General features: G+C 61.2%; 62 protein-coding genes and 1 riboswitch (1 of these 63 cut by a window edge). Of the genes, 24 read left to right on the forward strand and 38 right to left on the reverse strand.

What is annotated here, in order from left to right; all coding sequences use genetic code 11:
* Positions 1-186 precede the first annotated feature (186 nt).
* From BTE54_RS00005 to BTE54_RS00025, 5 genes are all read right to left on the reverse strand, one after another.
* On the reverse strand, positions 187-684 hold the full coding sequence (locus BTE54_RS00005) for a GNAT family N-acetyltransferase (protein WP_078051079.1): 498 nt from the start codon (positions 682-684) through the stop codon (positions 187-189).
* Between the two features lie 117 nt (positions 685-801).
* Positions 802-1,470: a hemolysin III family protein gene (locus tag BTE54_RS00010; protein WP_003522286.1), complete on the reverse strand. Its 669-nt coding sequence runs from the start codon at positions 1,468-1,470 to the stop codon at positions 802-804.
* 317 nt (positions 1,471-1,787) lie between these two features.
* Positions 1,788-2,108 carry a TraR/DksA C4-type zinc finger protein gene (locus BTE54_RS00015; RefSeq protein ID WP_035260908.1) on the reverse strand — a complete coding sequence of 107 codons (321 nt, stop codon included), beginning with the start codon at positions 2,106-2,108 and terminating at the stop codon, positions 1,788-1,790.
* A gap of 120 nt (positions 2,109-2,228) precedes the next feature.
* Entirely contained in the window at positions 2,229-2,639 is a 411-nt protein-coding gene (locus BTE54_RS00020) for a universal stress protein (RefSeq protein ID WP_003522284.1), read from the reverse strand.
* A 47-nt stretch (positions 2,640-2,686) separates the two neighbouring features.
* Positions 2,687-2,935, reverse strand: a complete 249-nt coding sequence (locus BTE54_RS00025) for a hypothetical protein (RefSeq protein ID WP_059753907.1) — start codon at positions 2,933-2,935, stop codon at positions 2,687-2,689.
* Here BTE54_RS00025 and BTE54_RS00030 point away from each other — a divergent pair.
* Together BTE54_RS00030 and BTE54_RS00035 are read left to right on the forward strand one after the other, a co-directional pair.
* Entirely contained in the window at positions 2,918-3,778 is an 861-nt protein-coding gene (locus BTE54_RS00030) for a VOC family protein (RefSeq protein WP_078051466.1), read from the forward strand. The genes BTE54_RS00025 and BTE54_RS00030 overlap by 18 nt on opposite strands.
* Positions 3,779-3,864: 86 nt before the next feature.
* Positions 3,865-5,040, forward strand: a complete 1,176-nt coding sequence (locus BTE54_RS00035; RefSeq protein ID WP_078051080.1) for an AI-2E family transporter — start codon at positions 3,865-3,867, stop codon at positions 5,038-5,040.
* A 246-nt stretch (positions 5,041-5,286) separates the two neighbouring features.
* On the opposite strand, the gene BTE54_RS00040 is transcribed toward BTE54_RS00035, so the two are convergent.
* The 4 genes from BTE54_RS00040 to BTE54_RS00055 all read right to left on the reverse strand — a co-directional run bounded on the left by BTE54_RS00040 (position 5,287) and on the right by BTE54_RS00055 (position 8,723).
* Positions 5,287-6,372 (reverse strand): trifunctional transcriptional activator/DNA repair protein Ada/methylated-DNA--[protein]-cysteine S-methyltransferase, encoded by a 1,086-nt coding sequence (locus BTE54_RS00040; RefSeq protein ID WP_078051081.1) that lies wholly within the window; start codon positions 6,370-6,372, stop codon positions 5,287-5,289.
* 159 nt (positions 6,373-6,531) lie between these two features.
* Positions 6,532-7,257: a polysaccharide deacetylase family protein gene (locus tag BTE54_RS00045; RefSeq protein WP_078051082.1), complete on the reverse strand. Its 726-nt coding sequence runs from the start codon at positions 7,255-7,257 to the stop codon at positions 6,532-6,534.
* A 50-nt stretch (positions 7,258-7,307) separates the two neighbouring features.
* Positions 7,308-8,216, reverse strand: a complete 909-nt coding sequence (locus BTE54_RS00050) for a dihydrodipicolinate synthase family protein (protein WP_078051468.1) — start codon at positions 8,214-8,216, stop codon at positions 7,308-7,310.
* Between the two features lie 105 nt (positions 8,217-8,321).
* A complete protein-coding gene (locus BTE54_RS00055; protein ID WP_059753914.1) occupies positions 8,322-8,723 on the reverse strand; it encodes a DUF930 domain-containing protein in 402 nt (133 codons plus the stop codon).
* Between the two features lie 224 nt (positions 8,724-8,947).
* On the opposite strand from BTE54_RS00055, the gene BTE54_RS00060 reads away from it, so the two are divergent.
* The 5 genes from BTE54_RS00060 to BTE54_RS00085 all read left to right on the forward strand — a co-directional run bounded on the left by BTE54_RS00060 (position 8,948) and on the right by BTE54_RS00085 (position 15,467).
* A complete protein-coding gene (locus BTE54_RS00060) occupies positions 8,948-11,047 on the forward strand; it encodes a S9 family peptidase (RefSeq protein ID WP_078051469.1) in 2,100 nt (699 codons plus the stop codon).
* 497 nt (positions 11,048-11,544) lie between these two features.
* Positions 11,545-12,555: an ABC transporter substrate-binding protein gene (locus BTE54_RS00065; RefSeq protein ID WP_078051083.1), complete on the forward strand. Its 1,011-nt coding sequence runs from the start codon at positions 11,545-11,547 to the stop codon at positions 12,553-12,555.
* A gap of 242 nt (positions 12,556-12,797) precedes the next feature.
* Positions 12,798-13,706, forward strand: coding sequence for a proline/glycine betaine ABC transporter permease (locus BTE54_RS00070; RefSeq protein WP_078051084.1), 909 nt, complete (start codon positions 12,798-12,800; stop codon positions 13,704-13,706).
* Positions 13,699-14,805 (forward strand): glycine betaine/L-proline ABC transporter ATP-binding protein, encoded by a 1,107-nt coding sequence (locus BTE54_RS00075; protein WP_078051085.1) that lies wholly within the window; start codon positions 13,699-13,701, stop codon positions 14,803-14,805. Before BTE54_RS00070 ends, BTE54_RS00075 begins: the two co-directional genes overlap by 8 nt.
* A gap of 374 nt (positions 14,806-15,179) precedes the next feature.
* Positions 15,180-15,467: a hypothetical protein gene (locus BTE54_RS00085; protein ID WP_065654236.1), complete on the forward strand. Its 288-nt coding sequence runs from the start codon at positions 15,180-15,182 to the stop codon at positions 15,465-15,467.
* A 10-nt stretch (positions 15,468-15,477) separates the two neighbouring features.
* Here BTE54_RS00085 and dmeF read toward each other — a convergent pair whose 3' ends face one another.
* Positions 15,478-16,455, reverse strand: coding sequence for a CDF family Co(II)/Ni(II) efflux transporter DmeF (dmeF, locus tag BTE54_RS00090; RefSeq protein WP_078051086.1), 978 nt, complete (start codon positions 16,453-16,455; stop codon positions 15,478-15,480).
* Positions 16,456-16,475: 20 nt separating this feature from the next.
* Positions 16,476-16,748, reverse strand: coding sequence for a Ni(II)/Co(II)-sensing transcriptional repressor DmeR (dmeR, locus tag BTE54_RS00095; RefSeq protein ID WP_003509296.1), 273 nt, complete (start codon positions 16,746-16,748; stop codon positions 16,476-16,478).
* Positions 16,749-16,877: 129 nt separating this feature from the next.
* Here dmeR and BTE54_RS25025 point away from each other — a divergent pair, with 129 nt between their 5' ends.
* From BTE54_RS25025 to BTE54_RS00115, 4 genes are all read left to right on the forward strand, one after another.
* Entirely contained in the window at positions 16,878-17,225 is a 348-nt protein-coding gene (locus tag BTE54_RS25025; protein WP_161988023.1) for a hypothetical protein, read from the forward strand.
* 60 nt (positions 17,226-17,285) lie between these two features.
* Entirely contained in the window at positions 17,286-17,699 is a 414-nt protein-coding gene (locus BTE54_RS00105) for a helix-turn-helix domain-containing protein (protein WP_003522268.1), read from the forward strand.
* 204 nt (positions 17,700-17,903) lie between these two features.
* A complete protein-coding gene (locus BTE54_RS00110) occupies positions 17,904-18,392 on the forward strand; it encodes a GNAT family N-acetyltransferase (protein ID WP_003509304.1) in 489 nt (162 codons plus the stop codon).
* A 20-nt stretch (positions 18,393-18,412) separates the two neighbouring features.
* Positions 18,413-18,979, forward strand: a complete 567-nt coding sequence (locus BTE54_RS00115; protein ID WP_078051087.1) for a type 1 glutamine amidotransferase family protein — start codon at positions 18,413-18,415, stop codon at positions 18,977-18,979.
* Between the two features lie 170 nt (positions 18,980-19,149).
* Here the strand turns inward: BTE54_RS00115 and BTE54_RS00120 are convergent, their stop codons facing one another.
* The 6 genes from BTE54_RS00120 to BTE54_RS00145 form a co-directional block, all read right to left on the reverse strand.
* On the reverse strand, positions 19,150-19,464 hold the full coding sequence (locus BTE54_RS00120) for a hypothetical protein (RefSeq protein ID WP_078051088.1): 315 nt from the start codon (positions 19,462-19,464) through the stop codon (positions 19,150-19,152).
* A gap of 4 nt (positions 19,465-19,468) precedes the next feature.
* Positions 19,469-20,179 (reverse strand): CbtA family protein, encoded by a 711-nt coding sequence (locus BTE54_RS00125; RefSeq protein ID WP_078051089.1) that lies wholly within the window; start codon positions 20,177-20,179, stop codon positions 19,469-19,471.
* 10 nt (positions 20,180-20,189) lie between these two features.
* Positions 20,190-20,372: a CbtB domain-containing protein gene (locus BTE54_RS00130; RefSeq protein WP_003522264.1), complete on the reverse strand. Its 183-nt coding sequence runs from the start codon at positions 20,370-20,372 to the stop codon at positions 20,190-20,192.
* 160 nt (positions 20,373-20,532) lie between these two features.
* Positions 20,533-20,770, reverse strand: a riboswitch (cobalamin riboswitch).
* 185 nt (positions 20,771-20,955) lie between these two features.
* On the reverse strand, positions 20,956-21,876 hold the full coding sequence (locus BTE54_RS00135; protein WP_078051090.1) for a cytochrome c: 921 nt from the start codon (positions 21,874-21,876) through the stop codon (positions 20,956-20,958).
* Positions 21,877-21,966: 90 nt separating this feature from the next.
* Positions 21,967-22,401, reverse strand: a complete 435-nt coding sequence (locus tag BTE54_RS00140) for a cytochrome c (protein WP_161988022.1) — start codon at positions 22,399-22,401, stop codon at positions 21,967-21,969.
* Between the two features lie 118 nt (positions 22,402-22,519).
* The gene (locus tag BTE54_RS00145) at positions 22,520-23,149 is read right to left on the reverse strand and encodes a LysE family translocator (protein ID WP_078051091.1); all 630 of its coding nucleotides are present in this window, start codon (positions 23,147-23,149) and stop codon (positions 22,520-22,522) included.
* Positions 23,150-23,282: 133 nt separating this feature from the next.
* On the opposite strand from BTE54_RS00145, the gene BTE54_RS00150 reads away from it, so the two are divergent.
* Entirely contained in the window at positions 23,283-23,993 is a 711-nt protein-coding gene (locus tag BTE54_RS00150; protein WP_078051092.1) for a YafY family protein, read from the forward strand.
* Here the strand turns inward: BTE54_RS00150 and BTE54_RS00155 are convergent.
* Both BTE54_RS00155 and BTE54_RS00160 read right to left on the reverse strand, forming a co-directional pair.
* Positions 23,982-24,827, reverse strand: coding sequence for a metallophosphoesterase (locus tag BTE54_RS00155; protein ID WP_078051093.1), 846 nt, complete (start codon positions 24,825-24,827; stop codon positions 23,982-23,984). The two genes, BTE54_RS00150 and BTE54_RS00155, sit on opposite strands and share 12 nt — an antisense overlap.
* A gap of 267 nt (positions 24,828-25,094) precedes the next feature.
* Positions 25,095-25,697, reverse strand: a complete 603-nt coding sequence (locus BTE54_RS00160) for a superoxide dismutase (protein WP_003522258.1) — start codon at positions 25,695-25,697, stop codon at positions 25,095-25,097.
* A gap of 219 nt (positions 25,698-25,916) precedes the next feature.
* Between BTE54_RS00160 and BTE54_RS00165 the strand changes: the two genes are divergently transcribed.
* On the forward strand, positions 25,917-26,279 hold the full coding sequence (locus BTE54_RS00165; protein WP_078051094.1) for a hypothetical protein: 363 nt from the start codon (positions 25,917-25,919) through the stop codon (positions 26,277-26,279).
* Between the two features lie 4 nt (positions 26,280-26,283).
* Here BTE54_RS00165 and BTE54_RS00170 read toward each other — a convergent pair whose 3' ends face one another.
* The gene (locus BTE54_RS00170) at positions 26,284-26,826 is read right to left on the reverse strand and encodes a GNAT family N-acetyltransferase (RefSeq protein ID WP_078051471.1); all 543 of its coding nucleotides are present in this window, start codon (positions 26,824-26,826) and stop codon (positions 26,284-26,286) included.
* 96 nt (positions 26,827-26,922) lie between these two features.
* Here BTE54_RS00170 and BTE54_RS00175 point away from each other — a divergent pair, with 96 nt between their 5' ends.
* A complete protein-coding gene (locus BTE54_RS00175; RefSeq protein WP_078051095.1) occupies positions 26,923-27,810 on the forward strand; it encodes a LysR family transcriptional regulator in 888 nt (295 codons plus the stop codon).
* 228 nt (positions 27,811-28,038) lie between these two features.
* Here BTE54_RS00175 and BTE54_RS00180 read toward each other — a convergent pair whose 3' ends face one another.
* Both BTE54_RS00180 and BTE54_RS00185 read right to left on the reverse strand, forming a co-directional pair.
* The gene (locus tag BTE54_RS00180) at positions 28,039-30,414 is read right to left on the reverse strand and encodes a HAMP domain-containing methyl-accepting chemotaxis protein (protein WP_078051096.1); all 2,376 of its coding nucleotides are present in this window, start codon (positions 30,412-30,414) and stop codon (positions 28,039-28,041) included.
* 171 nt (positions 30,415-30,585) lie between these two features.
* Positions 30,586-31,467 carry a branched-chain amino acid aminotransferase gene (locus tag BTE54_RS00185; protein ID WP_078051097.1) on the reverse strand — a complete coding sequence of 294 codons (882 nt, stop codon included), beginning with the start codon at positions 31,465-31,467 and terminating at the stop codon, positions 30,586-30,588.
* A 338-nt stretch (positions 31,468-31,805) separates the two neighbouring features.
* Here BTE54_RS00185 and tam point away from each other — a divergent pair, with 338 nt between their 5' ends.
* A complete protein-coding gene (gene tam, locus BTE54_RS00190; RefSeq protein WP_078051098.1) occupies positions 31,806-32,576 on the forward strand; it encodes a trans-aconitate 2-methyltransferase in 771 nt (256 codons plus the stop codon).
* 2 nt (positions 32,577-32,578) lie between these two features.
* Here the strand turns inward: tam and BTE54_RS00195 are convergent, their stop codons facing one another.
* Positions 32,579-32,947, reverse strand: a complete 369-nt coding sequence (locus tag BTE54_RS00195; RefSeq protein ID WP_078051099.1) for a VOC family protein — start codon at positions 32,945-32,947, stop codon at positions 32,579-32,581.
* Positions 32,948-32,995: 48 nt separating this feature from the next.
* On the reverse strand, positions 32,996-33,703 hold the full coding sequence (locus tag BTE54_RS00200; protein WP_078051100.1) for a YafY family protein: 708 nt from the start codon (positions 33,701-33,703) through the stop codon (positions 32,996-32,998).
* 215 nt (positions 33,704-33,918) lie between these two features.
* Between BTE54_RS00200 and BTE54_RS00205 the strand changes: the two genes are divergently transcribed.
* Entirely contained in the window at positions 33,919-34,746 is an 828-nt protein-coding gene (locus BTE54_RS00205) for an aldo/keto reductase (RefSeq protein ID WP_078051101.1), read from the forward strand.
* A 24-nt stretch (positions 34,747-34,770) separates the two neighbouring features.
* Here the strand turns inward: BTE54_RS00205 and BTE54_RS00210 are convergent, their stop codons facing one another.
* From BTE54_RS00210 to BTE54_RS00220, 3 genes are all read right to left on the reverse strand, one after another.
* Positions 34,771-35,382 carry a LysE family translocator gene (locus BTE54_RS00210; protein ID WP_078051102.1) on the reverse strand — a complete coding sequence of 204 codons (612 nt, stop codon included), beginning with the start codon at positions 35,380-35,382 and terminating at the stop codon, positions 34,771-34,773.
* Between the two features lie 182 nt (positions 35,383-35,564).
* Positions 35,565-36,404 (reverse strand): AraC family transcriptional regulator, encoded by an 840-nt coding sequence (locus tag BTE54_RS00215; protein ID WP_078051103.1) that lies wholly within the window; start codon positions 36,402-36,404, stop codon positions 35,565-35,567.
* 69 nt (positions 36,405-36,473) lie between these two features.
* Positions 36,474-37,232, reverse strand: coding sequence for an SDR family oxidoreductase (locus BTE54_RS00220; protein ID WP_059753982.1), 759 nt, complete (start codon positions 37,230-37,232; stop codon positions 36,474-36,476).
* A 103-nt stretch (positions 37,233-37,335) separates the two neighbouring features.
* On the opposite strand from BTE54_RS00220, the gene BTE54_RS00225 reads away from it, so the two are divergent.
* Positions 37,336-37,767 (forward strand): helix-turn-helix domain-containing protein, encoded by a 432-nt coding sequence (locus BTE54_RS00225; RefSeq protein ID WP_065654255.1) that lies wholly within the window; start codon positions 37,336-37,338, stop codon positions 37,765-37,767.
* A gap of 7 nt (positions 37,768-37,774) precedes the next feature.
* Here BTE54_RS00225 and BTE54_RS00230 read toward each other — a convergent pair whose 3' ends face one another.
* Entirely contained in the window at positions 37,775-38,167 is a 393-nt protein-coding gene (locus BTE54_RS00230) for a hypothetical protein (protein WP_065654256.1), read from the reverse strand.
* A 314-nt stretch (positions 38,168-38,481) separates the two neighbouring features.
* Between BTE54_RS00230 and BTE54_RS00235 the strand changes: the two genes are divergently transcribed.
* Positions 38,482-40,053: a helicase HerA-like C-terminal domain-containing protein gene (locus BTE54_RS00235; RefSeq protein WP_078051104.1), complete on the forward strand. Its 1,572-nt coding sequence runs from the start codon at positions 38,482-38,484 to the stop codon at positions 40,051-40,053.
* Between the two features lie 53 nt (positions 40,054-40,106).
* On the opposite strand, the gene BTE54_RS00240 is transcribed toward BTE54_RS00235, so the two are convergent.
* Complete coding sequence (locus BTE54_RS00240) at positions 40,107-40,457, reverse strand: Atu4866 domain-containing protein (protein ID WP_078051105.1); 351 nt, start codon at positions 40,455-40,457, stop codon at positions 40,107-40,109.
* Between the two features lie 12 nt (positions 40,458-40,469).
* The gene (locus tag BTE54_RS00245) at positions 40,470-41,192 is read right to left on the reverse strand and encodes an SDR family oxidoreductase (protein WP_078051106.1); all 723 of its coding nucleotides are present in this window, start codon (positions 41,190-41,192) and stop codon (positions 40,470-40,472) included.
* 121 nt (positions 41,193-41,313) lie between these two features.
* Between BTE54_RS00245 and BTE54_RS00250 the strand changes: the two genes are divergently transcribed.
* The gene (locus tag BTE54_RS00250) at positions 41,314-42,210 is read left to right on the forward strand and encodes a LysR family transcriptional regulator (protein WP_078051107.1); all 897 of its coding nucleotides are present in this window, start codon (positions 41,314-41,316) and stop codon (positions 42,208-42,210) included.
* Between the two features lie 40 nt (positions 42,211-42,250).
* Here the strand turns inward: BTE54_RS00250 and BTE54_RS00255 are convergent, their stop codons facing one another.
* From BTE54_RS00255 to BTE54_RS00265, 3 genes are all read right to left on the reverse strand, one after another.
* The gene (locus BTE54_RS00255; protein WP_078051108.1) at positions 42,251-43,030 is read right to left on the reverse strand and encodes a VOC family protein; all 780 of its coding nucleotides are present in this window, start codon (positions 43,028-43,030) and stop codon (positions 42,251-42,253) included.
* A 98-nt stretch (positions 43,031-43,128) separates the two neighbouring features.
* The gene (locus tag BTE54_RS00260; RefSeq protein ID WP_020813114.1) at positions 43,129-43,623 is read right to left on the reverse strand and encodes a DUF1579 domain-containing protein; all 495 of its coding nucleotides are present in this window, start codon (positions 43,621-43,623) and stop codon (positions 43,129-43,131) included.
* 27 nt (positions 43,624-43,650) lie between these two features.
* Positions 43,651-44,379, reverse strand: a complete 729-nt coding sequence (locus BTE54_RS00265) for a thioredoxin family protein (protein WP_078051109.1) — start codon at positions 44,377-44,379, stop codon at positions 43,651-43,653.
* Positions 44,380-44,525: 146 nt separating this feature from the next.
* On the opposite strand from BTE54_RS00265, the gene BTE54_RS00270 reads away from it, so the two are divergent.
* The 3 genes from BTE54_RS00270 to BTE54_RS00280 all read left to right on the forward strand — a co-directional run bounded on the left by BTE54_RS00270 (position 44,526) and on the right by BTE54_RS00280 (position 47,396).
* A complete protein-coding gene (locus tag BTE54_RS00270) occupies positions 44,526-44,972 on the forward strand; it encodes a MarR family transcriptional regulator (protein ID WP_078051110.1) in 447 nt (148 codons plus the stop codon).
* A 102-nt stretch (positions 44,973-45,074) separates the two neighbouring features.
* On the forward strand, positions 45,075-45,497 hold the full coding sequence (locus BTE54_RS00275; RefSeq protein WP_003522234.1) for a YciI family protein: 423 nt from the start codon (positions 45,075-45,077) through the stop codon (positions 45,495-45,497).
* Between the two features lie 384 nt (positions 45,498-45,881).
* Entirely contained in the window at positions 45,882-47,396 is a 1,515-nt protein-coding gene (locus BTE54_RS00280; RefSeq protein ID WP_078051111.1) for an ABC-F family ATP-binding cassette domain-containing protein, read from the forward strand.
* A 23-nt stretch (positions 47,397-47,419) separates the two neighbouring features.
* Here BTE54_RS00280 and BTE54_RS00285 read toward each other — a convergent pair whose 3' ends face one another.
* The 3 genes from BTE54_RS00285 to BTE54_RS00295 all read right to left on the reverse strand — a co-directional run bounded on the left by BTE54_RS00285 (position 47,420) and on the right by BTE54_RS00295 (position 49,055).
* Positions 47,420-48,181 carry an RES family NAD+ phosphorylase gene (locus BTE54_RS00285; RefSeq protein ID WP_198939035.1) on the reverse strand — a complete coding sequence of 254 codons (762 nt, stop codon included), beginning with the start codon at positions 48,179-48,181 and terminating at the stop codon, positions 47,420-47,422.
* Positions 48,141-48,524, reverse strand: a complete 384-nt coding sequence (locus BTE54_RS00290) for an MbcA/ParS/Xre antitoxin family protein (protein WP_003522231.1) — start codon at positions 48,522-48,524, stop codon at positions 48,141-48,143. The genes BTE54_RS00285 and BTE54_RS00290 overlap by 41 nt, the downstream gene beginning before the upstream one ends.
* Before the next feature lie 108 nt (positions 48,525-48,632).
* Positions 48,633-49,055 carry an organic hydroperoxide resistance protein gene (locus tag BTE54_RS00295; RefSeq protein WP_003509379.1) on the reverse strand — a complete coding sequence of 141 codons (423 nt, stop codon included), beginning with the start codon at positions 49,053-49,055 and terminating at the stop codon, positions 48,633-48,635.
* A gap of 191 nt (positions 49,056-49,246) precedes the next feature.
* Here BTE54_RS00295 and BTE54_RS00300 point away from each other — a divergent pair, with 191 nt between their 5' ends.
* Positions 49,247-49,705 carry a MarR family transcriptional regulator gene (locus BTE54_RS00300; RefSeq protein ID WP_078051112.1) on the forward strand — a complete coding sequence of 153 codons (459 nt, stop codon included), beginning with the start codon at positions 49,247-49,249 and terminating at the stop codon, positions 49,703-49,705.
* Between the two features lie 236 nt (positions 49,706-49,941).
* Here the strand turns inward: BTE54_RS00300 and BTE54_RS00310 are convergent, their stop codons facing one another.
* Together BTE54_RS00310 and BTE54_RS00315 are read right to left on the reverse strand one after the other, a co-directional pair.
* On the reverse strand, positions 49,942-50,667 hold the full coding sequence (locus BTE54_RS00310; RefSeq protein ID WP_065654265.1) for a L,D-transpeptidase: 726 nt from the start codon (positions 50,665-50,667) through the stop codon (positions 49,942-49,944).
* A 155-nt stretch (positions 50,668-50,822) separates the two neighbouring features.
* On the reverse strand, positions 50,823-51,731 hold the full coding sequence (locus tag BTE54_RS00315; protein ID WP_078051114.1) for a L,D-transpeptidase: 909 nt from the start codon (positions 51,729-51,731) through the stop codon (positions 50,823-50,825).
* Positions 51,732-51,898: 167 nt separating this feature from the next.
* Between BTE54_RS00315 and BTE54_RS00320 the strand changes: the two genes are divergently transcribed.
* Positions 51,899-53,545, forward strand: partial view of a heavy metal translocating P-type ATPase gene (locus BTE54_RS00320; protein ID WP_078051115.1) — the 5' portion only. The gene runs 1,104 nt beyond the window's last position; only the first 1,647 of its 2,751 coding nucleotides appear in the window; its start codon is at positions 51,899-51,901; its stop codon lies off the right edge, out of view.

The raw sequence follows: 53,545 nt of genomic DNA on the forward strand, positions 1-53,545 counted from the left end.
ACAAACCAAAACCAGATGGCCTTCCAATGGCCGCAAATTTAAACCGGACAGTAGTGGGCTTGTCCCGAGGATCTGCAACCGGTTGATTTAATTCGACGTGGTTAGATCCTTGGGACAAGCGCAAGGATGACGGAGAGGTTAAGCGCCCGCGCCGGAGCCGCTTTCTCTAGGCAACCCGCCCGGGAACTAGTTCAGCTTCAGTTCCATACACGTCAAATCCAGCCAGCGGCCGAACTTGGTGCCGACTTCCGAAAACCGGCCGACGATCCTGAAGCCGAGGCTTTCATGCAGGCGGATGGAGGCGGTATTTTCCGCCTCGATGGCGGCGATCAGCACATGCACGTCGTTGCCGGAGGCATGATCGATCAACGCCTGCATCAGCTTCTTGCCGATGCCGTGGCCGCGCGCATCCTTATGCACATAGACCGAATGTTCGCGGGTGTGGCGATAACCGTCGAAAGCGCGCCAGTCGCCATAGGAAGCATAACCTGCGACCTTGCCGTCGAGGATTGCGACGATGACCGGAAAGCCGCGTGACTTGCGGGCGGCGAACCATTCCCTGCGGTTTTCCAGATCGACCAGCACGTCGTTCCAGATCGCGGTCGTATTCAGCACCGCATCATTGTAAATCTCCATGATGCCGGAGAGATCGTCCACGGTCGCGTCGCGCAGTTGCACGCTCATTGTCGTTCACCCTTTTTCCTGCTCGCAGCGGCGGTATTTTCGGCCGCCATCTGCACGAGGATTAGGCGATGATGCGAATGGCTGTCCAGTACCCATCCCGCCATCGGGGCGCATTCTTCAGGATGCCAGCGGCACGAGGCTGAAGGAGGTGACCACGGCGAAATAATGAACGGCGGCGGCGGCGACCACGAAAGCGTGCCAGATGGCATTCTGGAAGCGCAGCTTTTCCCAGACATGGAAGATGACGCCGAGCGAATAGATGACGCCGCCGGCGACGATCAGCCAGAGCGTGACGGGTGCCAGATGCGACGACAGCGGCCCGACCACCATGACGCCGCTCCAGCCCATGGCGAGATAAAGGCCGATGGCGACCCGGTCGTAACGGCCGGGAAACAGGCATTTGAGAAGGATGCCGCACAGCGCCGCAAGCCAGATCAGCCCCAGCATGACGGCGATCAGCGGATCGTGGATGCCGCGCATCAGAAAGGGCGTATAGGTGGCGGCGATGAGAATGAAGATCGCCGAATGATCCAGCCGGCGCAGGAACCATTTCACCCTGGAGTGCGGCCAGATATTATAGGTGAAGGATACGGAGAGACAGGCGACGAGGCCGAGACCGTAAATCCATGCGGCGGCGATCGCGCTGAGCGTCCCCCAGGCGGTCGCGTAGAAAATCAGCGCCGTGGCGCCGATAAGCGCAAACACGATGCCGACACCATGGACGATGCCGTCGGCGACAATCTCGTGAAAATCATACTGGCGCCCGAACCGCCACAAATCGCTCATAGTCCAATCCCGTCTGCGTGCTTTCCTCAAAGCATGGAGACAATATTAGACAGGAACAAGACAGCGCCCGGTTAACGGCAATCAAATTGCGTTCGAGGCTGTTGCGAAAGGAGAGGTGCAGGTTGCCCTGCGGCCGAACAATTGCCTGTGGAGCGAGCGGTAGACGCTTGTTTCTTCTCCCCGCCGGGGAGAAGTCCGCGGCAGCGGGATGAGGGGGCAAGGGTAGATGTGTTCGGAGAGCTTGCCCCCTCATCCGGCCCTTCGGGCCACCTTCTCCCCGGCGGGGAGAAGAAACCCAGTCACGCTTTCCCCTGCCCTCACAACGCCGCAGCGCATTCCTGGCAAAACGGCGTATAGGGCACCGCCTTCAGCCGATCCTCCGAAATACGCTTGCCGCATTTGACACAGGTGCCGAAGGTGCCGCTGGCGATACGGTCGAGGGCTGCGTCGATGGCGCGCAGCTCGTCCTGACCCACCTGCCCCAGCTCGTCCAGCACCTCGTCATTGCTGCGTTCGGTGGCGCGATCCTCGTCATCGGGATTGCGAGGCTCTTCGAAATCGGCTTCGATTTTGTGCAGGCGGCGATAAAGCTCGCGCTGGCGGTCACGCAGGATTTTCTCGTAACTTTCGACATTCATGTTTTTTCCTCCAGCCGATCTTCTTGTATCGTCGCATTTCCAGACGGAAAACCGGATTCCAGTTTTCCTTGGAATGCTTGGGGGCGGAAAACCCGCCCGCAACGCTAAAACGTCAGGCTTTTATCGGTCCACCAGCACCGAGCATTTGGCGTGGCGCACCACGCGGTCGGCGGTGGCGCCGATGAAATAATTGCTGAAATCCGGCGTGTGCGACGCGATGATGATGAGGTCGGCCTTGTGTTCCTCGGCGGCGGCGATGATTTCACGCGCGGGCGCGCCGCTTCTGATTTCCTGGCTGCCCTTGAAACCGGCTCTGGTCTTGATGTCCGAAAGCTTGGTCTTGGCGTCCTTGATGGCGTTTTCGATCAGGTCGACAGGCAGGTCGATCGCCATATAGCCCGGCAGTTCCTCGACAACATTGATGAGAACGATCTCGCCGTCCGGGTCCAGAAGCGCCTTGGCCTTTTCGAGAATCTTTTCCCCCTTGTCGGTGGCGCTGAGGTCTACCGGTACGATGATCTTCTTGTACATGGCTGTCTCCTTTGGCTTGATCCGCCGTTTAGCGTGTCGGGCTAGGCTTATATTTCCCCTTCGGCACGGCCTTCACCTTGATCGAAGTCAAAGCCGGAGCCGGGCCGGAACGGGGCATTGTCAACGAATAGTGGACGGTCAATCGCCAGACGACGATCTTTGCTGAACGACGAAACCAGCCCATATTCGCCTTCGACAAACGCCGCAAAGCGGCGTCGGCCGATGGTTTCGGCGACCGATCCGCCCCAGGGCGCTTCGGATTCAATATGGAGATCATGATGAGTGAAATCAAACAATTCGCCCTGACGCGGCCGGCCTATGTCGGCCAGGCGCATCTCGTCGTTCACGATCTGCCGCGCGTTTCGGATTTCTACCAGAAGATCATCGGCCTTTCCGTTCTTGAAAAGAACCCGAGCGGTGAAGTGCTGGGTGTCGGCGGCCAACCGCTGCTTACGCTTTCCACCTCCAGCACGGCGGAACGCGCGCCGCGCAACGCCGCAGGCCTGTTCCACACCGCCTTCCTGATGCCGAGCCGGAACGATCTGGCCCATTGGCTGGCGCATGCCGCCCATAACAATGTCCAGTTTCAGGGCGCGTCCGACCATCTGGTCAGCGAGGCGATCTATCTTGCCGACCCGGAAGGCAACGGCATCGAAGTCTATCGCGACCGTTCGCCGGATGAATGGACCTATCAGCAGGACGGCACGGTGGAGATGGCCACCCTCGGCCTCAACCTTCAGGCGCTTTACGACAGCGCGCCGAAGACGGCCTTTACCGGGGCGGTGGAAGGAACAGCCATCGGCCACATCCATCTGCAGGTGGGCAATATTCCGCAGGCGGATGAATTTTATCAGGATGTGCTGGGGCTGAAGATCATGGCGCGTTATCCCGGCGCGAGCTTCTTCGGCTCCGGGGCCTATCACCACCATGTGGCCGCCAATATCTGGAACAGCCGTGGAGCCATGGCCCGCAAGGACAACATGACCGGCCTTTCCGGCTATTCGCTGACCTTCAACGAGCCGGCCGCGCTTGAGACGGCGATTGCCGCACTCGACCGGCTGGAAATCGCCACAGAGCGGCAAAGTGACGGCATTGTCCTCAAAGATCCGTGGGGCATCGGCCTAAAGCTTTCCGCCTAAACGCAAAAAAGGGGCCGCGGAAATTTTCGCCGCCCCGGAACCGCCACATTTTTCGAACGTTTGTCACCTTATTGGGGGACCGTTCGATGAATGAAAATGCCAGGCCGGACAAGACCGGCAGCTTGGTCAACACCGCGGCAACCGCTGCGGCAACAAGAGCGGACCCGCTGGAGGTGCCAGCTTCCGGCTCACGGCGTGACGATGTGCGCAGCCAGCAGCCGCTTGGCCGCGAAGCGCTGGATGTGGTCGTCGCCTGGTCGGTGATCGGCATCTTCCTTATCATGCTGATGGCGGTCATCCACGAATTGTCGCTCATCCTCATTCCGGTGGTGATGGCCATCGTGGTGGGAATGATCCTCGGCATCGCCGCCGAAAAGCTCGGTTCCTGCGGCATTCCCGGCTTCGGCGTCGCGCTCATTCTATCGAGCCTCGTGGCGGTGGTGATGTTCTTCGTGGTCAATTCGCTGACCGAGCCGCTCTCGCTTCTCGCTTCGGAAGGGCCGGCGCTGGTGGAGCGCAGCATCGACCGTTTCCTGCCCTATCTGCAAAGCCTCAGATGGCTGAATATTTCGGCGGCGAGCTTCAGTCTGGGCTCGATGTCGATGGAATCTTTGATTTCGCGCAGCGGTGAAATCATCTCGCTGCTCGGCGCCAACATCACGCCCGCCGTCATTCAGGGCCTGATCTTTCTCGCCGCGCTGCTGATGTTCCTCTATAGCCGGCTGCGGCTGCGCAAGGCGATCATCATGGCCTTTCCGGCCCGCCACCAGCGGCTTCGCACCATCCGTATCATCGGTTCGGTGGAAGAGGTGCTCGGCACCTATTTCGCCACGGCGGCGCTGATCTATGCCGGGCTGGGCGTGACGATGGTGGTCATCGCCTATTTCGGCGGACTGGCCATGCCGCTTCTGTGGGGGCTCTTCGCCTTCCTCTCCAGCTTCGTGCCGTTTCTCGGCATCACCGCCATGACGATTTCGCTGACGGTGGCGGGCATCATCACCCATGACAACATCATTCTGGCGCTGCTGCCGGCGGCGATCTTCTTTACCATTCACCTGTTGATGGAAAACCTCGCCTTTCCGGCGGTGGTGGGCCGCAACATGGAGATAAACCCCTTCCTCGTCTTCGTGATGATCATCTTCTGGACGTGGATGTGGGGCGCGGCCGGGGCCATGCTGGCGCTGCCGCTGTCGCTGATCGTCATGACGGTGACGCGGGAACTCTTCCCCTCACGCCGGGTGGTGCCCAAACTACCGGATTGACCGGCGGTTTTCCGGCGGCCGGCGCGTGGGGTTTACCCCCCTCTGCCCTGCCGGGCATCTCCCCCTCAAGGGGGGAGATCGATCTGCGGCGAGGTTTCGCCCATCTCAACGTTGAGAATGAAATGGCGTTAGCGCGTCCTGCCGATCTCCCCCCTTGAGGGGGAGATGCCCGGCAGGGCAGAGGGGGGTAAGCCACACCCGCCGGCCGTCAATCGACAATCTCATGAAAACCAGCAGTCAGACCGCTCAGGAAGCGAGCGGCATTCCCTGCGCCTGCGCACTCGCCATGCGGCGCTCGTGCTCGATCAGCCATTTCTTGCGCCACAGCCCGCCGCCATAGCCGGTCAGGCTGCCATCCGCGCCCAGTACACGGTGGCACGGAACGACAATCGCAATCTGGTTCGCGCCATTGGCGCGCGCGACCGCGCGCACGGCGGATGACCTGTCCATGGCGGTTGCGAGGGAGGAATAGCTGACGATCTCACCCGCCGGTATTTCCCGCAGGTTGCGCCAGACGTCGCGCTCGAAGGGCGTGCCATGGCCGGCAAGACGCGTTTCGAAGGCAGCCGAACGCCCGGCGAAATAGGCCTTGAGTTCCGCTTCGATCTGGCCGGTCACAGCCGTCCGGCCAAGCACCATATCCGCGCCGGTGCGCGTCTTCAGTCGCTTCAGTTCGGCTGGAAGCGCCGGCCGGTCGGCGAATTCGAGGAGATGCAGGGCATGATCGTCGGCGACCGCGAGCATCGGGCCAATCGGCGTATCGATCCAGTCGCCCTTCAAAAACCCCTTGCCTTTCATGGCGGCGGGCGAAGAGCCGAAGAACTGGTTGATGGCAGAGCGGAAGCCGCTGCCGGATTCGTAACCGGCGTCGATCTGCGCGCCTATCACTGCTTCGCCGGAAGCAAGGCTTTCCGCCGCATCGCCTACCCGCCGCAATCTGGCGATTTCCAGAAAGCTCATGCCGAAACGGCGCTTGAAGGTGCGACGCACGGTGGAAGGATCATGGCCCATCGCCACCACGTCCTCCTCGCGCCAGCGCCGCGCCGGTTCGTTTTCCAGCGCCGTCAGCAGCGATGTCACGGTCTCATCGGCGGAGCCATAGGCAAGCATCGGCTTGCAGCGCTTGCAGGGGCGGAAACCGGCTTCCAGACATTCGGCGATGGTCTCGCGGAACCGGCAGTTTTCGATCTTCGGCTTGCGCGCCGTGCAGGTGAAGCGGCAGAAAATCTTCGTCGACGTCACACACACATAGGCCACGCCCTCATAGGCGGGGTCCTTGTTCACAAGGGCGGAATAGAGCGTTTCGGTGTCGGGGCATTTGAACAGCATCATGGGAAGGATGCTAGCGCAAATTTAAACGGCACGCCGCCGAAAAACGGGCATGGATGTGAGGGATGTTGTCGGCTCGTTTCGTCCACGCCGTTTGGCCAAGCCGGTGCGGCATATTTCTTCTCCCCGCCGGGGAGAAGAAACGGGCGGCAACCTTGCGGATCAATTCCCCGGCGGTGCGAAGGACGGATCGTCCAGCCTTGTGAAAATCACGCCGCGCGCTTTCAGCGCCAGAAGGCCCTTCACCACGCCCTCGCCCGCTTCATGGGTGGGCTGGTTGATGTGGGAGATGATAACATCGCCATCCTTGGCGGAAGCGATGTGTTTCGCCGTCATGGCCGCACCCAGCAGCGAGCCGCCATCGCCATTGACGGAATAACCGGCCACCCGCATGCCGAGCCGGTTGATGGTGGCCATGGAGGACCTGGTGTATTTGGCCGTCGCACCCCGGAACCATTGCGGCTGGAGGCCGGTGGCGGCGACGATGGCCTGACGGCCACCCTCCACTTCCTGCTCGACCGCCGCTTCAGAGCCGGCGGCGGCGATGCCGTAGATGGACACCGGCTTATCAACTGCCGGCACATGGTTTTCGCCATGGTTTTCGATCTCGAACAGATCCGGATGCGCCATGAGCGTGGCCAGCGCCTCGCTATTATGTTTCAGCCAGCGGGCGGTGACGAAGATCGTCGCCGGAATGCGCTCCTTCACCAGCGTATCCAGAATGCGGTGGTCGGTCTTGCCCATGCAGGCGTCCAGCGTCATCGTCACCCGCACCTTGCCGTCATGCTGCGGCGACATTTTCAGCGTCGGCTCGACAAGGCCAGTCCCCGCAAAGGCGGCGGAAGAAGCGCAGAAAAATAGGGTGGCGATGAAGAGACGACGCAGCATTTTATGTTCCGGAGTTTGAGAGGTGGCAATCCGCCCGCAAAGCGCCCGAATTAAGGCGCGGTTTCCAGTGCCGACAGGGCCTCCAGCGCCTCTTCCACCCGCTGGCGTTCGGCGCTGGTGAGCGGCAGGATCGGCCGGGGCGGTTCGCTTACCGTTAGCGACAGGATGTTGGCAGCGGCATAAACCACGCGGATGCTGCCGAATTCCTTGAACAGCGCCCAGAGCGGCTGGAAGGCCGCATCGATCCGTTTGACCTCTTCCGCATTGGCGGCCTGAGCCGCCCGCATCAACCGCAGGGCCGGAACCGGCAGCAGGCCGGCGACGACGCTATACCATGTGTCGCCGCCGGCAAGCGTGGCGTCAGCGCAGCCCCAGTCGCCGCTGTAACCGACGGCGAAATCTTGCCCCAGCTTGGGCCTCAGCCGCGCAAGTTCACCGGCATAATCGGAATCGGCCGGCAGCGGCATCTTGATGGCGCGGATATTGGGGATATAGGCAAGCCGCACCAGAAGCTCGTCGCTGAAGGCAAAGCGGGTCGTGGTGGGATTATTGTAGATGGCGAGCGGCAGAGCCGTCGCACCCGCCACGGCGGCGAAATGGTGATAGGCCTCTTCCTGCGTCAGCGGCGTATAGGAGACGGGTGCGAGCAGCAGCGCATCCGCGCCGGCCGCTTCCGCATCCCTGGCGAGCGCCACGGCGTCATCGGTGCGCAATGCGCCGACGCCGGCCATCAATATGCGCTTGCCCTTGAGGATGGCGGCGGCGGCCTCGATGGCGCGACGTCTCTCCGCGCGCGACAAATACATATAGATGCCGGTGCTGCCGAGAATGCCGATGGAATCCACCTCGGCCGCATCAAGCCGCTCGATGAGGGCGGAAAAGGCCTGCGTGTCGACCTGCCCGGCCTCGTCGGCCGGCGTGATCGGAAAAGCCGAAAGTCCCTTGAATCGTGTCGCCATGCCCATCTCCCTCGCTTTGATCGGCAAGCAGGGTTACAGAGCCGGTGGCGGAGCGGCAAGAAAAGCGGAGGCTAAACCCCTACCGGCAACCGAAAAATTCCGTGCTCAGTCATAAAGATACAACTTCTTCCACTGCTCTTCGGGAATTTTATCGCCCACGCGGTAGTCGAAGGACTGGATGCTGAGACTGTCGCTCTTCAGCTGGCACTTGTATTTGAGCTTGTACCATTCGCCCGCGCTCCTGAAGACTGCGCCCGGCGCCTTGATGGAGTTCTTTCCCACTTCCGGATCGCCGAAAGTATAGGCGATGACCTTGTCCGGCCGCATGCCCTTCTGCTCGGTCGCTATCCTTTCCATCGCCTCGATATCGCAGCGCTGTTCCAGCCGCTCCTCGGGGGCAAGCGCGTTCAACTGCCGCATGACGCTGGCGTCGATCGCGAAGGCGGGGGTGAAGGTCTGCAAGCCAAGGAAAAAGGCAGAAAGGGCAGCGGGAAGAAGCTTTCGCATGGGATCCTGTCAGTTTTTTCGTTTGTTCTTGTGGTGGGCGGCAGGCCGGGCGGCCTGCATCCATCATCGCTGATTTGCCGGATATTGCCAAAATGTGATCGAAAGCTGACGAAATTGTGCCCAAGCCGCATTCCGCCTGTGGAGATTTGAAACTTGATCGGCCGCAAGGCCCGCTCTACATCTTGGTGCCGCCCAAGAATTCTTCATACGAAAGCGAGTTTCCCTTGCCGATTTTCAAGAACCTGCCCACCGCCCCGACCGCCGAAAAAAGGCCCGTTCAGGACACGCATCACGGCATTACCCGCACCGACGATTATGCATGGTTCCGGGCCGATAACTGGCAGGCCATGTTCAAGGACCCGACCCTGCTCGACCCGTCGATCCGCGCCCATCTGGAAGCGGAAAACGCCTATATGGAAGCGGCCATGGGGGACACCAGGGCGCTTCAGGAAAAGCTGTTTACGGAAATGAAGGGCCGCATCAAGCAGGATGATTCCTCCGTGCCGGTCAATGACGGGCCTTATGCTTACGGGACATTGTTCGTGACCGGCGGCGAGCAGCCGCATTATTTCCGCACCCCGCGCGGCGGCGGCGAAAAACACGTGCTGCTGAACGGCGACAAGGAGGCCGAGGGCAAGGATTATTTCCGTCTCGCCGGTCTCGACCAGTCCTCCGATCACAGCCACGGCATCTGGGGTTATGACGACAAGGGCTCGGAATATTTCACCCTGCGCATCCGCAACCTCGAAACCGGCGAAGACCTTGCCGATATCGTGGAAAACACCGGCGGCGGCGGCGCATGGGCGCCCGATGGCAAGAGCTTCTTCTATACGCTGCAGGACGAGAACCACCGTCCCTCCAAGGTCTTCCACCATATCATCGGCGAGCCGCAATCGTCCGACCGGCTGGTCTATGAGGAAAAGGATCCCGGTTTCTTCATGGGCGTCGGCGCGTCGGTGCTCGACGATTTCATCTTCATCGACATTCACGACCATGAGACCAGCGAATATCGCATTCTCTCCACCAAAGACCTGACGGCCGAGCCTGCTATCGTGGCGGAGCGCGAAGAGGGCATCGAATATTCGATGTGCGAAGGCGGCGATGTCTTCTTCATCCTCACCAATGACGGCGACGCCAAGGATTTCCGCATCGTGGAAGCGCCGGTGACATCGCCCGGCAAGGAAAACTGGAAAGAAGTCGTGCCGCATGAGCCGGGCCGACTCATTCTCTCCGTCGATGCCTATGCCCGCCACCTGATCTGGCTGGAACGCCGCGACGGCCTGCCGCGCATCGTCATCCGCGACCGCCGCACCGGCGAGGAACATTCCATCGCCTTTGCCGAAGAGGCCTATTCGCTCGGCCTGCATGGCGCGGCGGAATATGACACCGATGTCATCCGCTTCTCCTATTCCTCGATGACGACGCCGAGCCAGCTGTTCGATTACGACATGGTGACGCGCGAGCGCACGCTGCTGAAGACGCAGGAAGTACCCTCCGGCCACAATCCGGATGATTACATCACCCGTCGCATCATGGCCCCGGCGCATGATGGCGAGCTGGTGCCGGTCTCCCTGCTCTATCGCAAGGATGTGGCGCTTAACGGTTCCGCCCCTTGCCTGCTCTATGGTTATGGCGCTTACGGCATCACCATTCCCGCCTCCTTCTCCACCACCACACTGTCGCTTGCCGACCGTGGTTTCATCTATGCCATCGCCCATATTCGCGGCGGCAAGGACAAGGGTTTCGAATGGTACGAAACCGGCAAGATGGAAGCCAAGCAGAACACCTTCAAGGACTTCATCGCCGCTGCCGATCATCTGGTTCAGGAAGGTTTCACCTCCTATGAGGGCATCATCGCCGAAGGCGGCTCGGCCGGGGGTATGCTGATGGGAGCCGTTGCCAATATGGCGCCGGAGAAATTCGCCGGCATCATCGCCGCCGTTCCCTTCGTGGATGTGCTGACCACCATGCTTGATGACACTTTGCCGCTCACCCCGCCGGAATGGCCGGAATGGGGCAATCCGCTGGAATCGGCAGAGGAATATGGCTGGATCGCCGCCTACAGCCCCTATGACAATGTCGGTGCGAAACCTTACCCGCCGATTCTCGCGCTTTCCGGCCTCACCGATCCGCGCGTGACCTATTGGGAGCCCACCAAATGGGTGGCGAAGCTGCGTGAGAAGACCACGGGGGAAGCGCCCATCCTGCTGAAAACCAACATGGCGGCGGGCCATGGCGGCAAATCGGGCCGTTTCCAGCGGCTGGAAGAAATTGCCTTCGAATATGCCTTCGCGCTGAAGGTGGCCGGCAAGGACGCCGCATGACCCGCTGATGGCGGAACGGGCGGCGGAGAGCCGTCGTCCGTTCCGAAAACAGTATAAAAATACCCTTCGAAAACCCGTTTCTGAATATTTTTTCCATAAAATCGCGCCGGTATTTTTTCTTTAAATACCACTTTACTGCATAACGGATTTTTATTTCAAACTACTGAAATTCAAAATACACCTCAGTAAATTACAAATATATTTTCAGTATTACGCCGGACGGAAAAATGTTCCGGGAATCGAACGCATGGCTGCGATGCGCCATTTCGCGTTGCAATATCACTTTTTGGCCGTATTATGCCGGTCGTTGACATATTCATGCGCCTTTTCGCCGCATCTCCTGCGGCAATGCCGCAGCGTGTTCTGCGGATATTCTTCCTGCCGTCTTTTTTCGGCTTTTCCACGCGCCATGTCAGTTCGCCCTTGGCAATCCGGGCTTTGCAGTGCTCCCGCTTTGCCAATTGAAAACACTGCATCAGACTTGGGGGTCTTACACCATGAAGAAACTCCTGGCCTCGACCATTCTCGTAACGGGCTTTACCATCGCTGCCGGTGCAGCAAATTCCGCCAATGCCGCCGAAGCGTGCGGCAGCATCACCATCGCCGAAATGAACTGGGCATCCGCCGGTGTCGCGGCTTACGTCGACAAGTTCATCATGGAAAACGGCTATGACTGCACGGTCAATGTCGTCAGCGGCGATACCATGCCGACCTTTGCCTCCATGAACGAAAAAGGCCAGCCGGACATGGCGCCCGAATTGTGGGTGAACGCTGTGCGCGAGCCGCTCGACGCCGCCGTCAAGGACGGCCGCATGATCGAGGCATCGAAAATTCTTTCCGAAGGCGGTATCGAAGGCTGGTGGATCCCGAAATTCATCGCCGACGCGCACCCCGACATCAAGACCGTCGAGGATGCGCTGAAACATCCCGAACTTTTCCCCGCGCCGGAGGACGCCAGCAAGGGCGCCGTGCACAATTGCCCCTCCGGCTGGAACTGCCAGGTGACCACCGCCAATCTCTACAAGGCGCGCGAGGGCGACAAGAAGGGCTTCACGCTGGTCGACACCGGCTCTGCCGCCGGCCTCGACGGCTCCATCGCCAATGCCTTTGAAAAGAAGCGGGGCTGGCTCGGCTATTACTGGTCGCCCACTGCCATTCTCGGCAAATATGAAATGGTGAAGCTGGATGACGGCGTCGAGCTCGACCGCGCCCATTTCGACGACTGCACGGCGAAGGTCGATTGCGCAGCGCCGAAGGTCAATGCCTATCCGGTTGCCGATGTCTATACCGTCATCACCAAGGACTTCGAAAGCAAGGCCGGCGTGACGCTGGACTACATCAAGGCCCGCAACTGGGACAACAAGACGGTCGCCGAAATCCTCGCCTGGATGGATGAGAACCAGGGCACCAACGAGGATGGCGCGGAATATTTCCTCGAGAACCACGAGGACATCTGGACGAAGTGGGTTCCGGCCGAGGTGGCGGAGAAGATCAAGGCTTCGATGTGATTGCTGGCGGGGTTGGCGCAAGCCGCTTACCCCCTCTGCCCTGCCGGGCATCTCCCCCTCAAGGGGGGAGATCGGCTGGGCACGCTTTCACCGCTTCATCCTCAACCATCGAGATAGGCGAGACCTTGCCGCAGATCGATCTCCCCCCTTGAGGGGGAGATGTCCGGCAGGACAGAGGGGGGTGCCCGCGCACTCCAACCTCCACCACCCATCCCCCAAAACCCAAAGGGAAAACAACAATAATGGCCCTCTGCACTTACCTGCCGGACATGCTCTGCAAGTTCCCGGCCATCGACAATTCCACGATGCGTGTGGCACGCAAGACCATCGATGATGGTTTTCGCGATATCGTGCGCAATTACGGCGATGCGATCGATGTGATCGTGCATCCGCTGCAGCTCTTCCTCAATTCCTCGGAGCGGCTGTTCATCCAGACACCGTGGATCATCACGCTCCTCATCATTCTCGCCATCGTGCATCTGGCCGGTCGCAGCTTCAGGATTACCGGCGGCACGGCGCTCGCCCTGCTGATGATCGGCGCCGTCGGCCTCTGGCGCGACGCCATGACGACGCTCTCCATCGTCGCCATCGCCACCCTGATCGCCATCGTCATCGGCCTGCCGCTCGGCATCCTGATGGGACGTTCCGAACGCCTGCAACGCCTCATCAATCCCGTGCTCGACGTGATGCAGACCCTGCCAAGCTTCGTTTATCTCATCCCCGTGGTGGTGATTTTCGGCATCGGCAAGGTTCCGGGCCTGATCGCAGTGGTGATCTATGCCATTCCGCCCGTCATCCGCCTCACCAGTCTCGGCATCCGCCTGGTGGATCGGGAGGTGCTTGAGGCGGCCGATGCCTTCGGCTCCTCCAACGGCCAGAAGCTGTTCAATGTGCAGCTGCCGCTGGCGCTGCCCACCATCATGACCGGCATCAACCAGACCATCATGATGGCGCTCGCCATGGTCGTCGTCGCCTCCATGGTCGGTGTCGGCGGGCTCGGCAAAAACGTGCTGCAGGCCATCAACAACCAGTTCTTCACGGTGGGCTTCCTGAACGGTTTCGCTCTGGTCGCCATCGCCATCATGTTCGACCGGGCAAGCCAGGCTTACGGCAAGCGCCTGCAGAAATACCGCGAGGTCTCCCATGGCTAAAAGCATCGAAATCCGCAACCTTTACAAGATCTTCGGCAAGCATCCCGAGAAGTACCTCGAAGCGGTGCGATCCGGCATGGACAAGGCCGAACTGAACGACAGGCACAACCACGTTCTCGGTCTCAACAACATCAACATCACCATGCCGGGCGGTAAGATCACCGTCGTCATGGGGCTGTCAGGCTCCGGCAAGTCGACGCTGATCCGCCATATCAACCGGCTGATCGACCCGACCGCCGGCGAAGTGCTTTACGACGGCGAGGACATTTGCGGTATGAGCACCTCGGCGCTCAGGCAATTCCGCCGCCACAAGACGGCGATGGTGTTCCAGAAATTCGGCCTTCTGCCGCACCGCACCGTGCTGGAAAACAGCGTCTACGGGCTCGACATTCAGGGCGTGCCGCGCAGTAAGAGCGAGGAAAAGGGCCGCTACTGGCTGGAACGCGTCGGCCTTGCCGGTTACGAGGATTATTATCCGAACCAGCTTTCCGGCGGAATGCAGCAGCGCGTCGGCCTTGCCCGTGCGCTTGCCAATGACGCCGATATCCTTCTGATGGACGAGGCCTATTCGGCGCTCGACCCGCTGATCCGCGTCGACATGCAGACCATGCTGCTCGATCTGCAGCAGGAGCTGAAGAAGACCGTGGTGTTCATCACCCACGATCTGGACGAGGCGCTCAGGCTCGGCGACCATATCGCCATTCTCAAAGACGGCGAAGTGGTGCAGCAGGGCGACGGCCAGAGCATCATTCTCTCTCCGGCCGATGGTTACGTCACCGAGTTCGTGCGCGACGTCAATCGCGGCCGCGTGCTGCAGGCGACCACGGTGATGGAGCCGCTGGAAAGCCGCCCCGAGGGCATGCCCGTGCCGGAAAACGCGACGCTGGAAACGATTGCCCGCGACATGTCGGAAGCCAACGAGACGACCGCCCATGTGGTGGACGAGGACGGCAAACCGGTCGGCAGCATCGGCCTCGATACGCTGGTGGCTGCGATGGTGACCCCCGCGCCGCAGGATGTTGAGGCGGAGGCGGAAACGGCGGAGGAGCCGGAGAAGCTCCTGGAAGCGGCTATGCCTGTGGAGAAGGAAACGGCGTAATCCGGCGCCGGACGGATTGGCCGCGTCCGCGAGATTTCCTCTTTCCGTCATACCGGCCTTGAGCCGGTATCCAGCCAGCCCAAGTCCTTGGGCTGAAAGGACTCTCTCGCCGCGCAGACGTGCGGCGGCTGGATGCCAGATCAAGGCGGAATGACGGGAGTGAGGTGTTCACGGCGCCAGAAATTTAACCCGGACTGCAATGCCGCGAGGGACAAAGCTGGCAATCGCCTCCTGCCCCGCCCCCCTTATGCAAAAACGAAGCAGTACTTCGCCTGCTGTCAACCCTCGGCAGTCGCTGCAGCGCAGCAAGCGCAAGTTTCGGACAAGTCGCCGCCGTTAACCATTCGTTAACTTTTGAACGCGGAATCACCGACATGCAGATCGAAAGCAATATTGGCGGATATAACTATCAGGGTCGCATCCGCGACATCGAAAAAGCTGGCAGCGCTCAAAGCGCGCCGGAGGAGCAGGCGGTAAAACGCGGCCCCGGCAATCCCACCGTTTCCAGCACCATTCTTTCCCAGTCGCTGGCCAATGTTCTGTGGGCCGTCGGCAATGGCAGTGCGCCCGCTTATCAGGATACGACCGCGGCTTCCCCCGAGGACAAGGCGGAAGCCGAGGTCGAATGGGTGCGCAGCGCCTATTCGGAATATACCGAATAGGCGATTCCAATCAGGCCCTTGCCGGGCTGACTTCCACCGTCACATGCGAGAGTTCATGTATGGCGGCAAGTTTCTGCTTATAAAAAGCCGGCGCTTTCGGCGCCTGCGAATGGATCGCCACGATGGCGGCGTGATGCCCCGGCCCTACCTGCCAGACATGCAGGTCGGTGATGCGATCCTCTTCCGTCTCCACGCTTTCACGGATTTCCTGCGGCAGATCCTCCGCCGGCGGCAGCGCATCGAGCAGTGTCGTCGCCGTGGAGCGGATCAGGCCCCATGACCAGCGGGCGATGACCAGACCGCCAACGATACCCATCAACGGATCAAGGAACGACCAGCCGTTCCACTTGCCGAGCAGCAGCGCGACGATGGCGAGAACCGACGTCAGCGCATCCGCCAGCACATGCAGATAGGCCGCGCGCAGATTGTTGTCCCGCCCGCCCTTTGCGCCGTGGTCCGCATGGTGACCGGCATGGGAGCCGTGATCGTGATGGGCGTGGCTGCCATGGCCATGATCGTGGTGATGGTCATCCTTCAAAAGCACGGCGCTGAGAAGATTGACGGCAAGGCCGATGATGGCGACGAGGATCGCCTGGTTGAAATCGATTTCGACAGGATCGATGAGGCGCATCGCGCTTTCGACGGCAATCAGCAGTGCCACCACAGCCAGTACGATGGCGCTGGCAAAACCCGCCAGATCGCCGAACTTGCCGGTGCCGAAGGTGAAGCGCGGATTGCGCGCCTCGCGGCGGGCATAAAGATAGGCGAGCGCCGAAATCAGCATCGCGCCGGCATGGGTGGACATGTGCCAGCCATCCGCCGTCAGCGCCATGGAGCCATACCAGTGGCCGGCGACGATTTCCGCCACCATCATCGCCGCGGTCAGCCCAATGACCATCCAGACGCGCCTTTCATTGCGCTCATGGTTCTGGCCAAGGAAAACATGGTCGTGACCGGCTGCTGCACGGTGTTCGGATGTCGTCGTCATGTCGCTAATCCTGTTCGCTTTTACCGTATGTAGGTCTTCAGCACCTGGGCGAGCTCTTCCGCCGCCCGCGCCCGCTCGTCTTCGTTTTCGGCATGCACCACATGCTCATGCAGATGCTCCTGCATCACCTCTCCGGTCAGGCCGGAAAGCGCGCCGCGCACCGAAGCGAGCAATTGCAGCACCTCGCCGCAGGGCTTGGCATCATCCAGTGCGCGCTCGACCGCCTCCATCTGCCCTTTCAGACGGCGGATGCGGGCCAGAAGCTTCTCCTTGTTGCGGATCGTATGGGACATGGGCACCTCATATACTATAGGGGGGTATAGTATATTGCCGCTATTTTTTGCGCAAGGCGTGCATGACGCAATCTTCGGGAATGTTTCGGACCTTAAAAATGCCCCATCAGAACTAGGGGACTCACAGTCATGACGACTATCGCAGCAACCAGCAGCATCAATTTCGCCTCTCCCGTCCGCGGCATCGCGCCTGCGCATAACCGGGAGAGCCAGTCTACCACCGAGGCTTTGCAGGAGCTGACGCGGGCGGCCCATCGCGCCATTTCGGTGGCAGGCAATGTCGCCACCACCGTCGCCCCGCTGGCCGGCGCCTCCGCGAGCCTCGCTGCTGCTCTCTGGAACATGGACAGCGGCGTTTCCGCCGCCACTGGCGCCAATGCTGAGGTGGCCGCTTCCGCCCAGCCAGATATGGCAAGCCTCGAATCGCAGATTCTGAAGGCACTGGCCCAGGCGCTTGGCGTCAACGACGCCGCTTAAGGCCATTGAACCGGGGACGGAAAAGCCATATCTCTAGAGACTGGAGATATGGAGAAAAAGATGCTGTCCATCGGTGAACTGTCCAAACGCACCGGCGTCAAGGTGCCGACTATTCGTTATTACGAGCAGATGGGCCTCATCCGCGAAGCCGACCGTTCGGACGGCAACCAGCGCCGCTACGAAAAGACCGACCTCGAAAGGCTGGCCTTCATCCGCCATGCGCGCGATCTCGGGCTGAACATCGACGCCATCCGCGAACTGATCGCGCTTAGCCAGCACCGGCAGATGCCCTGCGAGGGCGCGGACCGCATCGCCGCCGAACACCTCGCCCATGTGCGCGAGAAGATCGCCAGCCTGAAGAAGCTGGAGCATGAGCTGGAGCGGATCGTCTCCCATTGCCACGGCCATTCCATAGAGGATTGCTACGTCATCCGCGCGCTTTCCAATCACGGCATGTGCGAGGGCGAGCATTGATCGGAAAACCGGGCTTGACAGATTGCGGATTCGGGCGCATTGCATGTTCCATGATCAACGAACGCGCACCCATCTCCTGCTCGTACTTTTGGGCCTACCTTTAAGGGCGGCTCGACAGATCATATTGTCAACAAGCCGCCGTCAGGCGGCTTTGTTGTTTCTCAAGCGTCCTGACGGCACCGATAAGACCAAAGGACCGAAAAAATGACCGAAGATAGCTCCCTTACACTGGAAAGACCGCCCGTCGTCATCATTCGTGGCGCACGCAAGACGGATTTGCCCGAGCTCAACGAGATGATTACGCTGCTTGCCTCCTACCACGGCGATGCGGCGGCGATCACGCCGGCGAAACTGGAACGCGACCTGTTCGGCCCGCTGCCGTGGGTACATGGCCTCGTGGCCGAAGCCGATGGCGCGCTGATCGGTTACGCCCTGCTTCTGCCGCTCTACAGGGCGCAGGAAGGCCGGCGCGGGCTTGAGCTGCATCATCTCTTCGTGCGTGACGGGCATCGCGGCCATGGCACCGGCCAGCATCTTGTTTCCCGCGCCCGCGATATCGCCAAGCGTCTCGGTTGCGACTATCTTTCCGTCAGCGCCACGACCGGCAATGTGGCGGCGCATCGTTTCTACGAAAACATGGATTTCGCGCCCCGCCCGGTCACCGGCATGCGCTACATGCAGTCCATCGCCTGATTAAAACCACGGAGACGGCCATGACACGGATCGCCATTGCGCTGGCGCAGGATTTTGCGGACTGGGAACCGGCGCTGCTTGCCGCCGCAGCCCGCAGTTATCTGGGCGTCGAGATCGTCTACGCTACCCCCGATGGCAGGCCGGTGACATCCATGGGCGGGCTGAATGTGACGCCTGACACATCCTATGACGCGCTTGATCCTGTTGGCATCGATGCGCTTGTCATTCCCGGCGGCTTGAGCTGGGAAAAGGGAACGGCTGTCGATCTTGGCGGGCTGGTGCACCGGTTTCACGACAGGAACCGGCTGGTTGCCGGCATCTGCGCGGCGGCAAGCGCGCTCGGTAGCACGGGCGTCCTGAACGACGTCGCCCATACCGGCAATTCGCTGGCGTCCCACAAGGCTTATGCCGTCTATAGCGGCGAGTCGCTCTACCGCGACCAGCCGAAAGCGGTCAGCGATGGCGGCATCATCACGGCCGCCGGCAGCGCGCCGGTCAGTTTCGCTGTGGAAATCCTGAAACACCTCGGCCTCTTTGGTCCGGAAGCCGAGGCGGAACTTCAGGTTTTTGCGGCGGAGCATCGCTGAGGCATAGCCGCCTCGGTTGTTTGCGCTCCCTCTACTCCCGTCATTCCCGCCTTGAGCCGGAATCCAGCCGACGCGCGTCTGCGCGGTGAAAAGAGTCCTTTCAGCCCAATGACTTGGGCTGGCTGGATCCCGGCTCAAGGCCGGGATGACGGACGTGAAAACGGCAATGATTATCGCCGATCAAGTACGCGACAAACACGCGCCGCATGATCGCCGTTCTCCCCGGCAATCGCACGGCGAATATCGCGGCTGTTCAGATGCAGGCTGCGGCCGGAGGGTGAATTCGAGCGTTTTATCTTGCTGAGCGCCGCAGCGATAAAAGCGGCCTCGTGCTCATGAAAACAGGCGATAGCCGCCTCGCGATCCGGGGTCGCCCCAAGAACCGCCTTGAAGGCAAGGCGGTGCACGGCGCAGAAAGCGCCGTGACCGGGAACGGCAAAACGCAGCGCATCGAGTTCTTCACTCCATTCCGCTGCGTCCTGCATAGTCTCAAGCCGACTGGAAGCGCTTCAGGAAAAACGCGCTCAACGTTCCGAGCAGCGCCCAGAAAACGAAGCTGGTCACGGTGGCGGCAACGATGAACTGACGCTCCAGCGGCAGCGGTGCCAGCGCATGTTCGCCTTCCGGCGGCAGGGGCGCGCCCACCACATGCGGCGCGACGATCAGCACCAGCGCCAATATGATGGCCCAGGGTTCGCGGCGGAATGCGATCAGCGCGATGCCGCCCGCGGTTGCGGCAACCGTCGAGAGCCACCAGATCTGCCGCGCCTCAAGTGCGGCAGCCGGGCTGCCCGGCAGTTCCGGCGGCAGGCCGATCATCGGGGCCAGCATGACGGCGGCAAAACCGGCAACGCCCCAGAGAAGTCCTTCGCGCCAGCCGCCATTCGTGCCACGCAGCGAAATCAGGCCGGTCAGCACCAGAGCATAACCGATGGCGGTGAGAACATTGGCGGCGACGGTGTAGGCGGTGCGCTCGAAGCCATCGGCCGGAGCCCAGGCCTCGTCATTGTGCTCATGGGCGGGAACGGCAGCACCGGGCGCCGGCGCATCATGGCTGTGGGCCGCTTCGCCGGCGCTTTCATAGGTTTCCGCCTGAAGGATGAGCGGCGTCGTGCCGAAAGCCTGCATGGCCGAAACGGCGAAACCGCCGAGGATGCCGACGAGAACGGCGGTAAAGACGATATTGCGAAAAGACGACATGCCGTTCCCCTCAATGGCAGGGGAAGGCGTTGGCATGACGCGTGTCATGCGCGGCGTTGTGAACGGCTTCCACATGGGAAAAGCCGACAAAACCGACAACGAACAGGCCAAGCACGATCGCCGTCAGCGATTGCGCGAAGCTGGTTGTTTTTGCGGAAACGGCGGCGTTGGCCGTATTCTGGTTGATGGACATGGTGACCCCTCTCCGGCGCGACCCCGCGCCTTTGGACGCGGCCGGACGGCAAAAGGCCATCGAGCCGCTACGATACACTTCACCACGGGGATACGAGACTGACACAGGGAAGCGTCGATCCCGCCACCCTGAAATTCCGCTCTTCCGGACACCCCGCCGGCATGGATATTTCCGCGATGGCAGGTCTCCTGGCTTACGGGTCAAAACCTGAAACACCTTCCCGGCATCACCCTCTCTGGAAACCCTTGGGTTCCCGGCGAGATGGCTTGCCAGTGGCATTTCGTTTCAGGCTCTCCGCTCACAGTTGCGGGGGCAGCCACGAATGAGGATTTCTCCCTATCGTGTTCCCTTTTCACCTTCCGGAACGCCCGGAAGGAACCATCACAGGATTGTTATCCGATGGGCGGGGTCGGGAGTCAATGGTGGGCCTGATTTCGAACTGCACGCCGTCGCCTCCACCTCCGTCACCCCGGACTAGATCCGGGGTCCAGCGCGATCAAGTCCTTGATCGCGAGAGACTCTTCTCACGGCGCAGACGCGCCGTGGCTGGATGCCGGATCTGGTCCGGCATGACGGCTGAGGGTTACCGCGACGGTATGGCCTTCAGATAGGCGGCAATTGCATCGCGGTCTTCAGGCGTCAGATGCGCCATGTTCTGCTGCACTTTGACCATGGAGCCGCCGACGCTGTCGAATTCCGGGGTGAAGCCGTTTTCCAGATAGCTGGCAATATCGGCCTCGGCCCAGCTGCCGATGCTTTGCGAGCCGGGGGTAATGTCGGGAATGCGGCCCTCGCCTTCCGGGTTGGGACCGCCCGCCAGCCATTTGTCTTTCACGAAACCGCCAAGCGCGTTGCGCGGTGTGTGGCATTCGCCGCAATGGCCCGGCCCTTCCACCAGATATTGGCCGCGCAGCAATTCAGCATTGGCATTGGCAAGCTCCACGCGGGGCCGCGCTGCGGGGTCGAAATAAAGGAATTTCCAGCCGCCCAGCGCCATGCGCAGATTGAAGGGGAACGGCAACTCGTGATCCGGCGCATCGTTCTGGCTGGCCGGCAGGGCCTTCAGATAACCGAAGAGATCGTTGATGTCCTTCTGCGTCATGCGGGCATAGGAGGCATAGGGAAAGGACGGGTAGAGATGTTCGCCGTTCCTGCCCACACCGCGCGTCATCGCATCGCCGAATTCCGCCAGCGTCCAGCCGCCGATGCCATGCTGCGGATCGGAGGAAATATTGGGGACATGGAAGGTGCCGAAGGGGCTTTTCAGCGCCTGCCCGCCCGAAAGCGTCAACAGCGCCTCGCCTTTCGCATCGGGTGCGGCATGGCAGCTTGCGCAGCCGCCCGCCCAGAACAGCGTTTCGCCATTGGCCAGATCCGGTTCGCCCAGGCTGACCCAGTGGCTGGGCGCCTGCCGCTGAGGCGCGGTGACCCAGGCGAATATGCCGTAGCCCGCAATGGCCGCGACGACGGCCCCGCCCACGAGTTTCGTCCAGATGGAGGACATGCCCCTCTCCCCATTCTCACCTGATCCGGTCAGATGTCTTTCGTGCCTGAGAAAACGCCGCCGGTAAGCGGCGTTTCCAAAGTGCTGCGATTATTTCTTCAGACGATAGGTCTGATGGCAGGTGCCGCAATCGGCGCCCAGCGTCTTCATGGCGGTGGCGACGCCCGCCTGATCGGTGGGGAGATTGGCGAGAACCATGTCCGCATCCGTGCCGAGCTTGGCGGCCTTGGCCTTGAAGTCGTCGAAATTTTCCCAGATGGCGGGGGCCGCCGCACTGCCGGTCTCGGTGCCGGGGGGGAACTGGTCCGGGAAAGCCTTGGCGTTGGTGCCGATGGTGGTTACGGCAGTCTTGACGGTATCGGCGTCGAAGGGCTTTTCGCCCTTGGATATGGCGGCAAGCGAACCCATCGCCCCACCGATCTGCTTCATCATGCCTTCACGTTTTTCGACTTCGCCGGCAGCGTAGACCGCTCCGGCGCAAAGACAGCCGAATAGCATGGCCGCGGTAATGGTTTTCAGTTTCATGCAACTCTCCTTGATTCCGGCCGGGACACCGGGCGCTAGATGGAACGGCGCGAGGATGCCCTTTCCGGATGGCGAAAAGAAGTCACATTGCGGTGAATTCCATCGTGAAAACAGAAGCCTAAGACAGGGCCTCCCACAATGTCAGCAGCGCTGCGGCAATCAGCATGAAACCGGCGGCGCGGCCGATGAAGATCGTGGCGGCGGGCGAAGAAACCAGCCATGCCCGGCTTTTATCCGCCGTCAGCGCCAGCGCGCCGTAAACCGTGAACTGCGTGACCGCCACCATCGCGCCCATCACCAGCCCCTGCATCCAGATCGGACCATAGGCCGGTTTGAGGAATTGCGGATAGATCGCCATCATGAACAGATAGGCTTTCGGGTTGGAAAGGCAGGTCAGCACCGCCCGCCAGAAGGCTTTTCTGACCGAAGCGCTCGCCTGCGCCTCATCGCCGTTCACGACAATCGCGCTGCGCATCAGGCCGGCACCGATCCAGATCATATAGGCCGCCCCGAAAACCAGAAGCGGCAGGAACAGCGACGGCATCCAGGCGGCCAGCATTCCGACGCCCAGGGCGCCGTAAAGCGAATGCACGATGCCGCCGGCGCTCATGCCGCTTGCAGCGGAAAGGCCGGTTCTCTTGCCGCCCGTCAGTGCGCTTGCCAGCACGAACAGCATGTCCATGCCCGGCAGGATGATGATGCCGAACAGGACCAGAAAGAAAAGCCAGAGATTTTCGGCGTAACTCATGTCAGTATCTCCCAAAACGGTTCACGACACATTCGGGAAATCCCATGTTTCTCAATGTGTTTCTCCGTTTATAGGAAAAGCCAACTGACAGCGTTGTGTCAGTTGCGTAGGGAAATCCACCGGGAAAACGGTAATGCGCAAGGCGTCGAGACTGTTCGAGATCATCCAGATTCTGCGGGTGGCGCGCAGGCCTGTCACCGCGCAGACGATTGCCGAGGCGCTGGAAGTGACGGTGCGCTCTGTCTATCGCGACATAGCAGCGCTTCAGACCATGCGCGTGCCCATCGAAGGGGAACGCGGCGTCGGTTATATCCTGCGTCCCGGCTTCAACCTGCCACCGTTGATGTTTTCCATCGAAGAGACGGAGGCGATCGTGCTGGCGCTCGCCATGATCGCCCGCACCGGCGATAGCGAGTTGCGGCAGGCGGCAAGGCAGGTCAGCGACAAGATCGCCGCCTCCCTGCCCGAACCCCTGTCGAAAACCCTCTCCGCCAATGCCCTGCATGCCTGGGGCAGCATCGCGCCCTCCCCCGCCGGCGTCGATCTTGCGACGGTCCGGCGGGCGGTGCGCGACGAGGAGAAGCTGGAGATCACCTATCGCGATGAAGCCGGCGCGCAAACGCAGCGGCAGGTTCGGCCGATTGCGGTGATCTATTATTCGGAGACGGTGAATATCGTCGTCTGGTGCGAATTGCGGCAGGCGATTCGCAATTTCCGTTCGGACCGGGTGCTGAGCTGCGAAACGACCGGCAGCTTCTTCAAGCTGGAAGGCGAAAAGCTGCGGCAATTGTGGATGAGCGGCTGGCAGAGCAACCAGCCGCCAATCCCCTATTCACAGCCGTAAAAGGCGATCCTCCTCGCGCCCAAAACCGCGAATGACGATCCGGTCGGCAAAGACATCGGCAATCGCGAAGGTGTTCTGGTCTGGCGTATCGACCATGCCCTTGAAGTTCACGAAGTGGGTATTGCCCAGCACACCGTAATTGCCCTCGTGATTATGGCCATTGAACCACGCGACGACCGAGGGGTGGGAGCCGAGAAGCTCAAGGATGCGAGGCGCGTCCCACATATTGTGGGCGTTTTCGGGATAGACAGGATAGTGGCAGAGAACGATCACTTTTTCGCCTGCCGCATCCGCCCTTTGCAGGACGGCCCGCAGCCATTCGAACTGCTCGTCGCTGAGCGAGGCGTTCCAGTCCTGCGCATTGATTGCGCCGGCATCCGCAAGGTGCTTCAACCGATCTGCGGCAAGCGCCCGACGCGGATCGCCGGGCGGCGGCGCGAAAAGGCTGACCTCATTGCCGTCAAGCACGACGAAGCGGATGTCGCCGATGGAAAAATCATGCCAGGGGGCGGACATGCCGAGGCGGGCGTGGATAGTCGGCAAATGCTCGGCGGCGACGGCGAAATCGTGATTGCCCGGCAGCAGCACCGAGCGGTGGCGAAGCCCGTCGTAAACGGCAAGGATCGCATCGAAGTTTTCGAAGCCGCGATCGATGATATCGCCGAGCGTCACCACGAAGGCCAATTCCTCGCGGTTGAAGGCGTCGATCGCGTCTGCGAGCTTTTTCGGGCTCTCGGCGTAATAACGGCCCATTTCCGGACGGGGAGCGGCATCGGCATATTGGGGATCGGCGACAATGCCGAAGGAGAAGAGAGGCGTGGTTTTTTCAGTCATGATGCGCCGCGATAAACCCGGCGGATGACAGGCTTGTGACAATAAAATCCGACAGGCCGCATCGCCCTATCACAAATGCAAAACACCCGGCTTGAAGCCGGGCGTCTCAAGTGTGTGGATATTTCCACTGTCGTCATGCTCGGGCCTGTCCCGAGCATCTGCCACGTCGCGTTTTGAGAGACGGAGCAGATCCTCGGCACAAGGCCGAGGATGACGTCGCGCGGGAGGAGGCTGCTTCGATCAGCAACGACGCATTCCGCGCAAGCCTTACTTGGCGGCGGCTTCGTAACGCTCCAGGACGTAGTCCCAGTTGATGAGGTTATCGACGAAGGCTTCGAGGTACTTCGGACGCAGGTTGCGGTAGTCGATGTAGTAGGAGTGTTCCCAGACATCGACGCCGAGGATGGGATCGGCACCATGAACCAGCGGGTTTTCGCCATTCGGGGTCTTGGAAATTTCAAGCTTGCCGTTCTTGACGGAGAGCCATGCCCAGCCGGAGCCGAACTGCGTGGTGCCGGCAGCGATGAAATCGGCCTTGAACTTGTCGTAACCGCCGAGATCGGAGGCGAATGCCTGCTCGAGCTTGCCAGGCAGCTTGTTGCCGCCGCCGCCCTTCTTCATCCACTTCCAGAAATGGACGTGGTTGTAATGCTGGGCAGCATTGTTGAAGAGACCGGCATTGGTGCCAAAGGACTTCTTCACGACTTCTTCGAGCGACAGGTCGGAAAGACCTGCTTCGGCCGCCAGCTTGTTGCCGTTGTCGACATATGCCTTGTGGTGCTTGTCGTGATGGAACTCGAGCGTCTCGCGCGACATGTAGGGTGCAAGCGCGTCGTAGTCGTAGGGGAGTTCGGGAAGTTCGAAGGCCATGGTTTTTACTCCTTTTTGCAGCGGGTTACCGCTCCTAGAAACCGTGTGAGCGGACCATAGGAGCGAACCTCTGTTTGGGCAACCTGCGAAATATCAAAATGTTCCGACAAAAGAGAAAATTCCTCCCCGCGCGGCCGCCACCACATTTGTTTCACAACCCTGGCGTACCGTTTTCCACCCTATCGGTTCGCTTTTGCCGAGATTGCAGGAAGGAAATTCATGACCCGTCCGATCCCCCGCACCATCCTCCTCCTTGCGGCCTTCTCGTCGCTTACTCTCCCCGCCGCCGCATCGTCGGATGACGCCTGGAAGGAGTTCGTGGCGGATGTGCAGACGGCCTGCCTTGCCGGCGCCAAGGACATGATCGAGGACGCGAAGGCCGTGGTCGATCCGGTCGGCAGCGAGAATTACGGCCTCGCAATTCTTACCGGCAAGGCCAAACTCGCCGGGAAGAGTGGGGGCGCGGATGCGACCGTCAGCCATATCTGCGTCTATGACAAGAAGACCAAGGCCGTGGAGCTGGGCAGCGAGCTTTCCGGCGATACGCTGAAGGTGGAAATACCCGGCTCCACCAAGCCCTGACCGTTCAAAAGCGCGGTGTGGTGTCGCCCTCGCCCAGCGCACGCTGCATCAGCACCGTATCCAGCCATTGGCCATGTTTCCAGCCGATGGATTTGAAGGTGCCGACATGTTCGAAACCGGCGGCGCGGTGCACGCCGATCGAGGCGGCATTGGCCGAATCGCCGATGACGGCGATCATCTGCCGGAAGCCGCGTGCCGTCGCCGCCTCGATCAACGCCTCGAGCAGCTTGCGGCCGATGCCCATGCCCTTCATACCCGGATCGATATAAACGGAATTCTCCACCGCCGCGCCATAGGCCGGGCGCGGGCGATAGGCGCCGGCATAGGCATATCCGGCTATCTTTCCATCGCATTCGGCGACGAGATAGGGGTAATTGCCCTCCACCAGAAGGCGGCGGCGCTCGAGCATCATCTCCGCGCTTGGCGGATCGATCTCGAAGCTAGCGCGGCCGTGCAGAACGGCGTCCCGGTAGATTTCGGCAATGGCTGGAATATCCGCCTCTTCGCAAGGGCGGATCGTAAGGCTGGAAACGGTGGAAAGGGTCATTCTCTTGTCCTGCGGATCATTCACGCCGTCATTGTGCATTGCGGCGCAGCCAAAATAAAGATTATCTATCTTATACAAACGATAAGGTTTTCTTTGATGATGGACCTCGATCTGCGGCAGCTACGCAGCTTCATGGATGTGGCCGATCTCGGCAGTTTTTCCGCCGCCGCCGACAAGGCGGGGCTGACGCAGCCGGCCATCAGCCTGCATATAAGGCTGCTTGAAAAACAGCTCGGCGTGCGGCTGATCGAAAGGGTCGGCAGGCGCGCGCAGCCGACGGCGGCGGGGCGCGACTTTCTCATCCATGCAAGGCGGATTGCCGAAGAAGTGGCGCATGCCATCGATACCGTTGCGCCGCATCGCAGCGGGGTGACGGGACGCCTGCGCATCGGCACCGGCGCCACCGCCTGCATCTATCTGCTGCCGCCGGTGCTGGGGAAAATCCGGCAGGCCATGCCCGGCATCGAGATCGTCGTGCAGACCGGCAATACCCACGATATCCTCCGGCTTCTGGAGGCCAATACCATCGATGCGGCCGTGGTGGCCCTGCCCGCCAGCGGCCGCAGCCTCGATATCAGCGATATCCATCTCGACGAGCTGGTCGCGGTTTTCCCGCAAGGCTCCGTCTCTGACGCAACGGCGCTCAACGCCGAGACGCTTTCGGCGCGGCCGCTGCTGCTTTACGAGGGCGGCAATACGCGCCGGCTGGCGGATCAATGGTTTTCGGCAAGCGGCCGCACCGTGCAGCCCGCCATGGAACTGGGCAGCGTCGAGGCGATCAAGAAGCTCGCAGGTGCGGGCCTTGGCCTTGCCATCGTGCCGCGCATGGCGATGGAGCATGAAGGTGCCGCATCCGGGCTCGAATGGCGCTCGCTCGAACCGCCGCTTGAACGGCGGATCGCGCTGGCGATGCGACGCGACAAACATATGACCGCGCCGCTGCGGGCGCTTGCCGCTGCGCTGCCGGATGTGCGGAAAGGATGAGGCCCGCGCTGGCTGCGAGGGCAGGCCTCGACTTGTTGACGAAAAGGCCCCGTACTCTCTCCTCCGTCATGCCGGACTTGATCCGGCATCCAGCCACGGCGCGTCTGCGCCGTGAAGAGAGTCTTTCGCGATCAAGGACTTGATCGCGCTGGACCCCGGATCAAGTCCGGGGTGACGGAGCGCATAATCAAGCCTCCACCACATACGTTCAGTCCATGAGGTTCGTTCTCAAAACTCCGTCCACTCATCCCCCTTCACGGCCAGCGCCGCATTGCCGCGTGCAGCAACGGGGCGAGCCTTCCGCGCCGGTGCGACCGGTGCGACCGGTGCAACCGGTGCGGCGGGCGCGTGGGCCGGGCTTGCGGCGCGCTGCATATGCCGTGCCGTTTCCCGCAATGCGGAGCTTTGCTGGCCGAGCTGGAATTGCGCAAGCAGGGCGTGAAGGTTCGTGCATTCCTGTGCAAGACCCGCACCGGCCGCATTCATTTCCTCCACCATCGCGGCATTCTGCTGCGTGGCCTGATCCATGTGGTTGACGGCCGTATTGACCTCGGAAAGGCCTGCCGACTGCTCCTGCGCCGCCGTGGCGATGGCGTCCATATGGGTGTTGACGGAAAGCACCAGCTGCTCGATCTCGGAAAGGCCGACGCCGGTATCGGCCACCAGCTTCACGCCTTCACCCACCGCAACGGCTGACGCGGTGATGAGTTGCTTGATTTCCTTGGCGGCATTGGCGGAGCGCTGCGCCAGTTCTCGCACTTCCTGTGCGACGACGGCGAAGCCCTTACCCGCATCGCCCGCCCTTGCCGCCTCGACGCCGGCGTTCAGCGCCAGAAGGTTGGTCTGGAAGGCAATTTCGTCGATGACGCCGATGATCTGGCCGATCTGGCGCGAGGAATGTTCGATGCGCTCCATGGCGGCGACGGCATCGCGCACCACCTTGCCGGAAAGATCGGCCTTTGTCCTTGCCTCACGCACCGTGTCGCGCGCATCGCTCGCCCGTTTGGAGGTGGCGGAAACATTGGCGGTGATCTCTTCCAGCGCCGCGGCGGTTTCTTCAAGAGAAGCAGCCTGCTGTTCGGTGCGGCGGGAAAGATCGTCGGATGCGGAGGATACCTCGTGGGCGCCGCCGTTCACGGTCTGCACGGACTGGCCAACGCTTGTGAGCGCTTCGCGCAGCTGATGCACGGAGCTGTTGAAATCGTGCCGCAGCGTCTCGAATTGCGGCGCAAACGGCGTGGCGATCTCGCAGACCATATCCCCGGAGGCAAGCCGGCGAAGACCGCCAGCCAGCGACCCCGTGGCCTGATTGAGACGCTCTTCGGCCTCGGCCTCGGCGCGCTGCTGCAGCTCGATACGGTCACGCTCGGCCTGCTCGCGGTTGCCGACGGCTTCGTCCTCAAGCTGCCGGTTGCGGATGGCCGCTTCGCGGAAGATTTCCACGGCGCGGGCCATCTCGCCGATCTCGTCGCCGCGTTTTGCGCCGGGCACATCGATGGTCAGGTTGCCGGTGGACAATTCCATCATCGCCTTTGTCAGGCGGCTGATGGGACGGGTGACGCGGCCGACGATGACGGCAAGGCAGAGAATGCAGACGCCAAGCGTGAGGATGAACGCGGCGAGATAGATCATCGCGCCGATAAAGGCGTCCTGTCTGGCCTTTTCGGCATTGGCGTTGAGAACATCCATCGCTTCTGAGGCGATTTTCGCGACCGTATCGAGGTTCGCGGTGACCGTATTGCGCCATGTATCGATGGTGAAGGCAGGCGTGCGGCCGTTGTTCAGATCGTCTATCAGCTTTGCGCGCTGCGTGACGAAATCACCCTTGAAATAGGTCCTGTCGGCAACGGCGTAGATATCCTTCAGCGCCTGCGGCGTCGATTCATGCGCGACGAGGTCGCCGGTGGCTTTCCAGGCAAAGGCCGCGCCGGCATCGAAATTACCGAGCTGCTGGGTTTCCTGCGGGGTCAGCGGCCGCTGCTGGGCCACGACCGCATTGATGACAACGGTGGCGCTGCCGCCGAGCGCACGCGCCGACCAGCCATAGGACCGCAACTGGATGAGGCCGGTCAGGCTCTGGTCCAGCGAGCGAACCTCACCTTCCACCGCCGTCGAGCCGGCTTCGAGCGCCGTCAGGAAATCCTGACCGAGCGCCAGCACGGTCTTGTCCAGCCCGTTTTCACGACGGTCGAGTGGCAGGGTGACGTTGGCGTCAACCTTTTTGCGCAGTTCCAGGAATTGCGTGTAGATATCCTTCACGCGGGCAAGCGGGGCCTTGAGGCCAGCCTGATCGAGCGCGGCGGCCTGTTCGAGAAAGGCCCCCATGGCGGCGTCCACCTTCTGGCGCGACGCCTGCACGCTGGCGATAGTGTTGGCCGTCTTCGCCGGGTCGACCGTCAGCGCCGAGGCGCTGTTCCCGCGTTCACTGCGAAAGTTCAGCAAGGCGTTGAAAAGCAGCCTGTCCAGCGAAACGAGCTGCGCCACCTCCGAAAAGCTGCGGGCACGCTGCACGGACTGCAACATGCCGTTGCCCACGAAGCCCGCCAGCGCGATGCCGATGAGCAGAAAAAATCCCACAAGTATATTGCGTATGCTGAAAGACATTTGGCGGCCCCCAATAGCCCGGATCGATAATGCCGCAAGCTAGCGTGTGGTCCTCTAAAATTGGATTAAATTCCCCCTGAATTTTTATGGGAAATAATTCGGTTCAAAACAAAAGGCCGCAGCAGGGATGAGCCTGCCGCGGCCTCTTGAAACTATGGGTTTTACTCGACCTTAAACGTCCGCGCCGAGACGCGCCCAGTCCATATAGAGATCGAGCGCCTTGCGGGCGACGGGGCCTGCCTGCAATTCACGATCATCGAGCTTCACGACGGGCGAAACCTTGGAATAATTGCCGGAGCAGAAGATTTCATCGGCCTCGCGGAAATCCTCGACCGAAAGCGTCGCTTCCCGCACGTCGAAACCGGCCTGGCGCAGAAGGCCGATCACGCGCGAACGGGTGATGCCGGCAAGGAAGGTGCGGTTCGGAACCGGGGTAAGGACAACGCCGTCCTTGACCATGAAGATGTTGGCCGAAGCGGACTCGGCGACATTGCCGTTCATGTCGCGCATCAGGGCATTGTCGAAACCGCGCGAGCGCGCTTCCAGAATGGCGCGGCCGCTATTGGGGTAAAGGCTGCCGGCCTTTGCGTCGGTCATGGCGGTTTCCGGCGAAGGGCGGCGCAGCGGCGAGACGGTGAGCGTCAGCGGCTTGCCGGCATCCATCGGCGCTTCGAAAAGGCAAAGCGCAAACCTGGTGGAGCTGGCATCGGGCGCCACGACGCTGCCGGGCATGCCGTGTTCGGCCCAATACATCGGCTTGATGTAGATCGCCATCTTGCCGTCGAATTTCTTGACGCCTTCGAGTGCCAGGGACTCGATCTCCTCGGCCGTCATGGTCGGCTTCATGCCCATATTGACGGCGGAGCGATTGATACGCTGGCAGTGCAGATCGAGATCGGGCGCGACACCATCGAACCAGCGCGCACCGTCGAACACCGTGGAGGCCAGCCACATGGCATGCGAGGTCGGGCCGATGAGCGGCGGATTGCCGGGCAGCCATTGACCGTCAACATAGGTCCAGGTGGTTGATCGGGGTGCGGTATCGACGCTCATGGTGGTCTCCTGTCTCGAGCGTTTTCGTTCGGTAAAAACGCTCCGTCTTTTTTGTTCTGATGCATTGCCGGATGAAGAGCGCTGCGCGCTCTCAACGGGGCATGTGCTGGAAATCGGCCGGAGTGAATGCCTCTCCCTGGACGAGGTCAAGTTTTAATTGCAGCGATTTCTGATTTTGATGGAAAATAACAAAGTGATGGCCCGGTGAGCACGTTTTATGAGGCGAAACAAAAGGTTGATGAATAGGTTCATCACAATAATTCATGCATCGGACGATAGCGGCGCGATTTGCCCCATGCGATGCTGGCGATCTGACGGCATTTTGCAGGAGGAAAATCATGGCATGGTCCGCCCAACAATATCTGAAATTCGAAGACGAGCGGACGCGCCCCGCGCGGGATCTTCTGGCGCAGGTGCCGCTGGAGCGGGTGCTGAACGGCTATGACCTCGGCTGCGGCCCCGGCAATTCCACCGAGCTTCTGACCGACCGTTACGGCGTCAATGTCATTACCGGCATCGACAGCGATGACGACATGCTGGAAAAGGCGGCGGACCGGCTGCCGACCACGCGCTTCGGCAAGGCCGATCTTTCCCAGTGGAAGCCAGCGCAGAAGGCAGACCTGCTTTACGCCAATGCCGTGTTCCAATGGGTGCCGGATCATCTCACCGTTCTTTCGCAACTGATGGACCAGCTGGAAAGCGGCGGCGTTCTGGCCGTTCAGATGCCCGACAATCTGCAGGAGCCGACGCATCGCGCCATGGAGGAGACCGGGACGAACGGTTCCTGGAAGGATAGGTTTTCAGATGGCAGTCTGCGCCGCAAACCTCTGCCCGCGCCTTCGGATTATTTCGATGCGCTGACGCCGAAATCCGCGCGGGTGGATGTGTGGCACACCATCTATAATCATCCGATGAAGGACGCGGAAAGCATCGTCGAATGGGTCAAGGGCACGGGGCTGCGCCCCTATCTCACCGCCGCCGGCGAGGAAAACCGCGAAGCCTTCCTCGCCGACTATACGCGGCGCATCAAGGCGGCCTATCCGCCGATGGCGGACGGCCGCCTGCTTCTGCGCTTTCCCCGCCTTTTTGTGGTGGCGGTGAAGAAGTAGCTTCAGCCCGCGAAAGCATAGACCCGGAGACGATGATTGTCGGGGTCGGCGGCGGTAAAGGTGTAGCCGAATTCCATGCCTGCCGGCTGCTGCAGCATGTCGATGCCCGTCGCCTTCCAATCCGCAAAAATCTCGTCCACCCGCGCCGCGTTTTCAACGCGGAAGGCAAGCTCGCCGCCGCCGCCCGTAACGGATGCTTTCGGCTCCACGGTGTGCCGCGACCAGAGGCCGAGCTTCATGCCGTTCTGAAGCACGAAGAGCGCGAATGTCGGCGAGGCTTCGACCGGCTCCGCACCCAGCAGCTCCTTGTAAAATTCGGTGCTGGCCGGCGGGTTGTCGACGTAAAGGATGGTGAAATCGGGGTGGGTCATGGCTGTTCTCCTGTGTTGCGGATAAACGATGTCTAGCCCCTGCTGCTGTCAGTTTTTGTCAGCATGATGCCGCCGCCGCTGTTTTTCCCTTTCGCGCCATTCTTTCAACAAGGCCTGGCGGCGGCGCGGATAACGGCTGTCGAGAGGGCGGAAATCTTCGATGCGGTCGGCCCGGAAACTGCGGTAGTCCTGCCGTGTCTCGCACCAGCCAAGCACCACCCGCACCAGATCGAAAAAGGCGAGCGCGAAGGGCCAGATCACCCGTTCCGTCACCTCTCCCTTTTCATCGCGATAGGTGATGACGACCCTGCTTTCCTTACGGATCGTATCGCGAATGGCGGCCAGATCGACATGGATGGCGGCAAGGCCCTGCCCCGGACCGACGAGCAGGGTGGAATGATCGAGTTCCTCGCGCAGGGTATCGGGAAGCACGGCGCCGATCTTCACGAGGGCGGCGCGGGCGGCCTCCGCCAATCCCGCGTCGGCACGGCCCGCCACCCAGCGCGAGCCGAGCACCAGCGCCTCGATTTCCTGCTGCGAAAACATCAGCGGCGGCAACAGGAAACCGGGGCGCAGCACATAACCCACGCCAGCCTCCCCTTCGATATCCGCGCCCTGCGCCTGAAGCGTCGCTATATCGCGGTAGAGCGTGCGCAGGCTGACGCCGGTTTGCGCGGCAAGGGCCGCGCCGCTGACCGGCATGCGGTGGGAGCGCAGGATCTGCAACAGATCGAGAAGCCGTTGTGAGCGTGACACGCGATATTTCCTTCCATCCGTATATTTAAATCCATACCGCGATATGATCTTCTGCAGCCGACTGTTATCGCCGCGCCTGACCGCCCGCAATGGCGTGGATGGTGATCGCGTCGAAACTGTTGAAACCGATCGCGCAGATACCAGTTAATGAAAGACGGCTTCCCCACCCGGCATCCCGCGCCGGCCGTGTTTTCAGCAAACAGGAGAGACATCCCATGTATGACGTCAGCGCGAATGGCGCGAATATTCCCGCCCTCGGTTTCGGCACCTTCCGCATTCCGGAAGACGATGTCAGGCGCATTCTGCCGGAAGCACTGAAACTCGGCTTCCGCCATGTCGATACTGCGCAGATTTACAAGAACGAAGGCGCGGTCGGCGAGGTCATCGCGCAATCGGGCATTTCCCGGCACGATATATTTCTCACCACCAAGGTCTGGGTGGACCGCTTCCGCCACGACGATTTTCTCGCTTCCGTCGATGAAAGCCTTGCGAAGCTGAAGACCGACTATGTCGATCTGCTGCTGCTGCACTGGCCGAAGAGCGATGTGCCGCTTGCCGAGCGCATGGGCGCGTTGAACGCGGTGCGCAAGGCCGGCAAGGCGCGCAATATCGGCATTTCCAACTTCAATGTGGCGCTGACCGAAGAGGCGGTGAAACTGTCCGACACGCCGCTTGCCACCAACCAGATTGAATATCACCCCTATCTCGACCAGACGAAGGTGATTTCGGCCGCGCGCAAGCACGGAATGTCGGTGACGGCCTATTATCTGATGGCCGATGGCAAGGTGCCGAACGATCCCGTGCTGAAGGATATCGGCGCAAAACACGGCAAGACCGCCGCGCAGGTGACCCTGCGCTGGGCGGTGCAGCAGCCGGATATCGTGGCGCTTTCCAAGACGGCGACGGAAAGCCGCCTCAAGGAGAATTTCGATGTTTTCGATTTCGCGCTGACGGAAGAGGAAATGCGGGCGATCCACGCGCTGGCCAGACCGAATGGCCGCATCGTCAATCCCGGCCACCTCGCGCCCGATTGGGACGACTGAGGCGGCCTTCCCTCCGCTCTGGTCTCATCGCTCGGTCAGGGCCAGCTTCGCACCCAGCACCACGAAAGCGGCGGCGAAGCTGCGCCGCAGCCACGCGAGGACCGCCGGGCGCGACACCACCTGCCGCCGGACCGAGGCGGCGAAACAGCCATATAGCGCAAACACCAGAAACGTCATGGCCATGAAGATCAGCCCTAGATCGATCATGCGCCGTGTCGGCAAAGCCTCATCCGGTGCGATGAACTGCGGCAGGAAAGCGAAAAAGAAGATCGACAGTTTCGGGTTCAGCAAATTGATGAGGATCGCCTCGCCGATGATGCGGGCGGCCTTGCGGGGCTCCCTCGTATCGTCGATCTTCAGCGCACCGTCCTCCCGCAGCGTGTTCCACGCCATGTAAAGGAGGTAGGCGACCCCCAGATATTTGACGATGCCGAAGGCGAGCGCGCTGGTGTGCAGGATGGCGGCAAGGCCGGTGATGGCGGCGAGCAGATGCGGCACGATGCCAAGCGTGCAGCCGAAGGCAGCAATGATGCTCGCCCTCGCCCCCTGCGAAAGACCGGCGGCGAGCGTGTAGACCACGCCGGTTCCGGGAGAGGCGGCGACGATGAGGGATGTGATGAGGAATTCGGGTGTCATGGTGCGGGTGCGTCCTGTGGGGTGGAGGACAGCAGCATGAGGGTGCGTGGGGCGGGTGTCTTGGATGAAATTGCAGCGCCACATCCGCACACCGTCACCCGAGCCGGGGTCCAGCGTGGTCAAGTCCTTGACCACGAAAGACTCCTTTCACGGCGCAGACGCGCCGTGGCTGGATGCCGGATCTAGTCCGGCATGACGGAAGAGAGCGACGATCCGCCACCTGTCGCCGCCCGGTAAACCGCCGGCGTAACCCCGAATTGCCGCACGAAGAACCGGTTCAGATGGCTCTGGTCGGCAAAACCGGCGGCAAAGGCCGCCTCGGCGGGCGGCGTGCCTCTGGCCAGTGCATGGCGTGCCGCATGGACGCGCCGCTGGAGAAGATAGCTGTGCGGCGTGAGCCCGGTCGCCCGGGCGAAAGCGCGCAGGAAGCGAAACTGGCTCATGCCGGCCTCTGCGGCGAGATCGGCGAGGCGGAACGGCCGGCAGGGCTCGTCGTCGATGTGGCTTTTCGCCCGCCTTATATTCTCGGGTGCGGCGATTTCGCCCGGCTTCGCCGCCGTCTCCATCGCGCCCGCCAGAAGCGTCAGCAGGGTCTCGTCGAAACGAAGGGTTTCGCCCGGCCGTTCCCTTGCCGTCATGGCTGCGAAGACAGCGTTGAACCGCTTCGCCAGCGGCCTGATATCCACGGGATAGGCAAATTCGAACGCGCCGCGATCCGTCTCGCCGATATCGGCAATGGCGTCGCGGACGATATCGATGTCGAGATAGAGCATCCGCCAGGCGCGGCCGCCCTCCCCGAGCGGAATACCGTCATGCACCTCGCCCGGATTGACGGTGATGAGATGGCCGGCGCTCGCTTCCACCATGCCGCGGCCGGAGAGCGATTTCTGCGCCCCGCGTTCGATAAGACCGATGCCGAACTGATCGTGCATGTGGCGCGGAAAGGAACGGTCGCTATCCGCCGCCACGGCGACGACACCGGGCAGAATGGTTTTCGGCATCAGGAACCGGCCTTGGGCCATGACAGCGCGCGCTCCGCAGATTAGAGCGCGACGCTATCACAGGATGCCCAGTCGAGACAGATGCGGCGTTTACGGATGCATATGATTGATCATGGCGAAGACCTGATCGAAATTGCCGTTCTGCGCGGCGAAACGCAGCGGCTTGCAGCGTTCCACCACCACTTCCTTCTCATCCGGGCGATTTTCAAGAATATCCATCACCTCGGAAATGAAGGCGTCGAGCGGCATGGCCCTTTCGTCGCTCGCCTGCCCCTCGCCCATCAACGTCGTCTGCACATAGGGCGGCACGATTTCGATGACCTCCACCGGCGTTTCCTTCAGCTGCTCGCGCAGCGCGACCGAATAGGCATGGATGGCCGATTTGGTGGCGCTGTAGGTGGGCGTCAGCACCATGGGCACAAAAGCGAGGCCGGAAGAAACCGTCAGAACCGTGGCGGCAGGCTGTTTTAGGAAATGCGGCAATAGCGCCGCCGTCAGGCGAATGGGTGCTAGAAGATTGGTGGCGATGGTTTCTTCGGCCGTGTCGAGATAATCCGGTGCTGCGGCGATGTCTTCCGGCCGCATGATGCCGGCATTGTTGATGACGGCGTTGAGGGTCGGATGGGCCTTTACCAGAGCTTCGGCAAACGCGCGGATGCCTGCGGCGTCCGTCGCGTCCATCACCATCGAGGCCATGCCGGGGTTAGCGGCCGTCACCTCGTCGAGCACGGCCTTGCGGCGGCCGGAAATGATGACCCGGTTGCCGGCCTTGTGAAACGCCTCCGCCAGCGCCCGGCCGATGCCGGAACCGCCGCCGGTGATGAGAATGGTGTTATCAGCGATTTTCATTGGAACATCCTTTGCTTGTTGGCTGAAAGGAAGTTAGCTATTATACTCTCCAATCGAAAGTAGGCACCCAAAAGATTTATACTTACCAAAAGGAGAGTGTAAGATGAAACGGCACCCCGCCGACCCGGCCATCGAAAGCCGGCGCAAGGTTCCGCCGCCCGCGGATACCGATCCGGCAATAGAGGCGCTGGTTCAGGACATCATTGCCAAGGTGGCCGACAAATGGACGATGCTCATTCTGGAAGTGCTGGAAGAGCATGGCACGCTGCGCTTCACGCAGATCGGCAGGCTGGTCGGCAATATCAGCCAGAAGATGCTGACGAAAACGCTGCGGCAGATGGAAAGCGACGGGCTGGTGCGCCGCACCGTGCATCCCGTTATTCCGCCGCATGTGGATTACGGCCTGACGAACCTCGGCCGCACGCTGGGGAGCGCCTTTTGCGGCGTTTGGATATGGGCGGAAACGCACCATGCCGAAATAGAAGAGGCGCGGCGCCTGTTCAACGAACAGCCGCCGCGCCCCGCTATGGAGTAGTTTCGCCTCAGGCGAACTGGCTGAGGCCCGGAACCGAGGCGATCACCTGATCGACAACCTCATCACCCGCATGCTGGCGGGCAACGGAGATGGTTTCCTTGGCGAGCGTGGAAATCTCGCTCATGCCGAGGCCCTGGCTCATCAGTTGCTGGCCCAGCCCCATGATGCCGCCGCCGCCGATCGCGCTCATCAGGCCGCCGAGCAGACCGCCGCCGCCGGCACCTTCGCCATTATATTGCGCCACCAGTTCGCTGGCGCCGGGTATGGCTTCGATCATGCGGGCGATCGGGCCGTCTGCAGCCTCGCGCTGGAGAAAACCGAGAATCATGCCAATGGCCTTTTCGGCCAGTTCGGGGCTTATTCCCGCCTTCTCGGCGATCTGGCTTACGACTTCGTTCATTCTTGCCTCCTGTTGAAAAACGACGCCAACATCGAATAACTGACGTTAACGTCAACGTAAAACAATATCATGCCGCATTCAAGCGGCCAGGGTCAGGTGCGGCAACTTTCATCAAGCGGTTTTTATTCATCGCCATCAAGCAGTTGTTGCGCCTTGAAACTGTCCTTATAAGATCATCACAACCAAGCTATGAAAAGGCCGCTATCGTCAGAAGTGGCCGCAACATGGTAGTGACGTTTTAAATTCGGAGATGACTTTTGCGAAATCCATCGCGATTTTAAGGGTCATGCACCAGCCGCAGGAGAAAATGGTCGATGTTGCAGGACGGACAGCTCTATATCGGGACCAGCCGCAATCCGGACGACAGCCTGAACAAGGGCGAATATCTGGAGCTGAAATTCGGCAACCGCCACGGCCTCATCACCGGCGCGACGGGAACGGGCAAGACCGTGACGTTGCAGGTTCTGGCCGAAGGTTTTTCCAAGGCCGGTGTGCCGGTTTTCTGCGCCGACATCAAGGGCGACCTTTCCGGCATCGCCGCGCAGGGCGAAGCCAAGGACTGGGTGCAGAAACGCGCCGAGCAGATTGGCTTCACCGATTTTGCTTATGGCAAATCGCCGGTGATCTTCTGGGATCTCTACGGTGAAAAAGGCCATCGCGTGCGCGCCACCATCGCCGAAATGGGGCCGCTGCTGCTTGCCCGGTTGATGGATGCTTCGGAAGCGCAGGAAGGCGTGCTCAACATCGCCTTCAAGATTGCCGATCAGGGCGGACTGCCGCTGCTCGATCTGAAAGACCTGCAATCGCTCCTGAACTATATGGGCGAAAACGCAACCGAGCTTTCCAACCAGTTCGGCCTGATTTCCAAGGCCTCGGTCGGTTCGCTGCAGCGCGGGCTGCTGGTTCTGGAACAGCAGGGCGCGGCGAATTTCTTCGGCGAACCGGCGCTGAAGATCGCCGACATCATGCGTGTGGGCACGGATGGGCGCGGCACGATTTCTGTTCTCGCCGCCGACCGGCTGATGATGAACCCGCGCCTTTACGCCACCTTCCTGCTCTGGATGCTTTCGGAACTGTTCGAAGAGCTGCCGGAAGTAGGCGACCCGGAAAAGCCGCGTCTGGTGTTCTTCTTCGACGAGGCGCATCTGCTCTTCAACGATGCGCCGCGGGTGCTGGTGGAACGTGTGGAACAGGTGGTGCGGCTTATCCGCTCCAAGGGCGTGGGCGTCTATTTCGTGACGCAGAACCCGCTCGACGTGCCGGAAACCGTTCTCGCCCAGCTCGGCAATCGCGTGCAGCACGCGCTTCGCGCCTATACGCCGCGCGAGCAGAAGGCGGTGCGCACCGCGGCCGACACCTTCCGGCAGAACCCGGCCTTCAACACCGCCGACACCATCACCACGCTCGGCACCGGTGAGGCGCTGATTTCCACCCTGCACGACAAGGGCGCTCCCTCCATCGTCGAGCGCACGCTGGTACGTCCGCCATCCGGCCGTGTCGGGCCGCTCACCGATGCGGAGCGCAAGTCCCTGATCGATGTGAGCCCCGTCGCCGGGCAATATGACAAGGATATCGACCGGGAATCGGCCTTCGAAATCCTCGCCGCCCGCGCCCAGAAGGCTGCCGATGCAGAAGCTGCCAGACGCGCGGAAGAAGAAAACGCCGCCAGCCAGTCCGAGAGCGCGTCCGGCCGCTGGCGCCTGCCCGGCTTCGGCGATGAAGAACCCGCACCGGCCTCCACCGGCTCGCGCAATGGCGGCGCACGCAAGACCGGATACCAGCGCGAAACGGTGATCGAGGCGGCGATGAAAAGCGCGGCCCGCTCGGTTGCAACCTCGGTCGGCCGCGCCATCGTGCGCGGGATTCTCGGTAGTTTGAAGCGATAAAACAGATACGCCGCCCGCCCTCGATGGGGCGGGCGGCGCTTGATTGGCGGGACTTACTTCTGGCGATAGAAGATCATGCCGCCGTGATAAAGCACATCGTCGACGAATTCGCCGTCGGCGGTGAAGCCGGTATCGTCCCAATAGTCGATATGGTTTCCCTTCACCTCATACCGTCCCTGATAGGCGCTTTTGCGGTTGCCCCGCGCCTCGTCATACCGGCCATTGGGCAGAAGTTCCTGGCGAATGTGGCCATCGCCGGTGACCCACATGCCGATATAGGGGTGGTTCCGAGTTTGCGACGTTTCGGTCATATTCACGTCCATGGCGTTGCTCGTTTTGCTGGAGCCGGTATCGGTGGAAGCCGTTGCGAGCAGAAGCGCAACGGATGTCGAAACAATGTTCATTGCCAATCCTCCTTAAGCGGCGGTGGGTCGCACGACGATTTCATTGACGTCCACATCGTCGGGTTGCTCGATGGCGTAGCGCACCGCGCGGCCGATGGCGTCGGGCTTCAGGGCGATGGCCCGATAGGTCTGCATCAGTTCCGCAGCAGCTGGATCGGTGATGGTGTGGGCAAGTTCGCTTTCCACCACGCCGGGGTGAATGCAGGTCACACGCAGGTCGCGGTTTTCCTGCCGCAACCCGTCCGAAATCGCCCGCACGGCAAATTTCGTGGCGCAATAGACGGCCGCCGTTGGCGAAACGGCGAGCGCACCGATGGAGGCGATGTTGATGATGTGGCCGGAAGCGCGGGTGGTCATCTCGGGCAGAACGGCGGCGACGCCATAAAGCACGCCCTTGATGTTGACGTCGATCATGCGGTCCCATTCGTCGACCTTTAGGGACGACATCAGCGACAACGGCATGATGCCGGCATTGTTGACAATGACGTCGACCTGCCCGAAAGCCTTGCGCCCCGCCTCCGCAAAGGCCTCGACGCTCTGTCTGTCGGTCACGTTCAGCGGCTGGATGACGACCTCGGCGCCATTCCCGCGCAATTCTTCGGCAAGCACCTGCAAGCGGTCCATGCGGCGCGCACCCAGCACCAGCTTCGCCCCGGCGGCGGCCAGTTCCCTTGCGATACCCTCACCGATCCCGCTCGATGCACCTGTGATGAGAACGACTTTGTTCAATGTCATGGCTTTCTCCTTGGTGTTATGGCCGGCTTTTCTGGAAGCGGCCATTGCGGAGAAGATAAAGCTTGGGCATTGTCGTGATAACCGCCTCAATCATAACCTCAATGAGTAGAATTTCTAACCAATGAATATCGATCTCAACGCGCTTTCGACATTCTGCATGGTTGCCGAGGAGCGCAACTTTCGCGCCGTTGCAGACAGGCTCGGCGTAACCCGCTCCGCCGTCAGCCAGACCATCCGCAAGCTTGAAGAAACGATGGGAATAGCGCTGGTGCAGCGCACGACGCGCAGCGTCAGCCTGACGGAAGCGGGACAGCAGCTTTATGCGGATGTCTCGCCATCCATCGGCACTCTCGTTGAGGCTGCCAATGCCGCGTCGTCCCTGAGCGGCGCCGTGCGCGGGCAGTTGCGGCTTGCGGTGTCCTCGATAGCCGAGCGCTTTTTATCCGGACCATTGCTTGCGCGCTTTGCGGAAATACATCCCGAAGTGCAGCTCGATATCGTCGTGACGGACGAGGAATTCGATATCGTCGCCGAGCACTACGATGCCGGCGTGCGTCTTGGAGAACTGATCGCGCAGGACATGATTGCGGTTCCGGTTTCCGCGCCGCAACGACAGCTCGCCGTCTGCTCGCCGCGCTATCGGGACCGCTTCGGCCTGCCGGCGCAGCCCCGCGAATTGATAGGACACAGGTGTATCGGCTGGCGAGCCCGTCCGGGTGTGGCGCCATACAGGTGGGAATTTGCGGAAAACGGCCGCGAATTTGCAGTGGCGGTGGAGCCGGCCTTCACCACCAACGACATGCAGCTGATGATCAAGCTGGCCTGCGCCGGTGCGGGCATCACCTTCGGTATGGAAGAGACGTTCCGCCCCTATCTGGAAAGCGGGCAGCTCGTTTCCATGCTGGAAGACCACTCCCCGAGCTTTGCTGGATTTTATCTCTATTATCCCAGCCGCCGCAATCTTGCGCCGAAGCTGCGCGCCTTCATCGATCACGTCCGCCTGTCGAGAGAGCGGTAATCTGCCGGAGCGAGCCCCGGCAGACCGTTAGAAAACAGGGCTATTTCCTCTGCGAAACCAGCGAGAAATAAGCGCCCTGCGGATCGACGCAATTGACGATCCAGCTTTCGCCGGGAACCTCCATCGGGCCGTTGACGACCTGGCCGCCACCGGTGCTGACGCGGGTGATGGCGTCATCGATACCGTCCACATTGAAATAATAACCCCAATGGCAGACGGGGACCTGCGGCATGCGTTTCATCATGCCGCCGACAGCCCTGCCCTTATGGGCGAAGATGCGGTACGGGCCCATGTCGCCCATGTCGAAATCATGGTCCTTGGTCCAGCCGAACACATCGCCATAAAAGGCCATGGCCTCATCGACATTCTCGGTAAAGAGCTCATGCCAGCCGACATGGCCCTGCTTTTCCTGCATATCCTCGGGGAAACCGCCGGTTTCCATCGGCAGCGGCGTCATGATGCAGAGCACCGCACCGAAGGGATCTGCGACCACGGCGAAGCGGCCGATTTCGGGAATATCCTGCGGCGGACGCCTGACCGCGCCGCCCTTTTCAGCGAATTGTTTCGCCGTGGCGTCCACATCGTCGACATCGACATAGGCGGTCCAGTTCGGGGGAATGCCCTGGCCCTTGTGCTCGTCGGTCAGCTCCATGACGCCGCCCATGCCCTTGCCATCGGCCTCCAGCACCAGATAGGGCATTTCCGGCGAGCCGAAATCCTTGGTCTGCCAGCCGACGACATGACCATAAAAGCGGGCTGCCGCTTCCATGTCGGGCGTCATCAGCTCGACCCAGATGAATTTTCCATGTGTATCGGACATTGTCGTCTCCTATGGAGGGTTTGGCGGGTGTGTTTCGGCAAGCGACCGCCGCAGGATGCGGCGGCGCCGGTGGTCTTCGGATGAATTTTCGCAGGGCCTCAGGCCTTGCGGCGGAATTCCGATGTCATGAAGGTCTTGAATGTGCCGTCCGGCTGCCTGACGCTGCCGGAAAAGCTGCGGTGATTGTCGTCATGCAGCACCAGCACGTCGTGATAGGTATCGGTGCGGCCGGAACCGTCGAAGGCCGGGCCTTCCGCTTCCAGCGTCAGGGTCTTGCCGTCCTCTTCCAGCCAGCCCTTGTAGACCCAGAGATTGGTCATCATCGACCCTACCCAGGTGCCGACGAAATTGCCCTTGGCCGGGTCGAAACCGACCGTGATCACAGCCGTCATATCCGTGCCGTCAGGCATCTTGCCGGTGCCGTTGCCGATGATCCACAAGCCACCGACGGAGCGGACGGTCTCGGTGAATTGCTGCGACGGGTCGTCGGCATCGTAGCCCTCATGGCCGGAACTGGAGGTCATGACCCAGTCTCCGACGATCCTCTTGAGGAACTCATGTTCCTTCTGCGGCTTGGCGATTTCCATTTCCATTGTTGTTTCCTCCTCGTCCGTCCGTTTTCAGTGGCAGCAGGCTGCCGCCTTCGGCGCGTCCTCATACTGGTCGTGGCGGCGCACCCAATCCATTACCTCCTCTTCGTTACGGCCTTTTGGCACCAGATCGAGCAGCATCAGCGTGCCGAGCGTCTGTTCCGCGCCGCGGGCGTAAGTGGAATAGGTGTGGTAGATCTTGCCGTCGTCGCCCCTGGCGAAAACGCTGATACCGTGCAGGTCCTTCAGGTCGCCATAGGGCGCCATGTCACGGTAATTGTAGGTGATTTCACCTTTGGCCATGTCCTCGTCGCGGAACGAGGCCTGATAATCGTAGTTGAAATCGCTGCCTTCGGCCGAAACCCAGGGGAATTTCCAGCCCATGCGGTTCCTGTAACTTTCGATCTTCTCAAGCGGCGCGCGCGAAACCGCAACGAAACCCGCATCGCCATGCTTGAGGTGGATCAGCGCGCCGTCGACATGATCGGCAAAGAAGGAGCAACCGACGCAGCCCTCCTCCCAGTCCGGCGCCAGCATGAAGTGATAGACGATGAGCTGGCTGCAGGTGCCGAACAGTTCCTTCAGCGATTTGGGGCCGGAAGGGGCATCGAAGATATAATCCTTCGTCACCTCTTCCCAGGGCAGCGCACGCCGGGCCTCGTTCAGCCTGTCACGGGCGCGGGTCAGTTCCTTTTCCTTCACCAGCAGATCGCGGCGGGCCGCAAGCCACTCTTCATTCGAAACGACGGGATGGGGCATGATCTTTCCTCCTTGGATCCGTCTTGCACCACGGCGCCGCCCCGCTTTCGGGACACCGCGCCTGTTCTTGCATGAAAACTAATAAATCGTCAGCCGGACATCGAGTTCCGCTTGACTAATTAGGTTGATATCAACATATTTAGCGCATGTCAAACGCCAGTGTGCTTCCTTTTTCGACAACTCTTTTCGTGCGGGACGCCTGCCTCTGTCTGCATGCACAGCGCGCCGCCCGCGCTTTGGCGCGGCTGTTCGACACTGCGCTGAAGCCGGTCGGGATCAACAATGGACAATTTTCGCTGCTGATGTCGCTCAACCGGCCGGAGCCGCCGCCGATGGGACCGGTCGCCAATCTTCTGGCCATGGACCGCACGACGCTGACGGCGGCGCTGAAGCCGCTGGAGCGGCGCGGGCTGGTCAGCATCGAGCAGGACCCGAAGGACAAGCGCGGCAAGCGGCTGCGGCTGACGGCGGACGGCATGGCCGTGCTCGCCGCCGCCTTCCCCATCTGGGAACAGACCCATGCCGAAATCGAAGCCCGCATCGGCAGCGGCGACCCCGACCGGCTGCGCCGTGACCTTGTCGACCTCGGCTGACAGGATTGACGGCATGGCGCCACTTTTGTCGGCGACAATGTCATCCGGCCGTCGTGCCGGGGAGCGAAACTACGAAGAAAGCGCAATCAAGGAGGAATGATCATGCGTGCAATCGTTTTTGTAAAAGCCACCAAAAGCAGCGAAGACGGCGTCATGCCCACGACCGAGCTGATCGAGGCGATGGGAAAATTCAACGAGGAACTGGTCAATGCCGGCATCATGCAATCCGGCGACGGCCTGCATCCCTCCTCCAAGGGCAAGAGGGTTGTGTTCGACGGCGACAGCCGCACGGTGATCGACGGCCCCTTCCCGCACACCAACGAGCTGGTCGCCGGCTTCTGGATCTGGACTGTGAAGGACATGGACGAGGCCGTGGCCTGGGTGAAACGCTGCCCGAACCCGATGCTGGAGCGCAGCGAAATCGAAATCCGCCCGATGTTCGAAATGGAAGACTTCGGCGACGCCGTAACGCCGGAAATCGCCGCGCATGTCGAAGAACTGCGCGCGCGTGTCGCGAAGCAATAAAGGCCGCTCAGCCGAGCGCCGGATTAAAACGGGAGAGTGCGGGCTTGCCGCATTCTCCCCCACCGCCTGCCATTGCAAAAGCCGTTGCCTCGAACAACCGCCGCTGTTAATGGTGAAGCGGTTCAACCCGTTTCAAGAAAGGAGGCTTCGCATGGATATTTCCTGCTTCTGGCGCAATCGTCAGCTCTGCCACCTTTTTGCCCTGCGGACACGTTTGCAGGGCTGACCGGAACACCAACACTCTGGTTTGCCCAAAAGGCCGCGCAGAATGCAGCTTGTCTGCCGTTGCGCATGTTTTCACGACGGATCACCCCGAACCGAAACCCCGTACTGCCTGCGGCAGACCACGGTTCGTCGCGGGTCCGTCTTGCCAGAGACGACTTCATGACCATCATCACGCTTCGAAACCTCGGAATCATTCTGGGCAAGCCGCTTTTTTCCAGTCTCAGCCTCACGGTGAATGCGGGAGACCGCATCGGCATCGTCGCCGCCAATGGCTGCGGCAAATCCACCCTTCTCCATTGCCTTTCCGGTGACATGGAGCCCACCAGCGGCGATATCACCCGGCTGCGCGGACTGACGCAGTCCATCGTCCACCAGCATCTACCCTTGCCGCTCATGGAACGGACGATGCGGGACGCCGTGCTTTCCGCCCTGCCGGCGGATACGATCGACAGCGAGAGCTGGCGCGCCGACATTATTTTCGACGCCATGCTGGTGCCGGAGCCGTTCCGCGAGCGCCGCCTGAAAGAATTGAGCGGTGGCTGGCAGAGGCTTGCCATGCTGGCGCGGGCTTGGATCACCGGGCCGGATGTGCTGCTGCTCGACGAGCCGACCAACCATCTCGACCTCGAAAAGATCAATGTGCTGGAAAACTGGCTCGGTGAATTGCCGCGCGATACGGCTGTCATCATCGTCAGCCATGACCGCGCCTTTCTCGACAATGTTACCAGGAGCACGCTGTTCCTGCGGCCGGAAAATTCAGCGCTGTTCCGGTTGCCCTATGGCCACGCACGGGCGGTGCTGGAAGAAGAGGATGCCGCCGATGAGCGGCGTTTCCAGCGCGACATGAAAACCGCCCAGCAATTGCGCCGGCAGGCCGCCAAACTCAACAATATCGGCATCAATTCCGGCAGCGATCTTCTGACCGTCAAGACCAAGCAATTGCGTGAGCGGGCGGAAAAGATCGAGGAAAAGGCCCGGCCCGCCCATATCGAGCGATCCGCCGGCAAGATCCAGCTCGCCAATCGCGGCACCCATGCCAGGGTTCTGGTCACTCTGGAAGACGCGCCGGTCTCGACGCCGGACGGAACAGTGCTGTTTCGCACCGGCCGGCAATTTGTCCGTCAGGGGGACCGCATCGTCATTCTCGGCCGCAACGGCGTCGGCAAAACGCGGCTGATGTCGCTTCTGCAGGCGGCCGTATCGGGCGCAGGCCAGATACAGGACGGCATCAAGGCCACGCCCTCGCTGGTGGCCGGATATGTCGACCAGTCGCTCGCCGAAATCGATGACGACAGCACGCCCGTTTCGCTGCTATCCCGCCGCTTCGATATTGGCGACCAGCGCATCCATGGTCTGCTCGCGGGCGCAGGCATCGACATGGAAATGCAGAAACGCCGCATCGCCGCGCTTTCCGGCGGGCAGAAGGCGCGGCTTGCGATGCTGGCGCTGCGGTTGGCGGAGCCGAATTTCTATCTGCTGGACGAGCCCACCAACCATCTGGATATTGAGGGGCAGGAAGCGCTGGAGACGGAAATCATCAGCCGCGAAGCCAGCTGCGTGTTCGTCTCGCATGACAGGAGTTTCGTGCGGGCTGTCGGAACCCGCTTCTGGCTGATCGACAAGCGCAGGCTGGTGGAAGTCGATGATCCGGAAGGGTTTTTCGCCTCGGCCTGATGGTCTTGAAAAGCACACGCCCGTCAGCCCAAAAGGCTGGCGAGGCGTGGATCGCCGGCGAAATCCAAAACCGCAAAACCCGTTCTGCGCATCGGAAATTCGCAGAGCGCCTGCACTCCCGTTTTCGACAGGTGGATACGCCAGCTCATCCGCTCCACCGATGTCTTCGCGGCAAAAGCCTTCGGCGACAGAACCGCGATGTTGAGGCCGCCGGCGGGGTCGCGTACCGAGCGATAGAGGATAGCCTCGATCTTCGCCAGACGCGCCTGATCGGCCAGCGCCTGGCACGGCTCGTAATTCTGTAGATCGGTCCACAGGCGAGCATCCCGGCTCAGTTCCGGTTTCGTCAGGTTGAGCGCCGCATCGGTAGCGATACGGGCGGCGAAGGCGGAATAGTCGGCGGGATTGGCAGGCAGCGGCGTGCCCGGCGATTCGGCATAGAACAGCAGCCGGTAAAAGGCCATTTCGGCGAGCGCCGTCTCCACCTTCTGGGCGGCGTAATAAACGCCCTCGGTATAGCCCGCGCGGCGGAAGCGCGAACCGTGCGGATAGGCGGCTCCATACCGGAAGGGCGTGGCGAGAAGATAATCGAAACCGGCGCATTCCGGCGGAAACGGCCGCTTGCTCGTCTCCAGAATATCTTCCAGCAGCGATTGCTCCTCCACCGTATCCACCAGTTTCATGGTGGAGACCTGATGCTGCGCCTCCACCAGCCGCCAGTATTTTCCCGATACGGCGCGTTTTTCAGACAGGAGCGCGGCGGGCGTCCAGATAGGAGAGGACATCGATCAATCCGGTAATGGTGGTCAGTTTGTCGGCAGGCACGGCGTTCAGCGCAACATTGTGATTGCGCAGCCAGTTTTTCGCCACGGCCTCATCGCCGCCGGCAATCGCATCCAGCGAGCGGAAAACTCGGATCAACAGCACCGCAAGCTCGAAGGATTTGGCGCCCGGCTCCAGCAGGAAATCGAGCCGTTTCATGCGCGACACGGTGGGGGCGGAAACGCCGAGAATATCGGCCGTGCGCGCGGCATTCAGGCCCAACCGCTCGGCGGCGGCGATAACGGCCTTGGTGACGACCCTGCCCTGCGAGGCGGGATCCATGGCGCTCCTGGCGTGAATATTCATGGCGCATATCCTTTCCTTGGAAAGAATATAGCATTTTTCTTTCTGAAAACAAGAAGGCCGGGATGAACCCGGCCCCGTTGTTCAGATAGCTTAGTCACGCAAACTGGATCAGGCCACCGAGACCGGCACTTCCGTAGAGGTGCGCATGGCGTGGCTGTACGGGCAGACGATGTGAGCGGCGGCGACCAGCTTTTCGGCGACTTCGCGCTCGACGCCCGGAATATTGGCCTTCAGCGATACTTCGATGCCGAAACCGCCGCCATCTTCGCGCGGGCCGATGCCGACGGTTGCCGTCACAGTCGTGTCTTCAGGAATCTTTACCTTTTCCTTGCCGGCAACGAATTTCAGCGCGCCCAGGAAGCAGGCGGAATAACCGGCTGCGAAAAGCTGTTCCGGATTGGTGCCACGGGCGCCATCGCCGCCCAGTTCCTTCGGAACGGTCAGCGTCACGTCGAGAACGCCGTCTTCAGACTTGGCGTTGCCGGCGCGGCCACCGGTGGCGGATGCTTTGGTCGTGTAGAGAATGGGCATGGCATTTACTCCTTCGGGTTGGTGTTGAGCTCTTATAGCGAACAATTGAATTGTGCGCAATATAATTTTGCACGTTGAATAAGAAATCGTTTTTTGCGATAATTTTCACGAAATTTCGCCGCGCATCCATGCGGCAGGAACCGAAAGCGGGGGCTGATTGTTCCCTCCCCGGTTGATTTTGGAGCAGGAAAATGGACGCAGAGGGCGACGAGAAGAAGATGGAAAGCCTGTTGAGGCTGGACCAACAAATATGTTTTGCCCTTTATGGCGCGGCACACGCCTTCACGCGCGCCTATAAGCCGCTGCTCGACCCGATCGGGCTGACCTACCCGCAATATCTCGTCATGATGGCGCTATGGGAAAAAGAGACATCCACCGTCAAGGCGCTCGGCGAAATGCTGGGCCTCGATTCGGGCACGCTGTCGCCGTTGCTGAAAAGGCTCGAACATGCGGGGCTGATTACCCGCAAGCGCGGCACGGTCGATGAGCGGCAGGTGCTGGTGGCTCTGACGCCGAAGGGCGCGAACCTCAAAAAAGAGGGCGTGAAGATCATGGCGGCAATCGGCAGCGCCACCGGCTGCGGGCTGGAAGAGCTGGTGCAGATTCGCGACCGGGTGAATGCGCTGAAGGACAATCTCAGCCGTCAGTGATCTCGAAAAAAACAGGGCGCAACATTTCCACGTCATGCCGGACTGGATCCGGCATCCAGCCATGGCGCGTCTGCGCCGTGAAAGAGTCTTTTGCGATCAAGGACTTGATCGCGCTGGACCCCGGATCAGGTCCGGGGTGACGGTGTGCGGATGAGACATTTTCGCCCATCGTTTCGCCACCGGGAGCAATACCAGGCGGCCCCAGAGGCCGCCTTCTTATGCAAGGGAAGTCCGGCTTACTGCCAGACCACCACACGCGCCTTCTGCGGCACGCGGTCGTAAAGATCGATGACGTCCTGGTTCATCAGGCGCACACAGCCGGAAGAGACGGCCTTGCCGATGGAGTTCCATTCCGGGGAGCCGTGCAGACGGTAGAGCGTGTCCTTGCCGTTCTGGAAGATATAAAGGGCGCGGGCGCCGAGCGGGTTCTTCAGGCCCGGCGGCATGCCGCCGTTCTTGGAGGAATATTTGACCAGTTCCGGCTGGCGGGCGACCATTTCGTCCGGCGGGGTCCATTTCGGCCACTTCTGACGCCACTGGATGACGCCCTCGCCCGACCAGGCGAAACCTTCGCGGCCGATGCCGACGCCATAACGCATGGCGCTGCCGCCCTGCTCCACCACATAAAGGAAGCGCGAGCGCGTATCCACAACCACGGTGCCGGGACGTTCGCCGGTCGGGTCGACAACCCGCTGGCGGTAATAACGGCGGTCGATTTTCTGATAGGGGACGGCGGGAATGACGTAACCGCCATCCTCAACCGAGCCGTACATGACGGCCAGTTCCGCATCGCTGACGCCCGGCGAGAACATCTGCCGGAAATCGCTGCCGATGGCGCTCGCCTGCTGGCGAATGGCGTCTCCCGTGCCCGACGAGGCGCAGCCTGCGAGAAGCGAAGCGGAGGAGATGCCGAGAAGGGAAAGGAAGGTGCGTCTGGAAAGATCTGTGTCGGTGCTTGTCATAAGGCCGGTTTGTCCCACATTTCGAACGGCTATATCGCCGTTGTACGTCATTTGTTCCGTTTCATGCGTATTGCGAAAATAGTTAACCGACCGCTAAAAGCCAGTCACAAGGCGCTGGCGGAATGGGTCCAATATCTCTTTCTTTTAGAACGTGTTCAGATAACCACAATCTGCGCCCCTTGCGGCACACGCTCGTAGAGATCGATCACATCCTGATTGAGCATGCGCACGCAGCCGGAGGACGTCGCCTTGCCGACGGATTGCCAGTCCGGCGTGCCATGCACGCGGTAAAGCGTGTCCTTGCCATCCTTGAAGATATAAAGCGCACGCGCGCCGAGCGGGTTGTTGAGACCGGGCGTCATGCCGCCATTGGCGGCGGAGATGGAGGCGAGCTCCGGCTGGCGCTTGACCATTTCATCGGGCGGCGTCCAGCGCGGCCATTTCGCCTTCCACTGGATCTTGCCACGGCCCGACCAGGCATAACCGTCGCGCCCCAGCCCAACGCCGTAACGGATCGCCTTGCCGCCGGATTGCACGAGATAGAGAAAATGCTGTCTGGTATCGACGATAATCGTGCCGGGGGCTTCCGCCGTCTGGTAGCTCACTTCCTGCCTCAGATAACGCGGATCGATGCGGCCATAGGGAATGGCCGGCAGCGAGCGGTCCTCATCGCGGATCGGGCCATACATGACCCGGTGCAGCGGATTGGAGACAGGCAGGCCATAGGCCATCGTCTGGCCCTGCGGCTGCTGCGCGTTAGAACCCTGCACCTGCGGGGCTTGCAGCCCCTGCCCGCGCACCGGCGGACCGTATTCCTGATGGAAGCGGGTTCTGAACAGATCCGGCGGGCGCGTCGAAAGCTGGCCCGGCTGCGGCGGCAGTTCCGGCTGGCGATTGGAGCTGACGGAGTTGAAATTGAATACCGGCGCCGTTTCCCTGACGAAAACATCCGGGTCCATCCGGGTCGTATCCGTCACGAAAAGGCAGCCGCTCATGAGAGGCAGCAGGGCAAGCCCCGCCAGAGAGGCCGCCCGGCGACCGTTTTTCAAAAGGAGTGCTATCATCTGAACCGCTTCATGGAATCCAATCTGCCGGCATGATGAACCGTGCGGCTGGCGCGAGGCTGGCGTCGGTTTTTCAAAAAAAATCGAAAAACCGCATTTTTGCTCTTGAAGCTCTAGTTGCTAGAGGTGCCAGATTGGCTGTCGACTGGAATTCAGGAGCGGAAACCATGAATATTTCGACAGGCATAAACATCAAGGGCAAAGACGGGGAGCCACTGACCTTCTCCGTTGGCGGCATGGATTGCGGCAGCTGCGCGGCGAAAATCGAAACCGCGCTTTCCCGCCTGCCGGGCGTTGCCGACGTCAAGGTTTCCGTTGCACGCGAAAGGCTGAACCTTTCGCTGGCCGAAAGCAAAACCTCGGTCGAAAAAATCGAAGACACGCTGCGCAAACTCGGTTTCAAACCCGCTTTGCTGCCACAGGAAAAAGTCTCCCGCGCAAAAGTCGAAGCGGATCATCACGGCCACGGTCATGATGACCACGATCATTCGTCCTGCGGCGGCCACCATGCCGATACCGGAGCGAGCGCCGACAGCAGCAATGCGCTGACCTTTTCGGTCGGCGGCATGGATTGCGGCAGCTGCGCCGCCAAGATCGAGACCGCGCTTTCCCGCCTGCCCGGCGTTGCCGACGTCAAGGTTTCCGTTGCGCGCGAAAGGCTGAACCTCTCGCTTGCCGAGAGCAAAACCCCGGTCGAAAAAATCGAGGACACGCTGCGCAAACTCGGTTTCAAGCCGGCCCTGCTGCCGCAGGAAAAGACCGCGCGAGAAAAGGCCGCAGATCACAATCACGACCATGATCACGGGTCATGCGGCGGCCATCACCACGACCATGATCATTCAGATCACGACCATTCGGGGCATGACCATTCCGCACACGATCACGCCTCCTGCGACGGGCATGACCATAGTGACCACGACCACTCTAAACATGACCACTCCAAACATGATCATTCCGGCCACGACCACGCCAAACATTCGCATGGCCCCGCACCCGTGGCTGCAGCCCAGAGCGCGGAAGTGGGGCACGCCCATGGCGCGGATGAAAAAGGCGCGTGGTGGCGCACCGCAAAGGCGCGCAACACCTTCACCGGCACCGTTCTCGTCGCCATCGCCTATGGAGCGGAACTGAGCTTCCCGGCATGGGGCGGTTACGCCTTCATCATCGCCACGCTGGTCACGCTGTTCCCGATCGCGAAGAACGCCTTCAACGCCGCCCGTTTCGGCGCGGTCTTCACCATCGAAATGCTGATGACGATTGCCGCCATCGGCGCGATCATCATCGGCGAGGCGGAAGAGGCGGCCATCGTCGTGTTGCTTTTCTCCATCGGCGAATTGCTGGAAGGTTTCGCGGCTGCCCGCGCCCGCTCGGGCATCAAGGCGCTCGGTTCGCTCCTGCCGAAAACGGCTCTGGTGGAAGAAAACGGCGCGCTGCGGCAGGTCGCCGCCGATCAGGTGCGCATCGGCCAGGTGGTCGTGGCGCGTCCCGGTGACCGTATCGCCGCCGATGGCGTTGTCATGGAAGGCCAGTCGAGCGTCGATGAATCGCCGATGACCGGCGAGAGCATTCCCGTCGCCAAGGAAAAAGGCGCGCGCGTCTTTGCCGGCTCGATCAACCACGACGGCTCGCTGCGCATCCGCGTCGACCGGGCGCCGGAAGACAACACCATTGCCCGCATCATCACGCTCGTCGAGGAAGCGCAGGATGCGCGTGCGCCGACCGAGCGTTTCATCCAGAGCTTCTCGCGTTATTACATGCCGCTGATCGTGGCGATCTCGGTGCTCACCATCATCGTGCCGCCGCTTGTCGGCCTC

It is taken from the genome of Agrobacterium sp. YIC 4121, from assembly GCF_002008205.1.
Taxonomy (GTDB): domain Bacteria; phylum Pseudomonadota; class Alphaproteobacteria; order Rhizobiales; family Rhizobiaceae; genus Agrobacterium; species Agrobacterium leguminum.

Excerpts from the sequence above, each read along its gene's own strand:
- BTE54_RS00270 (WP_078051110.1), top strand. The coding sequence starts at position 44,526 with ATGTCAAACGCCAGTGTGCTTCCTTTTTCGACAACTCTTTTCGTGCGG.
- BTE54_RS00125 (WP_078051089.1), bottom strand. The coding sequence starts at position 20,179 with ATGTCGTCTTTTCGCAATATCGTCTTTACCGCCGTTCTCGTCGGCATC.
- BTE54_RS00230 (WP_065654256.1), bottom strand. The coding sequence starts at position 38,167 with ATGAACGAAGTCGTAAGCCAGATCGCCGAGAAGGCGGGAATAAGCCCC.
- BTE54_RS00220 (WP_059753982.1), bottom strand. The coding sequence starts at position 37,232 with ATGAAAATCGCTGATAACACCATTCTCATCACCGGCGGCGGTTCCGGC.
- BTE54_RS00215 (WP_078051103.1), bottom strand. The coding sequence starts at position 36,404 with ATGGCCCAAGGCCGGTTCCTGATGCCGAAAACCATTCTGCCCGGTGTC.
- BTE54_RS00005 (WP_078051079.1), bottom strand. The coding sequence starts at position 684 with ATGAGCGTGCAACTGCGCGACGCGACCGTGGACGATCTCTCCGGCATC.
- BTE54_RS00210 (WP_078051102.1), bottom strand. The coding sequence starts at position 35,382 with ATGACACCCGAATTCCTCATCACATCCCTCATCGTCGCCGCCTCTCCC.
- BTE54_RS00255 (WP_078051108.1), bottom strand. The coding sequence starts at position 43,030 with ATGTCCGATACACATGGAAAATTCATCTGGGTCGAGCTGATGACGCCC.
- BTE54_RS00050 (WP_078051468.1), bottom strand. The coding sequence starts at position 8,216 with ATGGCGACACGATTCAAGGGACTTTCGGCTTTTCCGATCACGCCGGCC.
- BTE54_RS25025 (WP_161988023.1), top strand. The coding sequence starts at position 16,878 with ATGACGACTATCGCAGCAACCAGCAGCATCAATTTCGCCTCTCCCGTC.
- BTE54_RS00275 (WP_003522234.1), top strand. The coding sequence starts at position 45,075 with ATGCGTGCAATCGTTTTTGTAAAAGCCACCAAAAGCAGCGAAGACGGC.
- BTE54_RS00065 (WP_078051083.1), top strand. The coding sequence starts at position 11,545 with ATGAAGAAACTCCTGGCCTCGACCATTCTCGTAACGGGCTTTACCATC.
- BTE54_RS00120 (WP_078051088.1), bottom strand. The coding sequence starts at position 19,464 with ATGCAGGACGCAGCGGAATGGAGTGAAGAACTCGATGCGCTGCGTTTT.
- BTE54_RS00155 (WP_078051093.1), bottom strand. The coding sequence starts at position 24,827 with ATGACTGAAAAAACCACGCCTCTCTTCTCCTTCGGCATTGTCGCCGAT.
- BTE54_RS00285 (WP_198939035.1), bottom strand. The coding sequence starts at position 48,181 with ATGTCCTCTCCTATCTGGACGCCCGCCGCGCTCCTGTCTGAAAAACGC.
- dmeR (WP_003509296.1), bottom strand. The coding sequence starts at position 16,748 with ATGTCCCATACGATCCGCAACAAGGAGAAGCTTCTGGCCCGCATCCGC.
- tam (WP_078051098.1), top strand. The coding sequence starts at position 31,806 with ATGGCATGGTCCGCCCAACAATATCTGAAATTCGAAGACGAGCGGACG.
- BTE54_RS00195 (WP_078051099.1), bottom strand. The coding sequence starts at position 32,947 with ATGACCCACCCCGATTTCACCATCCTTTACGTCGACAACCCGCCGGCC.
- BTE54_RS00135 (WP_078051090.1), bottom strand. The coding sequence starts at position 21,876 with ATGTCCTCCATCTGGACGAAACTCGTGGGCGGGGCCGTCGTCGCGGCC.
- BTE54_RS00085 (WP_065654236.1), top strand. The coding sequence starts at position 15,180 with ATGCAGATCGAAAGCAATATTGGCGGATATAACTATCAGGGTCGCATC.
- BTE54_RS00150 (WP_078051092.1), top strand. The coding sequence starts at position 23,283 with ATGCGCAAGGCGTCGAGACTGTTCGAGATCATCCAGATTCTGCGGGTG.
- BTE54_RS00185 (WP_078051097.1), bottom strand. The coding sequence starts at position 31,467 with ATGAGCGTCGATACCGCACCCCGATCAACCACCTGGACCTATGTTGAC.
- BTE54_RS00020 (WP_003522284.1), bottom strand. The coding sequence starts at position 2,639 with ATGTACAAGAAGATCATCGTACCGGTAGACCTCAGCGCCACCGACAAG.
- BTE54_RS00180 (WP_078051096.1), bottom strand. The coding sequence starts at position 30,414 with ATGTCTTTCAGCATACGCAATATACTTGTGGGATTTTTTCTGCTCATC.
- BTE54_RS00160 (WP_003522258.1), bottom strand. The coding sequence starts at position 25,697 with ATGGCCTTCGAACTTCCCGAACTCCCCTACGACTACGACGCGCTTGCA.
- BTE54_RS00260 (WP_020813114.1), bottom strand. The coding sequence starts at position 43,623 with ATGGAAATGGAAATCGCCAAGCCGCAGAAGGAACATGAGTTCCTCAAG.
- BTE54_RS00170 (WP_078051471.1), bottom strand. The coding sequence starts at position 26,826 with ATGACCCTTTCCACCGTTTCCAGCCTTACGATCCGCCCTTGCGAAGAG.
- BTE54_RS00030 (WP_078051466.1), top strand. The coding sequence starts at position 2,918 with ATGAGTGAAATCAAACAATTCGCCCTGACGCGGCCGGCCTATGTCGGC.
- BTE54_RS00055 (WP_059753914.1), bottom strand. The coding sequence starts at position 8,723 with ATGCGAAAGCTTCTTCCCGCTGCCCTTTCTGCCTTTTTCCTTGGCTTG.
- dmeF (WP_078051086.1), bottom strand. The coding sequence starts at position 16,455 with ATGACGACGACATCCGAACACCGTGCAGCAGCCGGTCACGACCATGTT.
- BTE54_RS00010 (WP_003522286.1), bottom strand. The coding sequence starts at position 1,470 with ATGAGCGATTTGTGGCGGTTCGGGCGCCAGTATGATTTTCACGAGATT.
- BTE54_RS00300 (WP_078051112.1), top strand. The coding sequence starts at position 49,247 with ATGGACGCAGAGGGCGACGAGAAGAAGATGGAAAGCCTGTTGAGGCTG.
- BTE54_RS00250 (WP_078051107.1), top strand. The coding sequence starts at position 41,314 with ATGAATATCGATCTCAACGCGCTTTCGACATTCTGCATGGTTGCCGAG.
- BTE54_RS00225 (WP_065654255.1), top strand. The coding sequence starts at position 37,336 with ATGAAACGGCACCCCGCCGACCCGGCCATCGAAAGCCGGCGCAAGGTT.
- BTE54_RS00165 (WP_078051094.1), top strand. The coding sequence starts at position 25,917 with ATGACCCGTCCGATCCCCCGCACCATCCTCCTCCTTGCGGCCTTCTCG.
- BTE54_RS00175 (WP_078051095.1), top strand. The coding sequence starts at position 26,923 with ATGATGGACCTCGATCTGCGGCAGCTACGCAGCTTCATGGATGTGGCC.
- BTE54_RS00295 (WP_003509379.1), bottom strand. The coding sequence starts at position 49,055 with ATGCCCATTCTCTACACGACCAAAGCATCCGCCACCGGTGGCCGCGCC.
- BTE54_RS00115 (WP_078051087.1), top strand. The coding sequence starts at position 18,413 with ATGACACGGATCGCCATTGCGCTGGCGCAGGATTTTGCGGACTGGGAA.
- BTE54_RS00110 (WP_003509304.1), top strand. The coding sequence starts at position 17,904 with ATGACCGAAGATAGCTCCCTTACACTGGAAAGACCGCCCGTCGTCATC.
- BTE54_RS00040 (WP_078051081.1), bottom strand. The coding sequence starts at position 6,372 with ATGATGCTGTTCAAATGCCCCGACACCGAAACGCTCTATTCCGCCCTT.
- BTE54_RS00045 (WP_078051082.1), bottom strand. The coding sequence starts at position 7,257 with ATGCTGCGTCGTCTCTTCATCGCCACCCTATTTTTCTGCGCTTCTTCC.
- BTE54_RS00035 (WP_078051080.1), top strand. The coding sequence starts at position 3,865 with ATGAATGAAAATGCCAGGCCGGACAAGACCGGCAGCTTGGTCAACACC.
- BTE54_RS00280 (WP_078051111.1), top strand. The coding sequence starts at position 45,882 with ATGACCATCATCACGCTTCGAAACCTCGGAATCATTCTGGGCAAGCCG.
- BTE54_RS00075 (WP_078051085.1), top strand. The coding sequence starts at position 13,699 with ATGGCTAAAAGCATCGAAATCCGCAACCTTTACAAGATCTTCGGCAAG.
- BTE54_RS00290 (WP_003522231.1), bottom strand. The coding sequence starts at position 48,524 with ATGAATATTCACGCCAGGAGCGCCATGGATCCCGCCTCGCAGGGCAGG.
- BTE54_RS00310 (WP_065654265.1), bottom strand. The coding sequence starts at position 50,667 with ATGACAAGCACCGACACAGATCTTTCCAGACGCACCTTCCTTTCCCTT.
- BTE54_RS00015 (WP_035260908.1), bottom strand. The coding sequence starts at position 2,108 with ATGAATGTCGAAAGTTACGAGAAAATCCTGCGTGACCGCCAGCGCGAG.
- BTE54_RS00140 (WP_161988022.1), bottom strand. The coding sequence starts at position 22,401 with ATGAAACTGAAAACCATTACCGCGGCCATGCTATTCGGCTGTCTTTGC.
- BTE54_RS00315 (WP_078051114.1), bottom strand. The coding sequence starts at position 51,731 with ATGATAGCACTCCTTTTGAAAAACGGTCGCCGGGCGGCCTCTCTGGCG.
- BTE54_RS00265 (WP_078051109.1), bottom strand. The coding sequence starts at position 44,379 with ATGCCCCATCCCGTCGTTTCGAATGAAGAGTGGCTTGCGGCCCGCCGC.
- BTE54_RS00145 (WP_078051091.1), bottom strand. The coding sequence starts at position 23,149 with ATGAGTTACGCCGAAAATCTCTGGCTTTTCTTTCTGGTCCTGTTCGGC.
- BTE54_RS00205 (WP_078051101.1), top strand. The coding sequence starts at position 33,919 with ATGTATGACGTCAGCGCGAATGGCGCGAATATTCCCGCCCTCGGTTTC.
- BTE54_RS00245 (WP_078051106.1), bottom strand. The coding sequence starts at position 41,192 with ATGACATTGAACAAAGTCGTTCTCATCACAGGTGCATCGAGCGGGATC.
- BTE54_RS00240 (WP_078051105.1), bottom strand. The coding sequence starts at position 40,457 with ATGAACATTGTTTCGACATCCGTTGCGCTTCTGCTCGCAACGGCTTCC.
- BTE54_RS00070 (WP_078051084.1), top strand. The coding sequence starts at position 12,798 with ATGGCCCTCTGCACTTACCTGCCGGACATGCTCTGCAAGTTCCCGGCC.
- BTE54_RS00130 (WP_003522264.1), bottom strand. The coding sequence starts at position 20,372 with ATGTCCATCAACCAGAATACGGCCAACGCCGCCGTTTCCGCAAAAACA.
- BTE54_RS00105 (WP_003522268.1), top strand. The coding sequence starts at position 17,286 with ATGCTGTCCATCGGTGAACTGTCCAAACGCACCGGCGTCAAGGTGCCG.
- BTE54_RS00235 (WP_078051104.1), top strand. The coding sequence starts at position 38,482 with ATGTTGCAGGACGGACAGCTCTATATCGGGACCAGCCGCAATCCGGAC.